The sequence below is a fragment of the Streptomyces sp. NPDC055955 genome (genome assembly GCF_042270245.1).
GTDB lineage: Bacteria > Actinomycetota > Actinomycetes > Streptomycetales > Streptomycetaceae > Streptomyces.
Window position 1 is genome coordinate 57,070 of the sequence record NZ_JBHJYS010000028.1, and the last position, 55,106, is coordinate 112,175.

The following is a 55,106-nucleotide window of genomic DNA, read 5'->3' on the forward strand; positions in this document are numbered from 1 at the left end:
TGCTGGAACGGCTGGGCGAGGACGCCGAGTTCCGGCGCCGCTGCCTGGCGCACTGCCTGCGCAACGCGGCCCCCTCGCTGTCCTAGGGCCTCCTCTTCCCGGGCAGGGCCCAGGCCGCCAGCGCCGCCGTCACGCACAGGAGGCCGCCCGCGACGATCAGGCTCGTCCGCATGCCCCCGAGCGAGAAGCCGTCACCGGCGCCGGCCGCGATCAGGGCGCCGAAGAGTGCGACGGCGAGGGCGCCGCCGGTCTGGCGGAACGCGTTGAGGAGGCCGGAGGCCGTGCCCGCGCGGGCCGCCGGGACGCTGTCCATGAGCAGGGCGGTGAGCGCGGGGACCGCGAACGCGCCGCCCATTCCCGTCGGGACGAGCAGGAGCAGGATCAGCCAGACCGGGGTGTGCGCGGCCAGCGGCAGCAGGCAGAACATGCCGAGGGCGAGGACGGCCTGCCCGGTCACGATGACGGGACGGCGGCCGAAGCGCTCGGCCATCGGCGGGGAGATGAGGTTGGTCGACGTGATGATCGCCGCCAGCGGTACGAACATGAGGCCCGCCTCGGTGCCGGACATGCCGCGCAGTTGCTGGTAGTAGAGGCCGAGCAGGAAGATCGCGCCGTAGAAGGCGACGTTGACGGCGAAGCCGATGGCGAGGGACACGCTCACGTCGCGCCGCCGCAGCAGGGGCAGCGGAACCATGGGCGCGCGGTGGCGCTTCTCGGCGGCGAGGAAGGCGAGCGCCCCGACGACGGCCACGGCGAGTGCCGCGAGGACGGACGGGGCGGTCCAGCCGGCGTGGCCGCCCTCGATGACCGCGAAGGCGAGCCCGGCGAGCGCGAGGACCGCGGTGACCTGGCCGGTCAGGTCGAGGGGGGCGGGACGGCGCGGGGAGCGCGGGACGCGGGTGAGGAGGGCCAGGATCAGGGCGCCCACCGGCAGGTTCAGGAAGAAGACGGCGCGCCAGCCGGCGGCCTCCGTGAGAATGCCGCCGAGGACGGGGCCGACGGCCATGGCGACCGAACCGCCCACCGTCCACAGGGCGATGGCCCGTGCGCGGTGGCGCGCGTCGTCGTAGGCCTGGCGGATCAGCGCGAGCGAGGCCGGCATCACGACGGCCGCGGCGCCGCCCTGGACGACACGGGCCGCGACGAGCGTGCCGATGCCGGGCGCGAGGGCGCAGGCGAGCGAGGCGAGGGTGAACAGTCCGACGCCCCAGGCGTAGGCGCGCCGCGCACCGGCCCGGTCGGCGAGCGCCCCGGCGGAGAGCATGAGCGCGGCGAACATCAGGGTGTACGCGTCGACGATCCACTGGAGCCCGGTGATACCGCCGTGCAGCGACGTGCGGACGGCGGGCAGGGCGATGTTCACGGCGGAGACGTCGATGGAGATGACGGTGAATCCGAGGAGTGCGGCGACGAGGGCGAAGCCGGACGCCTGCGCGGGTGCCGGCGAACCAGCCGCCCGGCCGGGGACGCGGGTCGGGTTCCGCTGGTCGGAGCGGGTGGCGACGGACGGCATGCGGGGCTCCTCGGGTGGAGAAACGGGTGGGCGACGTGGTCCGTCGGTCCTCCCCGGCAAGGCTTCGTGCGGGCGGCTTCGGCGACCGCGGCCGCGGCCCGGTGCCGTGCACCCCCTGGGTCCGCGGTGGCCTCGCCGCCCGCAACGGTTTCCACTCTGCGGGGTGTTGGCGCGAGGTGGCAGGCCGCCGTTCACCGGGGCGTGCTGTTCCTGGTCCTGACACGGCCCCCCACAGATCTCGCCGAGCGGGGACAATGGGCGTATGGCTGGTGGAGCGACGAGCGACGGCACTGAACTGGGCAGATATCTCAAGGCGCGGCGCGCGCTCGTGAGCCCGGCGGACGCGGGACTCCCCGCGGGCGCGGGTATCCGGCGGACGCCGGGCCTGCGCCGCGAGGAGCTGGCGACACTCGCCGGCGTCAGCGTCGACTACTACACGCGGCTGGAGCGCGGCCGCGAGACGAACCCCTCCACGGCGGTGATCGACGCCATCAGCCGCGCCCTGCGGCTGTGCGGCGACGCGCACGAGCGCCTCCACGACCTGGCCGAACTGGCCTCGGGCCGCCTCACCGAGCCGCACCCCACGACCGACCGCACGGTGCGCGATTCGGTCCTGCGGGTCCTGGAGGCGCTGAGTCCGCTGCCCGCGTACGTGGTGAGCCCGCACAACTACGTGCTGGCGGCGAACCCGGCGGGCCGCCGCCTCCTGCCCGGCCTGTGGGACTGGACGGACGAGGAGCGCAACATCACGCGGTATCTCTTCCTGCACCCCGTGGGCCGCGTCCTCTACGTCCCCTGGGAGGAGACGGTCGCCCAGTCGGTGGCACACCTGCGCGCGGTGGGCGGCAAGGACCCGAACTCCCCGGAGCTGGCCGCCCTCGTCGGTGAACTCGTTCTGAAGTCACCGGAGTTCGCGAAGCTCTGGGACCGTTACGAGGTCCTTGAGCGCGGCGGCGGCACCAAGACGTTCGCGCACCCGAAGGTCGGCACGATGACCCTCACCTTCGAGGTCATGCAGCTGGCCCGCACGGGCGGCCAGCGCCTCGTCACCTACCAGGCCAAGCCCGGCAGCCCGGACGAGGCGGCGATGCTCCGCCTGGACCCGGCGGCCCGACCGGACCGCCGGGAGCCCTGAACTCCCTCGCTCCTCACGGCTCCCTCACGCCTCAAGCGCGTTCGAGTATCGCCGTGACGCCCTGCCCGCCGGCGGCGCAGATCGAGATCAGTCCGCGGGAGGGGGCGTCGCGCTCGCTCAGGAGTTTCGCCAGGGTGGCCACGATGCGCGCGCCGGTCGCGGCGAAGGGGTGACCGGTCGCGAGGGAGGATCCCGCGACGTTGAGGCGAGCCCGGTCGACGGGCGCGAGCCCCTGCTTCTCCCAGGCGGCCAGTGTCGCGAGGACCTGTGAGGCGAACGCCTCGTGCACCTCGAAGAAGTCGAAGTCCTCGATGCCGAGCCCGGCCCGCTCCAGCATCCGGGGCACGGCGTGGGCGGGCGCCATGAGCAGCCCGTCGCCCTCACCCCCGGCCACGTCCCCGTCGACGAAGTCCACCGCCCCGGTCTCGTACGCCGTGAGGTGGGCCAGCGGTTCGAGGCCCCGCCCGGCGGCCCACTCCTCGCTCGCGAGCAGGACCACGGCCGCGCCGTCGGTCAGCGGGGTCGAGTTCCCGGCTGTCATCGTCGGGTTCGGGCCGTCCGTGCCGAACACCGGCTTGAGCGTGGCGAGTTTCTCGACGGTCGACCCCGGGCGCAGGTTCTGGTCGCGGTCGAGCCCCCGGTACGGGACGACGAGGTCGTCCAGGAAGCCCCGCTCGTAGGCGGCCGCGAGCCGCTGGTGACTGGCGGCCGCCAGCTCGTCCTGCGCCTCGCGGGCGATGCCCCAGGCGCGCGCGGTGACGGCGGCGTGCTCGCCCATGGACAGCCCGGTGCGCGGCTCGGCGTTGCGCGGGATGTCCGGTACGAGGTGCCGGGGGCGCACCCGGCTCAGGGTCTTGAGGCGCGCGGGCAGGGACCGGGCGCGCCGCGCGTCGAGGAGGACGCGGCGCAGGGAGTCGTTGACGCCGAGCGGCGCGTCGCTCGCGGTGTCGGCGCCACCGGCGACCGCGCTGTCGAGCTGCCCGAGCGCGATCTTGTTGGCGGCGGCGATCACGGCCTGGAGTCCGGTGCCACAGGCCTGCTGGATGTCGTACGCCGGGGTGCGCGGGTCGAGTGCGGAGCCGAGGAGCGTCTCGCGCGCGAGGTTGAAGTCACGGCTGTGCTTGAGGACGGCTCCGGCGACGAACTCCCCGACGGCGCTTGGGCCTTGGAGGTCGTAGCGCGTGGCGAGACCGTCGAGCGCGGCGGTCAGCATGTCCTGGTTCGAGGCGGTCGCGTAGGGGCCGTCGGAGCGGGCGAAGGGGATGCGGCTGCCGCCGACGACCGCGACGCGGCGCGGCAGATCTGCGCGCACCTGGCGTGCTGGGCGTTCCATCTCGACCAACTCCTGACCATTGAGTAACCTTACTCTGAAGTAAATTACCGACCGCGCAGGGAGTTGGACAATGGCCGACCGCTATCTGAACTTCACCGGCACGGCCCCGGGCCGCTTCCTGACCCGCCGCCTGGGCCTCCCCCAGCCCGCACGACTGCACCGCTGGACGCCCGAACGACCGATGCTGGACGGCCCGTTGCTCCATCTCACGGCGGGCGAGTCCACGCACACGGCGGAGCTCGCGGGGCTGCTGGCGCGCATCGGCCACGACGTGCGGGCGGCGGCCGAGCGCCCCGCCGCGATCGTCCTCGACGCCACCGCGGTCACGGGCATCGCCACACTCGCCGAGGTCCACGCGGCCCTGCATCCGGTCGCGCGCTCGGTCGCGCCCAGTGGCCGGATCGTGGTGCTCGGCGCCCCGCTCTCCCGCGACGACCACCACCAGGCCGCCGCCCAGCAGGCGCTCGAAGGGTTCGCGCGCTCCCTCGGCAAGGAGATCGGCCGCGGCCGCACCGTCACCCTCGTCCGCGTCGAAGAGCCCGTGGCAGCCGCCGAGTCGACCCTCCGCTTCCTCCTGTCGCCCAAGTCCGCTTACGTCAGCGGCCAGGTGATCGAGGTCGCGGCCGGCGACACCACCGCGCCGGCCGACTGGGCGCGCCCTCTGGCCGGCCGCACGGCCCTGATCACGGGCGCCGCCCGCGGCATCGGTGAGGCGGTGGCGGAGGTCCTCGCACGGGACGGGGCCCGCCTGATCCTCCTGGACGTGCCGTCCGCACAGGCCGATCTCGACGCCCTGGCGGCCCGCCTCGACGCGACCGCGCTGCCCCTCGACATCACGTCCCCCGACGCGGCCGAGCGGATCGCGGACGCCGTCCCCGCCCTGGACACCCTCGTCCACAACGCGGGCATCACCCGGGACCGCACTCTCGCCAAGATGCCCGCCGACCGCTGGGCCACGGTCCTCGACGTGAACCTCGCGAGCGTCCTGACCACCACGGACGCCCTGCTCAAGTCCGGCACGCTCAGCCGCGGCGGCCGCATCGTCGCCACCGCGTCCATCGCCGGACTCGCCGGGAACGCGGGCCAGACGAACTACGCGGCCAGCAAGGCCGGCATCGCCGGACTGACCCGCTCCCTCGCCCCGAAGGCGCTCGCCGAACACGGCGTCACGGTCAACGCGGTGGCGCCCGGCTTCATCGAGACGAAGATGACGGCCGCGGTCCCCCTGTTCATCCGCGAGGCGGGCCGCCGCATGAACTCCCTCGGACAGGGCGGGCTCCCGGTGGACGTGGCGGAGACGACGGCCTGGCTCGCCCATCCCGCCTCCGGCGCCGTCAACGGCCAGGTCGTCCGCGTCTGCGGCCAGAGCCTGCTGGGGGCCTGACGACCATGCCGACCATCACGCTCACCGCCGCCCCGTCCCTGCCTCCGCTCCTGGCCCGCGGCGCCCTGCTCTCCCCCCTCAAGCGCCCGGGCCCCGGTGCCGAGGCCCCCGCGACCCGCCTGGTCCTGCCGGCCGCACGCGCCGACCGCACCCGCCTGGCCGCGTACCGCGAGGTGTGCGGCTTCGCGCCGGACTCGGCCGCGCTCCCGGTCACGTATCCGCACGTCCTCGGCTTCCCCCTGGCGATGCGGATCATGGCCGAGCGGCGCTTCCCGCTCCCCCTGCTCGGCCTCGTCCACACCTCCATCACCGTCACCCAGGGCCACGACCTGCCGGTCGACGAGGCGTACGAACTCTCCGTGCACGTCAAGGAGCTGGCGCCCCACCGGCGCGGCACTCAGGCCGCGGTCGTCACCGAGCTGCGGGCCGGCGACACCCGCGCGTGGACCTCGACCAGCACCTACCTGGCGCGCCACCGCACCGACGCACCCGCCGGGGCGGCGGCCGAGGAGCGTCCCGAGCCGCTGCCCGCCGTGGCCGAATGGAAGCTGCCCGGCGACCTGGGCCGCCGCTACGGCGCCGCGTCCGGCGACCGCAACCCCATCCATCTGCACCCGCTCACGGCCCGCCTCTTCGGCTTCCCGCGCGCCATCGCACACGGCATGTGGACGGTCGCCCGCTGCCTCGCCGCACACGGCGCGGAGGGCGAGGTGCAGGTGCGCGCCGCGTTCAAGGCCCCCGTACTTCTGCCGACGACCGTGACGTACGCGTCCCGGGGACCCGCCTTCGAACTCCGCTCGGCGCGCACCCATGTCACGGGTGAGGTGCTACGCGCCGGGGGCGGGTGACCAGCGCCGGCCCTCCATCAGGTTCCCGAGGCCCGACCAGGCGAAGTTCATCAGCGTGGCCGCGGCCTCCTTGGCCGTGACCGACGGGTCCGTGTTGGCCCAGCCGGCCAGCGACTCCGCGGCACCGACCAGCGCCTGCGCGAGCCCGGCGACCTCGCGGTCGGGCAGCGCGGGATCACCGTGCGCCTCCCTGGCCGCCGCGGCGATCAGCCCGGTCACGAACGCGACGATCTCCTCGCGCATGGCCGTGACCTCGACGGCGAACGGCTCACCGCCCGCCGGCGCGTGGCTGTGCAGGACGGCCCAGCCGTCGGGGTTCTGCGCCGTGTGCGTGAAGAAGGCCCGCAGCCCGTCCCACAGCTGCCGGTCGGCTCCCCCGCCACCGGACACCCCCGCGCGCACCGCCGCGATCAGGGCCGCCGACTCACGCTGGATGCACGCCGAGAAGAGCTCTTCCTTGGAGTTCAGATAGAGGTACACCAGCGGTTTCGACACCCCGGCGAGCTCCGCGATGTCGTCCATCGACGCCGCCCGGTAGCCACGCTCCCCGAAGACCCGCACCGCCGCGTCGAGCATCTGACGCTCCCGCACGGCCCGCGGCATCCGCTTGACCCTCACTTCGCCCACCCCGGCCGCCCGCCTCTCTCCACACCGCGTCCGCCCGCAAGCGTAGCCACCACAACGCACACACCCCGCACCACGACCGGAGGGAACCGGCGGGTGCGGGGTGCGGACGGGTACGAGCCTGGGGACTCAGGCGGCGGCACCCACCGCCTGAGGCTCGTCCTCGGGCTGGCTCTCGGCCACGAGCTCCTCGACGGGAGAAGCGGTGGCGCGGTCGTACTTCACCCGGTCCAGGATGTTCTCGCGGGCGGCCACGATGACCGGCACGAGCGCCTGTCCGGCCACGTTCGTGGCGGTGCGCATCATGTCCAGGATCGGGTCGATGGCGAGGAGCAGACCCACGCCCTCCATCGGGAGACCGAGCGTCGACAGGGTCAGCGTCAGCATGACCGTGGCACCGGTCAGTCCGGCGGTCGCGGCGGAGCCGATCACCGAGACGAACGCGATGAGCAGGTACTCCTTGACGCCGAGCTGTACGTCGAAGATCTGCGCGACGAAGATCGCGGAGATCGCCGGGTAGATCGCGGCGCAGCCGTCCATCTTGGTCGTCGCGCCGAACGGCACGGCGAAGGAGGCGTAGTTGCGCGGGACGCCGAGGCGCTCGGCGGACTGCTGGGTGACGGGCATCGTGCCGACGGAGGAGCGGGACACGAAGGCCAGCTGGATCGCGGGCCAGGCGCCCTTGAAGAACTGGAGCGGGTTCAGCTTGGCGACGGTCGCGAGGAGCAGCGGGTAGACGCCGAAGAGGACCAGGGCGCAGCCGACATAGATGTCGATCGTGAACGTCGCGTAGTTGCCGAGGAGGTCCCAGCCGTACTGGACGATGGCGCGGCCGATGAGGCCGGCGGAGCCGATCGGGGCGAGCAGGATGACCCACCACAGGGCCTTCTGCAGCAGTTCGAGCACCGACTCGGACAGGGAGAGGATCGGCTGGGCCTTCGGGCCGATCTTCAGGATGGCGACACCGGCCACGACCGCCATGAAGACGATCTGCAGGACGTTGAGCTGGGTGAACGGCGTGACGACATCGGTCGGGACGATGCCCGTCAGGAAGTCCAGCCAGGAGCCGGCGTGGTCGGGCTTGGAACCGTCGGCCGGGGTGAGGTTCGAGCCGTTGCCCGGGTTGGTGATCAGGCCGATCGCGAGGCCGATGACGACCGCGATCAGCGAGGTGATCATGAACCAGAGGAGGGTGCGGCTGGCGAGCCGCGCGGCGTTGTTGACCTTCCGCAGGTTGGTGATGGACACCAGGATCGCGAAGAAGACCAGCGGGGCCACGGCCAGCTTCAGGAGCTGGATGAAGATGCCGCCGACCTTGTCGAGGGTCGTGGCGAGCCAGGACACGTCATAGGTGCGGGCGACGTAGCCGAGCACGAGGCCGACGACGAGGCCGAGCAGGACCTGGGCCCAGAAGGGGATGGGTATCCGGAAGCGGGACTTTTGCTTCTCGGACGCGGACGCGGTGTTCGCGGACACGGACACACTCCAGTGATGACGCGCGGGTGGGGTCGGACGTAAGGAAGCGGCCACCGCGGGAGGAAGAACCAGGGGCGCCGCTGCATCGGGGGGTCGCGTCAGAGGCGACAGGCCGCGGACATGCAACGGCAGAGATCGACATGCAGGCGCGCCACGAGCGGAACGCTCATGGGCGTGCGGGCTGCGTATGTCTTCATGACAATCACGTTAACACTCATGCTTTGAGAACATCAAAGGGGTTCTTTGGGTCAGAAATGACCCTTCCATGGCTCTTGGGCCTGGAAAACGCAGGTGGCCCCGGCATCGAGCGATGCCGGGGCCACCAGTGCTGTGACGAAGCTTACGAGTCCCTTACACGGGACTTCGGGGACGAGGCGCGTTACGAGGCGCTCTGCGCCCGGGCCGCGTCGTCCGCGAGGTCCTCCTGCGTGCGATTGCGCTCGTAGTTGGCCTTCGTGCGGTCGACGCGCTCGACGATCTGGACCGAGGCCCGGTCGCGCTCCTTGCGCAGCACGACATAGCTGATGGGCGCGGAGATGACGAGACCGAGCAGGGCGATCCACAGGAAGTACGAGCTGCCGGCACCGCGGGGCACGATGCCCGTCGAGGCGAGGCCCCAGACGACAAGGAAGCAGCCCGCGAAGATCCCGAAGCGCATCAGCGTGTAGCGGAGCATGTCAATCCACTCTTCCGTTCCGAATCGGTCCTACGCGTCTCCAGTGAAGCATGCGGCCCCCGAACGGCATTGAGCGGTACCGCAAGTAATGGCTAGAGTGCACCTATGACCCTTACGTTTCAGTTGGACCCGCAGATCGGACCGGCGCTGCGGGACGACGTCCTCGCGCTCTGGGCCGACGTGTCCAACGCGGGCGGAGCGGTCGGCTTCGTCCCGCCCGTCACCACCGAGGACATACGCCCCGAGCTGGTCAGGCACCTCGCCGCGATGGCCGAGGGCCGCACCCGGCTCCTGGTCGGACGCGACGAGGAGGGCGCCGTCGCGGCGACGGCCTTCTTCACGTACAACCAGCACCGCCTGCAGAAGCACTACATCTGGCTGTACACGGTGATGGTCCACCCGCGATACCAGGGCAAGGGGTACGGGCGGGAGCTGATGGCCGCCGCGGCCGACGCCGCCCGCGCCTTCGACGGCATCGAGGCGATCCGCCTCACCTGCCGCGGCGGCACCGGCGCCGACCGCTTCTACGCGGCGTGCGGCTACAAGGAGGTCGGCCGCGTCCCGGGCGCGATCCGGGTGGCCCCCGGCGACGACCGCGACGACATCACGATGCTGCTGCCGGTGGCCTGATCCACGCAGGGCGATACGGGAAGAGGGGCCCGGCCGCCGGCCGGAACCCCTCTTCGTCGTCACGCCTGCCGTCACGGACGGCGCCGGCGACGTCGTCAGACGCGCATCGCCTGCGGCGTCTCACGGCGCGCCGGGTCCGGACCGTCGTACTCGCGGATGATCTCGTACCGGGTGTTCCGCTCGACGGGCCGGAAGCCGGCGTCGCGGATCAGGTCGAGCAGGTCCTCGCGGGTCAGCTTGTTCGGCGTCCCGTAGTTGTCCGCGTCGTGCGTGATCTTGTACTCGACGACCGAGCCGTCCATGTCGTCGGCGCCGTGCTGGAGCGCGAGCTGGGTGGTCTGCACGCCGTGCATGACCCAGAAGCACTTCACGTGCGGCACGTTGTCGAACAGGAGCCGGGAGACCGCGAAGGTCTTGAGCGCCTCGGCGCCGGTCGCCATGGTCGTCCGCGCCTGGAGGCGGTTACGGACCTTGCCGTCCTTCATGTCGACGAAGTCGTGCTGGTAGCGCAGCGGGATGAAGACCTGGAAACCGCCGGTCTCGTCCTGGAGTTCACGCAGGCGCAGCACGTGGTCGACGCGGTGGCGGGGCTCCTCGATGTGCCCGTACAGCATCGTCGACGGGGTTTTGAGACCCTTCTCGTGCGCGAGGCGGTGGATCCGCGACCAGTCCTCCCAGTGGGTGGCGTGGTCGACGATGTGCTGCCGGACCTCCCAGTCGAAGATCTCGGCGCCGCCGCCGGTCAGCGACTCCAGGCCGGCGTCGATCAGCTCGTCGAGGATCTCGGAGGCGGAGAGCCCGGAGATCGTCTCGAAGTGGTGGATCTCCGTCGCCGTGAACGCCTTCAGCGCGACGTTCGGCAGCGCCTCCTTGAGGGCCTTCAGGGAGCGCGGGTAGTAACGCCAGGGGAGCGTCGGGTGCAGGCCGTTGACGATGTGCAGCTCGGTGAGGTTCTCGTTCTCCATCGCCTTGGCGAGGCGGACGGCCTCCTCGATGCGCATCGTGTACGCGTCCTTCTCGCCCGGCTTGCGCTGGAACGAGCAGTACGCGCACGAGGCGGTGCACACGTTCGTCATGTTGAGGTGGCGGTTGACGTTGAAGTGGACGACGTCGCCGTTCTTGCGCGTCCGCACCTCGTGGGCGAGCCCGCCCAGCCAGGCCAGGTCGTCCGACTCGTACAGCGCGATGCCGTCCTCACGCGACAGCCGCTCGCCGTCCCGCACCTTCTGCTCCAGCTCGCGCTTGAGCCCTACGTCCATTGCCATTGCTCCTCACCAAAGACTGCGGCCAACCGTACTCCCCCGCCCTTCGGGCGGAGGGGCCCCCATCAGGCACTTCGCGCCCGCCCTACTCCTCTTCGTCGGGCAGCTCCCCCACCCGGTTCTCCCACTTGGTGGACAGCACGATCGTGGTGCGCGTGCGCGAGACACCCTTCGTGCCGCTGAGCCGGCGGATGGTGCGCTCCAGGCCGTCCACGTCGCCGACCCGCACCTTGAGCATGTACGAGTCGTCGCCCGCGATGAACCAGCAGTCCTCGATCTCGTACAGGTCCTTGAGCCGGCGCGCCACGTCCTCGTGGTCGGCGGCGTCGGAGAGCGAGATGCCGATCAGGGCGGTGACCCCGAGACCGAGCGAGGGCGAGTCGACGGTCGCGCGGTAGCCGGTGATGACACCGGCCGCCTCCAGGCGGTTGATGCGGTCGGTGACGCTGGGCCCGGACAGGCCTACGAGGCGTCCCAACTCGGCATACGAGGCGCGGCCGTTCTCGCGCAGGGCCTGAATGAGCTGCCTGTCCACGGCGTCCATGGGTCCATGCCTTTCATTATTCTGCGTTGACGCGAGTTTACGTGTAGAATCTAAGGCGTCCAGGGCATTGACCCTGTGAATCTTTTAGCCGAAACCCGGTTTCACCTTCGGCTTCCCTACCAAGCGATCTTCGACTACCGATCAATGACGATCATTCAGGAGTGTTGTCACCGTGTACACGATCGAGATGGCCTACGCCCGTATGCGCGAGCTGCAGGACCAGGCCAACCGCTCGCGTGCCCACCAGTCCGCCGTCGAGGCGCGTACCGCTGAGAAGCGGGCCGCGCGCGCCAAGAAGCGCTAACGGTCCGGAGAGCCGCCCCCGAGCTCTCCCTCCCACCGGCGGTAGAGCCGATGCGGCACCCCTGCCGCGTCGAGCGCCCGCCCGGCGACGAAGTCCACCAGATCCTGGATGTGCGTCGCCCCCGCGTAGAACGCCGGAGAGGCGGGCAGCACCACGGCGCCCGCCTCGTCCAGCGCCACCAGATGCTTCAGCGTCTGTCCGTTCAGCGGCGTCTCGCGCACCGCGACGACCAGCCCGCGCCCTTCCTTGAGCGTCACGCTCGCCGCGCGCTGGAGCAGATCCTTCGACAGGCCCAGCGCCACGCCCGCCACGCACGCCGTCGACGCGGGCACGATGATCATGCCCTTCGCCGGATACGACCCGGACGACGGTCCCGCCGCCAGATCCCCGGCGGACCAGTACCTGACCCGGTCGAGAGCGGCGCCCACCGCGAACGTGTCCGGCTTCCCGTCCGCCCCGCGCGCCAGCCACTGTCCGAGGTCCTCGCGCCAGTGCGCGTCCCGGAAGGCGATCCCCGTCTCGTCGAGCAGCGTCAGCCGTGAGGCGCGCGAGACGACGAGGTCCACGCTCTCCCCCGCGTCGAGCAGCGCGCGCAGAACCGCGGCGGCATACGGGGTCCCCGACGCGCCGGACACCCCCACGATCCAAGGCCGGCGCCCAATTTCTCCTGCGGTCATGCCATCGAGCCTATCCGGCACCCCGCCGCGGTCAGACAGTCAGGCCGCGCACGAGCAGGTCGAGCAGCGCACACGCGAACAGGGCGATCCCGATGAAGCCGTTGACCTGGAAGAAGGCCCGGTTGAGCCGGGACAGGTCGCGCGGCCGCACGATCGTGTGCTCGTAGAGGAAGGCGCCCGCGACGATGGCGAGGCCGAGCCAGAAGAACGCACCCGCGTCCGTGGCGAGGGCGTACCAGACGAACAGCGCCGTGGTGAGCGCGTGGCAGCCGCGCGCCCCCCGAATCGCCGCCGGGACCCCGAAGCGGGCCGGTACCGACATCACGCCGACCTCGCGGTCGGTCTCCACGTCCTGACAGGCGTAGATGAGGTCGAAGCCGCCGATCCAGATGCCGACCGCGAGCCCGAGGATCACCGCGTTCCACGACCACTCGCCGGTGATCGCGAGCCAGGCGCCCACCGGCCCCATCGCCTGGGCGAGACCCAGGATGGCCTGCGGGAAGTTCGTGAACCGCTTGCCGTACGGATAGACGACCATCGGGATCACCGCGATGGGCGCGAGCGCCAGGCACAGCGGGTTGAGCAGGGCGGCCGCGCCGAGGAAGACGACGAGCGCGACGAGCGCGCCGGTCCAGGCGGACTTCACGGACATCGCGCCCGTGACGAGTTCGCGGTGGGCGGTCCTCGGGTTACGGGCGTCGATCTCGCGGTCGATGATCCGGTTCACGGCCATCGCGAACGTGCGCAGACCGACCATCGCGATCGTCACGAGCAGCAGCCGCCACCAGTGGATGTTCCCGTCCATCCGGAACATCGCGGTGAGCGCGGCGATGTACGCGAAGGGCAGCGCGAACACCGAGTGCTCGATCATGACGAGGCGCAGGAACGCCTTGGTCCGGCCCGGCTGCGGGATCGCGGCGGAAGCGCTGGTCACAGGCCGTACTCCTTCCAACGGCGGTCGACCGTCGCCGCCGTCTGCGGGTCGGACAGCACCATCTCGGGCCAGCCGCCGTCCCGCGTGTAGCCCTCCTCGGGCCACTTCTTCGTCGCGTCGATGCCGGCCTTGCCGCCCCAGAACTGCTGGTACGAGGCGTGGTCGAGGTGGTCGACGGGCCCCTCGGCGACGGTCAGGTCACGGGCGTAGTCCGTGTTGCCGAGCGCCCGCCACGCGACCTCGTGCAGGTCGTGCACGTCGCAGTCCGAGTCGACGACCACGATCAGCTTGGTCAGCGACATCATGTGCGCGCCCCACACGGCGTGCATGACCTTCTGCGCGTGTTTCGGGTACTTCTTGTCGATCGAGACGATCGCGCAGTTGTGGAATCCGCCCGACTCGGGCAGGTGGTAGTCCACGATGTCCGGCACGATGATCTTGAGCAGCGGCAGGAAGAAGCGCTCCGTGGCCCGGCCGAGGGGACCGTCCTCCGTCGGCGGACGCCCCACCACGATCGACTGGAGCAGCGGGCGCTTGCGCATCGTCACGCAGTCGATCGTCAGCGCGGGGAAGGGCTCCTGCGGCGTGTAGAAGCCGGTGTGGTCGCCGAACGGGCCCTCGGGGAGCATCTCCCCGGGCTCCAGCCATCCCTCCAGGACGACCTCGGCGTTCGCCGACACCTGGAGCGGCACCGTCTTGCAGTCGACCATCTCGATCCGCTTGCCCTGGATGAACCCGGCGAAGAGGTACTCGTCGATGTCCCCCGGAAGCGGCGCCGTCGACGCGTACGTCACGGCGGGCGGGCAGCCGAAGGCGATCGCGACCGGCAGCTTCTCGCCCTTCCTGGCGGCCACCTGGTAGTGGTTGCGGCTGTCCTTGTGGATCTGCCAGTGCATGCCGATGGTGCGCCGGTCGTGACGCTGGAGCCGGTAGAGCCCGAGGTTGCGGATGCCGCTCTCGGGGTCCTTGGTGTGCGTCAGGCCGAGGTTGAAGAAGGAGCCGCCGTCCTCGGGCCAGGTGAACAGGGCCGGGAGCTGGTCCAGGTCCACGTCGTCGCCGCGCAGGACGACCTCCTGCACCGGCGCGTCCTTCACCTTCTTCGGCGGCACGTGGACCATCGAGCCGAGCTTGCCGAATGCCTCGCGCACGCCCACGAAGCCGTGCGGCAGCTCGGGGCGCAGCAGGCCGCCGATCTTGTCGCTGATCTCCTCGTAGGACTTCAGGCCGAGCGCCTTCAGCAGGCGCCGGTCGGTCCCGTACACATTCATCGCGAGGGGCATCGAGGAGCCGCGCACGTTCTCGAAGAGGAGAGCGGGGCCGCCGGACTTCTGCACCCGGTCGACGATCTCACCGACCTCGAGATAGGGGTCGACCTCGGCCTTGATGCGCTTGAGGTCGCCCTCGCGCTCCAGCGCCCGCAGGAGGGAGCGAAGATCGTCGTAAGCCATGCGTCCCAGTATCGCTGAGGGGGCCCGCACTTCCTGCGCCCGCCCCTGCCCTTCGGCCGGGGGCCCGGAGCTCGCGCCTCGGGACGGCGCAGCGCGCACCGGCTACCCTGACCCGGTCACCGGGGGCCCGCGTCGTCCCCATGCCGCTCCTTGGGGGATCGCGACACCATGCTCCGCTACTTGCCGTTCCTGCTGGTACTGGCGTTGTGGATCTACGCCTTCATCGACTGCCTGAACACTCCGGAGGAGGAGGTCAGGGGCCTGCCGAAGGTCGTGTGGGTCATCATCATCCTGCTCTTCGGCGAGGTGCTCGTCGGCCCGATCGCCTGGCTCGTCGCGGGCAGGCGCCGGCACGGGCCCGCGGGTGGCTCGACACCGTCCGAGTGGCACCGCAGCCACCGCACACAGTGGGTCGCGCCCGACGACAACCCCGAGTTCCTGCACTCCCTGCGCGAGGAGAACAAGAAGGACGAGGCGCTCCTCAAGGACTGGGAGGCCGATCTGCGCCGCCGCGAGGAGGAGCTCAAGAAGCGCGAGCGCGAGCAGGGCGGCGAGCAGGCGTGAACGCCTTCGACGCCGGGCTGGCGCGGACCTGGCTGGCCACGGCCGTCGAGGAGGCGCGGGCGGGGCTCGCCGAGGGCGGCATCCCGATCGGCGCGGCCCTCTACTCGGCGGACGGGAAGGTCCTCGGGCGCGGGCACAACCGCCGTGTGCAGGACGGGGATCCGTCCGTGCACGGCGAGACGGACGCCTTCCGCAACGCGGGCCGGCAGCGCTCGTACAAGGGCACGACGATGGTGACGACGCTCTCGCCGTGCTGGTACTGCTCCGGTCTGGTGCGGCAGTTCGGGATCTCGCGGGTCGTCGTCGGTGAGGCGCGGACGTTCCACGGCGGACACGACTGGCTCGCCGAGCACGGCGTGGAGATCGTGGTGCTCGACGACCCCGAGTGCGTCGCCATGATGGAGGAGTTCATCGCGGCCGAGCCCGAGCTGTGGAACGAGGACATCGGCGATTAGGGCTCGCGTCCGGCCGGGTCAGGCACCGTTGCCCAGGTGCCGGCCCGCGTCCACAGTGGGGGCATGACCGAACCCTCCGCGCCGCGGCCCCGCATCCCCACGATCGATCTGCGGCCCTGGCTCTCCGGCAGCCCGAACGCGCGCGCCGAGATCGCCCGAACCGTCGACGAGGCACTGCGGACCGCCGGATTCCTGCTGGTCACCGGGCACGGCGTGGACCCGGGCCTGCGCGCCCGGATCCGGGAGGCGGCACGCGGCTTCTTCCGGCTGCCGCCCGCCGTGAAGGAGCCGTACGCCGTGAAGGTGGGCGGTCGGGGGTGGCTGGGCCCCGGCACCGAGGCGAACGGCTACGCGGAGGGCACCGCGACCCCGCCCGACCTGAAGGAGTCCCTGTCGTACGCCTCCGAACTGCCCACCGGCGACGCGGAGATCGACGCGGAGTGGTTCCTGCCCAACACCTGGCCCGCCGAGACGCCCGAGCTCCGCGCGCTCGTCGAGACGTATCTGAGGCGGATGCGGGAGCTGTCCGACCTGCTGCTCGAACTCCTCGCGGTCGCGCTCGGCGAGGAGGAGGACTTCTTCACCCGCCACACCACGCACCCCACCTGGGGTTTCAACATCAACTGGTACCCGGGCACGGACGTCGTCGGCGAGCCCGAGGCGGGCCAGTTCCGCATCGGCCCGCACACCGACTTCGGAACCGTCACGGTCCTGGACCGCCAGGCGGGCAAGGGCGGGCTCCAGGTCCACACCGACGAGGGCGGCTGGGAGGACGCGCCGTTCGACCCGGACGCGTTCACGATCAACATCGGTGACCTGATGGCGCGTTGGACCGGCGACCGCTGGCGCTCCGGCCGGCACCGCGTCCTGCCGCCCCCGGCGGACCTGCCCGCCGAGGAGCTGATGTCGCTCGTCTACTTCTACGAGTGCGACCCGCGCACGAGCGTCGAGTCCGTCCCCGCGCCGAAGGGCCGGGTCGCGTACGAGCCCGTCGACTCGCACACGTACCTGCGGGCGAAGCTGGACGCCATCACCGTGGAGCCTTGATCGGTGTGGAGCCCTGATCGGTGTGGAGTGCTGGCCGGTGTGGCGCCCTGATCGGTGTGGAGTCCTGGCCGGTGTGGAGTCCTGGCCGGTGTGGCGCCTTGGCCGGCATCACGCCTTGATCGGCATCGCGCCTTGATCTCCGTTCGTTGCTGACTGATCACTGTGATGCCTGATCACTGCGGGGTCTTGCCGTAGCCGTCCCGGAGCTGCTGCCAGCGGGCCGGGGTCCAGGCCGCCCAGGCCCGCTCGTCCGTCGGGTGCCCGTCGAGCGCGGCGGTCAGGTGCTCGAAGTGGTCGTGCCAGGCGGCCAGATAGTCCAGGCGTGCCGAGTCGTCGCCTTCGATCTCGCCGGTGAACCGCAGGGTCGTCGCGTCGGGGGCCGTCGGCTCCAGGTGGAAGCGCATGCGGCCGTGCGGGCCTTCGAGCGTGTACTCGGCGACGCGTTCGCCGTCCCACGCGGTGACGTGGCCCGCGTGGGCCCGCCCGTTGTTGAGCCACCGCAGCGTGACCGCCCCGCCGAGCCGTGGTTCGAGCACATCGGCGGCGGCCAGCCACCCCGGCAGTCCCGCCGGGGTGGCCACCGCCTCCCAGACCTGCTCCACGGGGTGGGGAAGCACGATCGTGAAGTGCAGGGTGATGGTGTGACCCTCGGTCCGGCTCGTGCCGGGCGCGACGGGTGTGGCGGATGCCGCGGGCTCGGTGGGGTGGCTGGATTCGGTCATGTCTCCAGGCTGGCGCGCCCGCGCGCTTCGCGCACCCGTACGGACCGGGATCCGCTGCCCACCCCCTACGGCCGCTGCCCCGGCTTGTCGACGACGGCCCGGTCCACGACCGCCGTATTGCTCGTGACCTGGCCCTTCTTCACCCCGCCCGACCAGGCTTCGGTGGCGACGGTGCGCTCGCCCAGGAACTCACGGGTCTTCACGTCGAAGATCCACTCGTCGCGGCTGGGGTTGTCGGGGTCCTGGCGGGCCACGGCGATCCCGGGCCGGCCCGAGGCGTCCTTCACCCCCTTCACCACGGTCACGCCGGGGATCCTGGCGGCGGCCCGGTAGAGCGCGGCGCCCACCTCCGGCGGCACGAGCGCGTCTCTGATCAGGTCGCCGACCAGCACGAACATGGCATGGTCGGCCTGCTGGCCGCTGTGCTCCGGGGCAGTCCTGCGCAGCCAGCGCAGCATCGCGTCGGGGTCGGTGGGCAGGGTGGACAGGTGCCGGTAGCCGGTGGACGTCTCGTAGCCGGGCCCGCCCGGAACCGGCCCGGTTTCGGTCGCCCACTGGCCGCGCCCCTTCTCGCGTACGAGCCCCTTGCGGGTGCCGTCCACGGACTGCCAGGTCTCCAGCCGGTGCAGCGGCGGGATCTTCGTCTTCATGCCCTCGCCGCTCTGCGAGTACGACACCAGACTGTCGACATAGACGAACTGGTCGTCGCGGATGCGGCCGGGCGTATCGGAGTGCTCGGCGGCGAGCGCGACGTCCTCCAGGAGCGCCACGGCCTCCTTCGTGGGCGGCGGTGCGCCCGCGCCGTCCGACGGCAGCACGACGAACGTGACGGCCGCGGCGGTCGCCACGGCAACGGCGGCGAACGTGGGCCGCAGCCACTTCCGGCGGCGCGGCGCCCGCGCGGGTGCTTCGGTCTCCCGGATCTCGGTCATCAGATGCTCCTTGAGGAGTCGGTGCCGGCCCGGTGGAAGGTCCTTCTCAGGAAGCGTGTTCATCGGTTCCCCTCCTCTATGGGCCCGGCCACGGGAGCGTGGCCGCCTTTCATCTGTCCGTCGGGGTGAGGGAGTTCCATGGCGCGGGCGAGTTTCCTGCGGGCCCGGAAGAGCCGGGAGCGGACCGTGCCGACGGGGACGCCGAGCGCCTTGGCGGCGGCCGGGTAGTCGAGGCCCGACCAGACGCACAGGGCGAGCACCTCGCGTTCGGGGCGCCGCAGCGTGGCCAGCGCGGTGTGGACGAGGGCTATGCGGGCCTGGTCGTCGATGCGGCCTGCGACGTCGTCGGCGAAGTCGGCCTCGGCCTCCGCGCGCGGGAGGCGGGAGACGGCGGCGGCGTGTCTGCGGGTGGCGCGGCGCAGGTTGCGCGTGACGTTGGTGGCGATGCCGAGCAGCCAGGGCCGCAGCGAGCCGCCCTCGGGCTCGACCTTTCCGCGCAGCCGCCATGCTTCGAGGAAGGTCAGCGAGACGACTTCCTCGGCGGTCGACCAGTCTCCGGTCAGGCTGTAGGCGTGGTTGTAGACGGATCGGGCACAGGCGTCGAAGAGCTCGCCGAACGCGTCGGCGTCACCGTCCCTCACCCGTGTTCTGCGTGCTTGATGTGCCCCCTGATTCTTCTTCACATCCCCCCATCTGTCCGTACGCCGACGGCCGGTTCCCGTGACTCACGTCACATGGGAACCGGCCGTCGGTGGCGGTCGCGGTGTCAGACGCCGGCGTAGGAGTGCTTGCCGGTGACGAAGATGTTCACGCCGTAGTAGTTGAACAGCCAGCAGGCGAACGCGATCAGGGCCAGGTAGGCGGCCTTGCGGCCCTTCCATCCGGCGGTCGCGCGGGCGTGCAGGTAGCAGGCGTAGGCGACCCAGGTGATGAACGACCAGGTCTCCTTGGGGTCCCAGCCCCAGTAGCGGCCCCAGGCGTCGCCGGCCCAGATCGCGCCCGCGATGATCGTGAACGTCCACAGCGGGAAGACGGCCGCGTTCACGCGGTAGGAGAACTTGTCGAGCGAGGACGCGGCGGGCAGGCGCTCCATGACGGAGGTCGCGAACTTCCCGGGAGTGCCGCCGTTCGCCAGCTTGCTCTCGTACGCGTCGCGGAAGAGGTAGAGCAGCGTGCTGACCGCGCCGACGTAGAACACCGCGCCGCAGAAGATCGCGGTGGAGACGTGGATGTACAGCCAGTACGAGTGAAGGGCGGGAACCAACTGGTCGCTGGCGGTGTACAAGACGGTGACAGCGAGGCCGAGATCGAGGAGGACCGTGGTGACCAGCGGGAGGCCGAGCCAGCCGATGTTCTTCTTCGCCACCAGGAGGCCGAGGTACACGGCGACGGCGACGGTGGAGAAGGTGATGTTGAACTCGTACATGTTGCCCCACGGCGCGCGCTGCACGGAGAGCGCGCGGGTGAGAACACCGCTCGCCTCCACGAGGAACGCGAGCACGGTGAGGGACACCGCGATACGGCCGTAGAGGTCGCCCTGCTCGTCGCCGCCGGAGGCGCCGGGACCGTCCGGCACGTCACGCGTGCCGGAGACGGCGCGCGTCACGACGCTGGGCCGCTCCAGGACGGCGGTGCCGCCGTTCTTCTCCTTGACCTGCACCTTCACGGAGCCGGCCGCGCTCTGCGCGGTGGGCTTCTGCGTCAGCGCGGCGGCGGTGCGGCCGACCTTGCTGCGGCTGCCGAAGAGCCACTCGGCCATGTGCGCGAAGAAGGCCAGGAGGTACACGGCCATCGACGAGTAGATCAGCACATTGCTGATGTGCGCGAGATTCTCGTTGGTTGCGGCGGCGAGATTCACTTCTCAGCCCCTTCGGCAGGAACAGCAGGTTGGGGATCGGCGGCGCTGGGCGCCTGTTCGTGGAGGTGTGCGGCCAGGTCGCCGAGTTCTTCGGCCACCTTCGAGGACTCGCTGCGGCCGAGACCGCCCATCTCGACGACGGTGACTCCGTCGGCTCCGGGGGTCGCCCGGATCCAGACGCGGCGGCGCTGGATGAACAGGGAGCCGGCGAGGCCCGCGATGGCGGCGAGCGCTCCGGCGAGGGCCCAGCCGTCGCCGGGCTGGTGGGTGATCTGGAAGCTCGCCCACTGCTTGATGTCCTTGTCGAACGTGATCGACCCGGCACCGTTCGGAAGCTTCATGGTCTCGCCGGGCCGCAGCCGCGTCTTGAGCAGCTCCCCCTTGGAGTCCGTGAACTTCTTCATCTTGGAGGTGTCCAGTTGGTACACGTTCTGCGGGATACCGGAGTCGACACCCAGGCTTCCGTGGTACGCGGACAGCGCGAGGACGGGATAGTCGAGCGCGGGGAACTGGGAGAACATGTTGCCCTTGCCGGACCCCGCGAAGGTCGGCACGAAGAAGGCGTTGAAGCCGAGCTGTTCCCGCTTGCCGTTCTTGTCGCGGTAGCCGTCCATGACTTTGATGGCACCGGTGGACGTGACGTTCGAGTCGATGGGCAGCAGCGGCACGGCCTGCCGGGAGACGACCTTGCCGCGGCCGTCCCGGACGGTGACGGTGGGCGCGTAGCCGTGGCCGTTGAGGTAGACCTTGGTGCCGTCGATCTCGAGGGGGTCGTTGACCTGGATCGCGGTCTTCTGCTCCTTGCCGGTCGCGCCGACGCTGTAGGTCACGTTGGCGCGGTAGACGCGCGGGCTCCCCTTGTTCGGCCCGTTGCGCTCGTACGTCCCGTCGAACTTGTCGAGCTGGAAGCTGAACGGCGTCAGGTCGGTGTCGGAGTCGAAGAGATTGCCCGACTTGAAGTCGTCGTACATCGGCAGGGCGTTGGAGAAGCCTCCGTCGCCCTCGACCATGAGCTTGCCGCCCTCGGACTTGAAGAGCTGGCCCCAGGCGAAGGCGATCAGCATCACGATCAGCGCGATGTGGAAGACCAGGTTGCCGGCCTCGCGCAGATAGCCCTTCTCGGAGGCGACGGCGTCACCGGCGATGTGGGCGCGGAAGCGGCGCTTGCGAAGGATGTCGAGTGCCGCGGCGCGGACCTGCTCCGGCTCGGCGTCGGTGCGCCAGGTCGCGGACGCGGGCAGATGCGTGAAGCGCTTGGGGGCTCCCGGGGCGCGGCCGCGCAGCTGCCCGACGAACTGCCAGGTGCGCGGGACGATGCAGCCGATGAGGGAGATGAACAGCAGGATGTAGATCGCGGAGAACCACACCGAGCTGTAGACGTGGAACAGGCCCAGCTTGTCGTAGATCGGCGCGACCGTCGTGTGCGCGTCCTTGAAGGTCTGCACCTTCATCTCGTCGATCCCGGACTGCGGGATCAGCGAGCCGGGGATCGCCCCGAGCGAGAGCATGAAGAGCAGGATCAGCGCGACGCGCATCGAGGTGAGCTGCCGCCAGAACCAGCGGATCCAGCCGATGACGCCCAGCCGGGGCAGGGTCGGGTCGCGGTCCTCCTGCGGAGCGGTGGACAGGTGCGAGCCGGCCGCGCCGAGCTCGTCGCCGCTCACCTCGCCGGTCTTGCCGGATTCAGTCGTGCTCATGGATCAGATTCCCACCGTGAAGCCGTTGGACCAGGTCTGCATCTGCTGGACGAGGGTGTCCCAGGCTCCTGTGAGCAGCAGCACTCCGGTAAAGATCATCATGATGCCGCCGATCCGCATCACCCAGGCGTAGTGCTTCTTGACCCAGCCGAAGGCGCCGAGCGCCTTGCGGAAGGCGACCGCGGCGAGCACGAAGGGGACACCGAGCCCCGCGCAGTACGCAACGGTCAGTATGGCCCCGCGCCCCGCGCTCGCCTCGTTGAACGACAGGGCGGTCACGGAGGCGAGCGTCGGCCCGATGCAGGGGGTCCAGCCGATACCGAACAGGGCGCCGAGCACCGGAGCGCCGATCAGCCCGGTCACCGGCCGCTTGTGGAAGCGGAATTCGCGCTGGGTGAGCCAGGGCATCATGCCCATGAAGAAGATCCCCATGAGGACCATCAGGACACCGAGGATCTTGGTGAGGGTGTCCTGGTACTCCTGGAGCGTCTCGCCGAAGTAGCCGAAGAGGGCCCCGCCGGAGACGAAGACCGCGGTGAAGCCGAGGACGAAGAGTCCGGCGCCCAGGGCCATCCGGCCCCGTCGCGCGTCGGCCAGGTCGGTGCCGCTGACCCCTGTCACGTACGACAGATAGCCGGGCACGAGAGGCAGGACGCAGGGCGAGAAGAACGAGAGGAGACCGCCGAGCACGGCGATCGGCAGGGCGAGCAGGAGCGCACCGCTCTCGACGGTGCTGCTCACTCCGCCTTCAGCGGCGAGAGCGGTGAGCGTGGCGTGCACCGTCGCTCACTTCTCCGCGATCACGGGGTCGACCATCTTGCGCAGCTTGTCCTCGCTGAGCGCGCGCAGCGAGCGGGCGGCGATCTTGCCGTCGCGGTCGATGACGAGCGTGGACGGGATGGACTGCGGGTTGAGGGTGCCCTTCTCGAACCGCAGCATCAGCTTGCCCGAGGGGTCGTAGAAGCTCGGGTACGGGATGTTGTGGTCCTTCTCGAACTGGAGGGCCGGTTCGGTCTGCGGATCACGGGTGTTGATGCCGATGAACTGGACATCCTTGCTCTTGGTCTCGTTCGCGACCTTCGAGAAGTAGTTGGCCTCGGCGCGGCACGGCGGGCACCAGGAGCCCCACACGTTCAGCACGATGACCTTGCCCTTGTAGTCGGCGAGATCGAGGGGCTTGCCCTCCAGATCCTTGCCGTCCAGCTTCGGCGCGTCGTGCCGGTCACCCTTGTCGACGGTGGAGATGCCGCCGGAGTTCGTCACGAAGTTGGTGTTGTTGCCACCGCCGGACGTTCCACCGGAGCTGCATGCGGAGAGCGTCAGCGCAGCGACCGCGGCGCCTGCGGCGAGGAGGGCGGTACGGCGCTTGGATGCAGCGAGGGGGGAAACGCGGCAGTCGGCACTCATGTGAAAAGTTTCGCATGTCTGTTTAGGGGATCTTCCGCACCCCCCTTGCGTACGGAAAACCCCATTTCAGGAAGGGTCGTCCAGGGTACGGCGCGATGCTCACGCCGCGGCTTTGAGGTAGCTGTTCCAGCCACCGTCGGGGCGCGCTCCGACGTCGAGCGAGCGCAGCCTGTCGAGGACCTTCGGGTCCTGGACGTCCAGCCAGTCGACGAACTGCCGGAAGGAGACGAGGCGTACGTCCTTCCGTCTGGCCATGTGCTTGAGCGCCTCTTCGACGGCGTCCATATAGATGCCGCCGTTCCACTCCTCGAAGTGGTTGCCTATGAAGAACGGCGCCCGATTCGTCTCGTATGCCCGGTTGAAGCCGGCTATGTAGGCCTCGGTCGACTGCTTGCGCCAGCGCGGGTAGTTGTAGGCGGGCGCCCTGGTCGTGTTCACCGACTGGTTGGCCAGCATGTTGTAGTCCATCGAGAGGACCTCGAAGCTGCGCCCGGGGAACGGCACGGCCTGGAGCGGCAGATCCCACACCCCGCCCCGCTTGACGGGCCAGCGCTGCCGGCCGCCCGGCGACGAGGCGTCGTAGCGCCAGCCCAGCTCGCGAGCCGTGGGCAGCAGGTTGTCCTGGCCGAGCAGGCAGGGCGTGCGGCCGCCGACGAGTTCCTTCTCGTAGTCGAAGGGCAGCGAGGGCAGGTCGTGCCGGCCCGTGTTCGTGCGCCACTCCTTGACGAACGACTTGGCCTGGTCGATCTCGCTGCGCCACTGCGCCGGGGTCCAGTTGGCGACGGTGCCGGCGCCCGCGCAGAAGTGACCGTTGAAGTGCGTGCCTATCTCATGGCCTTCGAGCCAGGCCTGGCGCACGTACCGCAGCGTCTCCGTGATGTGGGCGTCGGTGAGGTAGCCGATGTCGGAGGCGCCGACCCCGTTGTTCGGCGGGCGGTACAGCCGCTTCTTCGACTCCGGCAGCAGATAGAGGCCGGAGAGGAAGAACGTCATGTGCGCGCCGTGGTTCTCGGCCAGTTCGAGGAAGCGCGGGAAGAGACCGTTGCCGACCTCGCCCGCGCCGTCCCAGGAGAAGATCACGAACTGCGGCGGCTGCTGGCCGGGTTCGAGGGGGACGGGCCTGCCCGGCTGGTTCGGCTGCTTGCCCGTGTACGACGTCGAGCCGTCGCCGATCGGCCGGGCCGCGGGCTTGCCGGGCTCACCGGCCCCGCCCTCGGGCCTGTCGCCCGGCGGCACGGACGTCCCGCCGCCCTGCCCGTTGGTGGTGCCGCACCCGGCGAGCGCGGCGGCCGCCGCCCCCGCCCCGAGCCCGATCAGTCCCCTTCGTGTGATGTCCGGCATTCCCTGGTCCCCATTCGTCGCGCCCCGCTCCCGTACGAGACGGGCACCCCCTTAGAGGGCGCGACGAACACTGCGGTTCCTGCCAGGAGAACAAAATTGGGCAATGCCGACGCCCCTGCGCCGAACGCCCCGAGGGCCGAGTGCCGGGAGCGCTACGCGCCGAACGCCTTGTCCTTCCCCTTCACGGGCTTGGCGCCCGCGAGGAGATGGGCGGGCACGAGATCGCGCGCCGGCTCGGTGTAGCCGACGGACACGATCTTGTCTCCGCGATAGGTGAACGTCGTGAGCGAGGCGAGCGTGCACTGCCGCTTGCGCGGGTCGTGCCACAGCCGGCGCTTCTCCACGAAGCTGCGCACGATCCAGATCGGCAGCTGATGACTGACGCACACCGCCTCGTGCCCCCGCGCCGCGTCCTTCGCCGCGTCGAGGGCGCCCATCATCCGCACGACCTGCTCGACGTACGGCTCGCCCCACGACGGCTTGAAGGGGTTGACGAGGTGCTTCCAGTTCTCCGGCTTGCGCAGCGCGCCGTCGCCGACGCCGAACGTCTTGCCCTGGAAGACGTTGCCCGCCTCGATGAGCCGGTCGTCGGTCGCCAGGTCGAGCCCGTGCGCCTTCGCGATCGGCGTCGCCGTCTCCTGCGCCCGGTCCAGCGGCGAGGCCACGACATGGGTCACGTCACGCGAGGACAGGTGCTCGGCGACCCGGTCGGCCATCTGCCGGCCGAGCTCGGAGAGGTGATAGTCGGGCAGCCGCCCGTACAGGATCCCCTCCGGGTTGTGCACCTCTCCGTGCCGCATCACGTGGACGACGGTGATGTCCTGGTCGGACTTGCCGGCAGTGGTCATGCTTGCGTGGCCTCCGCAGCCGCGCGCGCGGCACCGGGGAGCGCGGCGGCGATGCGCTCGACCGCCCGCTCGTCATGGGCGGTGGAGACGAACCAGGACTCGAAGGCCGACGGCGGCAGATAGACGCCCTGCGCCAGCATCGAGTGGAAGAACGCCGTGAAGCGGAAGGACTCCTGCGCCTTCGCGTCCTCGTAGTTGCGCACCTCGTTCTCCGTGAAGAACACGGAGAACATGTTCGAGGCGCTCTGCACACGGTGCGCGACGCCCTCCTTGGTGAGCGCGGCGCCCACCAGGGTGCGCAGCTCCTCGGAGACCGCGTCGATCTTCGTGTACGCGGCGTCGTCGAGCAGCCGCAGCTGCGCCACACCGGCCGCCGTCGCGATCGGGTTCCCGGACAGCGTGCCGGCCTGGTAGACGGGTCCCGCCGGGGCGAGGTGCCCCATGACGTCCGCGCGGCCACCGAACGCGGCGGCCGGGAAGCCACCGCCCATGACCTTGCCGAACGTCATCAGGTCGGGCGCCACCCCGTCGACGCCGTACCAACCGGCCTTCGACGTGCGGAAGCCGGTCATGACCTCGTCGGAGATGTACAGCGCGCCGTTCGCGCGGCACAGGTCCGCGAGGCCCTGGTTGAAGCCTTCGAGCGGCGGCACGACGCCCATGTTGCCCGGCGACGCCTCGGTGATGACACAGGCGACCTGGCCCTCGTTCGCGGCGAACGCGGCCCGCACGGCGTCGAGGTCGTTGTACGGGACGACGATGGTGTCGCCCGCCTGGGCGCCGGTGACCCCCGGGGTGTCCGGCAGCCCGAAGGTCGCCACACCCGAACCCGCGGCGGCGAGCAGCGCGTCCACGTGTCCGTGGTAGCAGCCGGCGAACTTGATCACCTTGGCGCGCCCGGTGAACCCGCGGGCGAGCCGGATCGCGGACATGGTCGCCTCGGTCCCGCTGGACACCAGCCGCACCTGCTCTACCGGCGCGATCCGCGCGACGATCTCCTCGGCCAGAGCGACCTCGCCCTCACCCGGCGTACCGAAGGACGTGCCGCGCGCGACGGCCTCCTGGACGGCCGCGATGACCTCGGGACGGGAATGGCCGAGGATCATCGGCCCCCAGGAGCAGACGAGGTCGACGTACTCGCGACCGTCGGCATCCGTGAGGTACGGACCGGTACCGGACACCATGAACCGGGGCGTACCGCCCACGGCACGGAACGCGCGTACGGGCGAGTTCACGCCGCCCGGCGTCACGAGGGCCGCGCGGTCGAAAAGACCCTGCGAGACCGGTGCTTCATAGGGATACGGTGCGGTCGCGCCCGACGGCGGCGCCGCGGACCCGGGGATGTTGTTCGCCTCTGCCATGCCTCTCAGCGTACGGGCAGGCTCTCCGGAGCCCGGCTCATCCCCTGCTTCTCTGGCCACGGCGGGAACCGACTACCTAAACTCCCAGGGGATGGGCCGCTCGCGGACCGTTCACGCTGCACGCCGGCGCGGGGTTCGCTCCCCGGCCCGCGCAGGTGTTTCACCGCACGTTTCGGCGAGTGACCGTGGGGGAGGTCACTGACACGATGATCGGGTTGCGCGGTGGTGGCCGCGCGGCCTAGAAAAGGGGCGAGGCGCCCTGGAAAAGCAGTCGGGTGGAGATATGCATCGCGGTGGCGGACTGGGCGAGGGGACCGACGATCTGGGCCCCCGGCGTGCCCGGCGGGGAAAGCACCGGCGCGACGCGGAGGCGGCAGCGGCACCGGCTGAGGAAACGGAAGCCGGGCAGGCACTGGGCGGGACCGGGAGCAGGAATGGTGGCCGGGTGGGGGTGACGTACAAATACTTCGGCGCGCCCGACGGCGCCACGGCGGCCCGTGTCCCCATCTCGATGCGCCCCGAGGAGCTCGGCGGTGACGAGCTCGGCATGGGCGGCATGTTCACCAAGATCAAGCCGGAGACGATGGCCGCCATGGTCCTCACCGGCATAGAGGGCATACCTCTGCACAAGGTCCCCCCGCTGGAACTGGTGGTCCTGCACCCCGACTACGCGGTCGTGAAGCTGCCCATGACGGTCGTCGACCCGCTGCGCGGCGTCGGCGAGGAGGCCGTGGGCGCCGCGGCGTTCATCTGGTCGACGGTCCCGGACCGCGGCGGCCCGCGCGACGCGTTCAACGTGTACCAACTGCTGCACGAATGGCAGGACTTCAGTCACCGGCTGCACGACGCGGGACACCAGGCCTACTGCCTCGTCTGGCCCTGACCCTCACCACCGGCCGGCCCCCACCCCCCGCACCGTGAACCCGATGGCCGCTCCCCCGCCGTCTCGCCCCTTCGCGAACGGCACGCCCCCGTGGGCCGCCGCCACCTCCTGGACGATCGACAGGCCGAGGCCGGACCCGGGCAGGCTGCGGGCGGCCGGCGCGCGGTAGAAGCGGTCGAAGACCCGGTCCAGGTCCGAGTCCGCGATGCCGGGACCTCGGTCGAGCACCTCGACGCGCACGCCGTCCGGGAGGCCGCCCGTGACCACGATCTCGATCGGCTCCGTCCCCTCGCTGTCGAACTTGGCCGCGTTCTCCACCAGGTTCGACACCGCCCTCTGGAGCGAGGACGGGCGGCCCATGATCACCGTGTCGCCCCTCGAACGCACGACGACGGTGCGGCCCGTGCGGCGGCGTGCGAGGACCGCCGTGTCCTCTGCCGTTTCGGCGAGCGCCACCTCGACGACCGGCTCGTCGTCCTCCTTGCCCGCGGCCAGCTCCACCAACTCGTTCACCAGGTCGGTCAGTTCACGCGACTCCTGCGCGAGGTCGGCGATCAGCTCCTCGCGGGCGGCGGGCGGCAGGTCCTCGATACGGCGCAGCAGCGAGATGTTCGTACGCAATGAGGTGAGCGGTGTACGCAGTTCATGGCCGGCGTCCTGCACCAGGCGGCGCTGGTCCTCCATGGAGCGCGCGAGCCGTCCCAGCATCCGGTCGAAGGAACGCCCCAGGCTGCCCACCTCGTCGCCGCCGGTGACCGGCACCCGCACATCGAGGTGCCCCGTGCCCGCCACGTCCTCCGCCGCCTCGGCCAGCCTGACCAGACGCCCCGTGATCCGGCGCGCCAGCCACCAGCCGAAGAGACCCGCCGCGATGATCACGGAGGCGGCCAACAGGCCTGTGCGCTGCTGGAGTTCACGCAGCAGGTCCTCCGTGTCGCTGAACTCCTGCGCGACCTGGACCGCGCCGCGACCGCCGCCCAGCGACACGGCCGTCAACCGGTACTCGTCACCGCCGATCTCCACATCGCGCCGCGAACCGCCCGTCTCCGCCCCTTCGGCCTGCTCCGTCACACCGGCGCGCGCCTCGTCGGCGGTGCGCCGGTCGGCCGCGTTCACCGGCAGCCGCGGGCTGCCGCGGTCGACGATCCGGCCGCCCGGCCCGAGGACCTGGACATCCGTACGGGCCGACCTGATCAGGTCGTCGCGCGGACCGTCGTGGTCCGGGTCCCCCGACGCGAAGTCGTACGGGGTGAGTTCGGTCTCCTTCACCTGCTGCCGCAGGTCGGTGACGACCTCGTCGAACACGGCCTGCTGGTCGACGCGGACGAGGCGCGCCGCGGCGTCGTAGGAGAGGAAGCCGACCAGGACGGTGACGGCCGCCGCGACGGCCGCGAACGACACGGCGAACGTGGTCCGCAGGGACCGGGCGCGCGGCCGCCCGTGCAGGAACGCGCGCAGGCGGCGGCGCGGCATCCTCAGTCCTCCCGCAGCACGTAGCCGACGCCGCGCACGGTGTGGATCAGGGAGGCGGCGCCGGGTTCGTCGACCTTGCGGCGCAGATAGCCGACGTACACGGCGAGGTTCTTCGACCCGGGGCCGAAGTCGTAGCCCCAGATGCGGTCGTAGATCGTGGCGTGGTCGAGGACGATGCCCGCGTTGCGCACGAGCAGCTCCAGGAGGTCGAACTCGGTGCGGGTGAGTTCCAGTTCGCGCTCACCGCGCCAGGCCCGCCTCGCCTGCGGATCCATCCGGAGGTCGGCCGCCGTGACGTGGCCGACGGGATCGGCCGGTGCTGCGTCGCGCCCGTCGCCCGAGGCCGCGCCGTCGGTGCGGCGCAGCAGGGCACGGAGCCGCGCGAAGACCTCGTCCACGTCGAACGGCTTCACGACGTAGTCGTCCGCGCCCGCGTCCAGGCCGGCGATCCGGTCGGGCGTCTCGACGAGCGCCGTCAGCATCAGGATCGGCGTGCGGTCGCCCTCGGCGCGCAGCACCCGGCACACCTGAAGGCCGTCGATGCCCGGCATCATCACGTCCAGGACGAGTATGTCGGGCGCGTTGCGGTGGGCCTGGGCGATCGCCTCCACCCCGTCGGCGACCGCCGTGACCTCGTAGCCCTCCAGGGTCAGGGCCCGCTCCAGGGCATGGCGGATGGCACGGTCGTCCTCGGCGAGCAGCACGGTCGGGGACGTGGCGCGGGGCGTGGCGGACGCAGCGGTTGGGGACACGCGTTCCAGTGTGCCCCCCGCGCCGGGGGGCGTACCCCCTGACCAGGGGCCCGCCGGACCCCTTCTTACCCGTCTCTCACCCGGGCGCGCACGGCCGCTTACCTCGCTGGACCAGGCTGCCGCCGTATGTTGCGGGCACAGTGCCCGCCGGGAGGGCTGTCCATGAAGATCGTGTTCCTGCTGCACAACGCCTACGCGATCGGCGGGACCGTACGGACCACACTCAACCTCGCCTCGGCACTCGCCGGGTGCGGCGGCCACGAGGTGGAGATCGTCTCGATGTCCCGGCACCGCGAGGTGCCGCGCTTCACGATCGACCCCGCCGTCTCGCTGGTCCCGCTCGTCGACACGCGCATCGGCGGCGTCGACACGCGGTACGCGGCCTACGGGGAACCCGCGCAGGACTTTCCCGCCGCCGAGAAGCGCCACAAGCAGTACACCCGTCTGCACGATCTGCGTGTGCGTGATTACCTGGAGCACTGCGACGCTGACGTCGTGATCGGTACGCGCCCCGGCATCAACGTCTATCTGGCGATGTACGGCCCGCGCACCGCGCTGCGCATCGGGCAGGAGCACCTGCGCCACGACGCCCACAGCAAGAAGCTCCGGGCGGTACTCGCCCGCCACTACCGCTCCCTCGACGCCGTCGTCACCATGACCGCGGCGGACGCCGAGGTGTACCGGGCGCGCATGCCCCTTCCGGGCGTACGGGTTCTGTCGGTCCCGAACATCGTGCCGGAGGCGCCCTGTCCCCCGTCCGAGGGAACTTCCAAGATCATCGCGAGCGCCGGGCGTCTCGCGCCGGGCAAGCGCTTCGACCTGCTCCTCGAGGCCTTCGCGGCCGTCGCCGCGCAGGAACCCGAATGGCAGCTGCGGATCTACGGCGGCGGGCCCGAGGAGGCGAAGCTGCGCGATCTCGTCGCCGGGCTCGGGCTGACCGGGCGCGCCCATCTGATGGGGGCGCGCTCACCCATCGAGCCGGAGTTCGCCAAGGCCTCGATCGTGGTGTCCGCCTCCGACGCGGAGTCCTTCGGGATGACGCTCGTCGAGGCCATGCGATGCGGGGTTCCGGCGGTCAGCACCAACGCGCCGCTCGGCCCCGCCGAGATCATCACGGACGGTGTCGACGGCCGGCTCGTACCGGTCGGGGACGCGCGTGCCCTCGCCGAGGCCGTGGTCGACCTCATCCAGGACGCGCCGCGCCGGCACTCCATGGCCCGCGCCGCGTTCGCGTCGGCCCGCCGCTACGACCCCGATCCGATCGTCGCCCGCTACGAGCTCCTGTTCGCCGAACTCCGTGAGACGCGGCGCCTGCGCTCCTGGCAGCGGCTGCGCCACCGGGCGGCCGCCTGGGCGCGGCGCAAGACCCGTTCGCCCCGAGGCCCGGCCCGCACCGCGCCCGTGCGCGGTGCCCGCTCGGACCCACGCCCCACGTGACACACGAGCGGGAAGGCACATGACGACCGACGACGCACACCTCGGCACCCCCACCCCAGAACCGGCCCGCCCGCAAGGCCCCAAGGCCCCCGGAGCCAAGCGGGACCGGGCCACCGAGGGCCGGGGGAGGCGGGCCGATCAGAACCGGCGGCGACCCGCCCCCCGGCCCGACCCCCACCCGAAGCCCGGACCGTCCGCATCCGCCTCCGGGCCGTCCGCCTCCACATCCGTTCCCGGGCCGTCCGTATCCGCATCCGTATCCGGGCCATCCGCATCCGGCCCCGGCCCGTCCCTGTCCGAGCCCGAGCCATCCGTTTCCCGGCCCGACACCCGGCCGGGTACGGCCGCCACCGCCGCCCGGCCGGAGACAGGAATTACGGCGCGGAGGCGGGCCGAGCGCCCTTCCCCGCCGGGCCACTCGACGCTCCGGCGGCATCCCGCCCAGCCGCCCGACCCGAACGCCACCGCTCGCCCGGACACGGACCGGGCAGCCACCGCTCGCCCGGACACGGACCCGACCGCCTCCACCACTCAGCCGGACACGGGCCGGCCTGCGTCGGGCCGACCGGAGAAAATCCGACCGCAGACAGCCCGGCCGACGAGGACGAGCCGACGGGAGACAGACAAGCCGGAGACGAGCCGACCGGAGAAAGTCCATCCAGGGGCCGGGGCCGCCCGCCCAGGGGCCCACGTCGCAGCCATCATCACCACCACCCGCCGCCGCATCGGGCCCATTCCCCGCCACTCAGCCGCCACCGCGACCGCCCCGGGCGCCTCGTCCCGCGCGCCCGGAAAGCGTGGCCGCGCCACTCCGTGGCTCGCTCTCGTCGCCCTCGCCTACGCCCTCGTTCAGCTGGTGCTCGTCGTGCCGCCGCTCGCGCACGCGCTCGGGTGGGACGAGACCGTGTACGTGTCGCAGTACGACCCGCGTGTCCCCGCCGCCTTCTTCAGCGCGCCGCGCTCCCGCGGCATCAGCTTCCTGACCACGCCGTTCATCGTGGCCACCCCGTCCGTCCTCGTCCTGCGCATCGCGCTCACGCTGCTCTCGTCGGCCGCCCTGTACGCCGCGTTCCGCGTATGGCGTCCCGTCGTCGGGGCCCGTACCACCGCCCTCGCCGCGCTGCTGTTCGCGGGGCTGTGGATCACCCAGATCTCCGGGCCTCAGGCCATGCCCAACCTCTGGGTCGCGTTCGGCGCGGTCGCCGCCACCGGCTGGTTCCTGCGCGCGATGCTCGGACGCGACCCCCGCGCCGATCGGTGGCTCGCGGGCTGTGTCGCCGTGACCGCCCTGTTCCGCGCCCCGGACGCCGTCTGGCTCGCCCTGCCCCTGATCGCCACGGCCCTGTTCCGCAACCGCCGCACCCTGCTCCACCTGGTCGGCGGACTCGCGGTCGGCCTCGCTCAATGGGTCGCGGAGGCGTACATCCGCTTCGGCTCGGTGCAGGACCGGCTGCACGTGTCGAGCGCCACCGAGGGCGACATGGGCCTGCACCTCAACTTCGACAACGCCTGGTCCAGCCTCAACGGCCCCCTGCTGTGCCGCCCGTGCACGGCGACCCAGGGCTCCCCCGGCCTCACCCTGTGGTGGCTGGCTCTGCCCCTGCTCGCCGCGGCCGCGCTCGCCTACGCCTCGCGCGAGCGCCGGCTCCTGCCGACCGCGCTCCCCATCGCCGTCGCCGCCGCGCTCTCCGTGCCCTATCTGCTCATGATCGACTACTCGGCTCCGCGCTTCCTGCTCCCGGCCTACGCGCTCCTCGCCCTGCCGGTCGCCGGCCTGGTCACGCGCCTCAGCTCGCGCCGGGCCCTCGTCCTCGCGGGACTGCTCGTCGCGGCGCAGCTGGTCTCGCAGCCCACTGTCCTGGCCCAGGTCACCGCGTCCGCGGCCGTCACGAACGAGCGCTACCGCGCCGCCGCCGACGGCCTGCGCACCCTGGGCCTGCGCCCGCCCTGCCTGGTCACGGGTCCGCGCGCCCTCCCCATCGCCTACGACGCGGGCTGCGCCTCCGCCCAGGTGGACGGCAACAACGTCTCGACGACCGTCGCGGGCATCCTCGACCGCGCCGCGAAGGTGCCGACCGCACTCCTCACGACAAAGGGACAGCGCCCACCGCACTATGCGCGCGACTGGACGCCGTACCCCCTGCACCACACACCCGGCTGGACGGCCTGGCTCGCGCCGGCCGGCCCGCAGGGACCGTAAACCGACGGACGACGCCTACTCCGCCCGCAGCGCGGCAAGCTGCCGCTCGAAGGGGATGACGTCGTCGCCCCACTCCACCGGCGCCGGGCGGGCCGCCGCGAGCCCGGTCATGAGCCGGGCGAGCTCACCGCCCGCCCGTTCGACGCGCTGCTCAAGTCCCTCCGCTCCCCAGTCCTGCGACGCCGCGTACACGGCGGTCGGCACGACCACGGCCCGCAGGTGGGCGAACAGCGGACGCATCGCGTGTTCCAGGACGAGCGAGTGCCGCGGCGTGCCGCCGGTCGCCCCGACGAGCACCGGCTTCCCGGTGAGCGCGTCCTTGTCGAGCACGTCGAAGAACGATTTGAACAGACCGCTGTACGAGGCCGAGAACACGGGCGACACGGCGATCAGGCCGTCCGCCCCGGCCACCGCGTCGAGCGCCTCCTTGAGGGCGGGCCCGGGGAACCCGGTGACCAGGTTGTGCGCGGTCTCGACGGCCAGGTCACGCAGTTCGACGACGGTCACGTCCACATCGGCGCCCGCGATCTGCGAGGTCACTGCCTGCGTGAGCCGGTCGGCGAGGATCCTGCTCGACGACGGGGCGCTCAGCCCCGCCGACACGACGACGAGTTTCATACGGCCGGAACCTCCTTCTCCTGCTCCTGCTGGGCCTTCAGCTCCGCCTCGGCGACGCGCGACGCGTGCGTCGGCGCGTCCGGCACGTTCGCCGGGCGGCCGTTCGCGAACTCCTTGCGGAGCACCGGCACGACCTCCTCGCCGAGGATGTCGAGCTGCTCCAGGACGGTCTTCAGCGGCAGACCGGCGTGGTCCATCAGGAAGAGCTGGCGCTGGTAGTCACCGACGTGCTCCCGGAAGCCGAGGGTGCGCTCGATCACCTGCTGCGGGGATCCCACGGTCAGCGGGGTCTGCGAGGTGAAGTCCTCCAGGGAGGGGCCGTGTCCGTAGACGGGCGCGTTGTCGAAGTACGGGCGGAACTCCCGCACCGCGTCCTGCGAGTTCCTGCGCATGAACACCTGGCCGCCGAGGCCGACGATGGCCTGCTCGGGGGCGCCGTGGCCGTAGTGGGCGAAGCGCCGGCGGTAGAGGTTCACCATCTGCTTGGTGTGCTCCATCGGCCAGAAGATGTTGTTGTGGAAGAACCCGTCGCCGTAGAACGCGGCCTGCTCGGCTATCTCGGGCGAGCGGATCGAGCCGTGCCACACGAAGGGCGCGACCCCGTCGAGCGGGCGCGGCGTCGAGGTGAAGGACTGCAGCGGCGTGCGGAACTTGCCCTCCCACGTCACGACGTCCTCGTCCCACAGGCGGCGCAGCAGGGCGTAGTTCTCGACGGCGAGGTTGATGCCCTCGCGGATGTCCTTGCCGAACCAGGGGTAGACGGGGCCGGTGTTGCCGCGGCCCATCATCAGGTCGACCCGGCCGTCCGCGACGTGCTGGAGCATCGCGAAGTCCTCGGCGATCTTCACCGGGTCGTTCGTGGTGATCAGCGTCGTGGAGGTGGAGAGGACCAGGTTCTCGGTGCGGGCGGCGAGGTAGCCGAGCATCGTGGTCGGCGACGACGGCACGAAGGGCGGGTTGTGGTGCTCGCCGGTGGCGAAGACGTCGAGTCCGACCTCCTCCGCCTTCAGGGCGATGGCGAGCATGGCCTTGATGCGCTCGTGCTCACTCGGCGTACGGCCCGTCGTCGGATCGGCTGTGACGTCACCGACGCTGAAGATCCCGAACTGCATGGCTCTCACCCTTCGAGGTTGTTGATGATTCAACTATACCCTCGAACGGCGACGGCCCCGCCTCTATTCCTCGGGGGTCCTCAGCTCACCGGCGCCGCCCACCGCGGATCCCGCCCCGTCGCCGCGAGCAGCCGCTCGAACGCCGTCGCCCCCGCGGGCTCCGGCACCGCCTCCCCGAACACCCCCATCGACCGCGCCGTCGGCGCCAGCTCCGCGACGGTCCCGGCCAGCCGCTCCACGACGGCGTGCGCCTCCCCCTCGGGCACGTACTCCTGCCCCGTCGCCCGCGCCAGGTCCCAGAGGTGCACGGTCAGATCGAGCAGCACCATGGAACCGACCGTGGCCGCCGGCATGTTCATCGCTCCGGTCGTCCCCTCCTCGGCACCCGGCGCCGACCAGGCCGCCACCAGCTTGTGGGCCTCCTCACCGAACCGTTCACGCCAGTCGGGCCCCTCGGCCACCCGGTCCACGGACCGGGTGAAGTCGGAGTCCTGCTTCGCGGCCAGCCGCTGGAACTGCTCCATCACCTGGAAGAGGTGGTTGACCAGCGCCTTCACATCGAATTCCGCGCACGGCGTGGCCGCTTCGAGACGGCTGTCGGGCAGCGCGCGGACGACCGGGACGGCCCGCGCCACGGCCACGCCCAGAAGGTCGCCGACGCCGCGCGGGTTCCCGCGACTCCCGTTGTTCCCGTGGATGTCATTCATGGCGACAAGCTACGAGTCCGAACCCGGCCCGTCTTGAAGAAAGGCGACATACGATCCCGCCATGGCCGCACCCGGCCGCGGCACCCGCGGCATCGTCGACCCGAACGAGCTCCTGACCCGCGTACGGTTCCGCCGCCACGAGCCCGCCGCGCCGCTGCGCCACTACGTCGAGAACTACTGGTTCATCGACTGGGACCTCTCCGAGCCCTACGCCTCGCACATCGTCCCGCACCCCTCGGTCAACCTGACCTTCGAGCGCTACGACGACGAGGGCGGCGCCGAAGGCCCCGGCGGACCGCCCGTCGGCGTGGTCACCGGCGTCACGCCGGGCCTGTTCACCAAGAAGCTGACGGGCCGCGGCCGGGTGTGCGGGGTGAAGTTCCGCAGCGGAGGCTTCCGGCCCTACGCACCTGACATACCGGTCCTCCACTGGACCGGCCAGGAGCTGCCCGTGGGCGACGTGTTCACCGGGGCCCCGCCGGGCATCGCGCGAGAGGTCACCGGCCCCGACGACGAGCACGCGCGCGTGGCCGCGCTCGACGCCTTCCTGCTCGCCCGCGCCGCCGCCGACGACCCGCAGGCCGACCTCGCCATGGACCTCGTCGACCGCATCCGCACCGACCCCACCGTGCACCGCGTCGACGAGTTCGCGGCGGCCCAGGGCCTCTCCGTACGGACCCTGCAACGTCTCTTCTCCGCCTATGTCGGCGTCGGACCGAAGTGGATCATCCTGCGCCACCGCATCCACCAGGCCCTGGAACGCGCCGACTCGGACGCCGCCGTCGACTGGTCCGCCCTCGCCGCCGACCTCGGATACGCCGACCAGGCCCACCTCGTCAGAGACTTCACCGCGACCGTGGGCGTACCGCCGACGGCCTACGCACCGAGGAACCGGTGAACCGATGACACACCGCACCGAACACCGGACGGCCGGGGAGAAGACGACGCACATAGGCCTCGTGCCCTGGGCGGACGCCGACTTCGACCTCCTGCTCAAGAACAACGCGCCCGACATGACGGCCCACCTCGGCGGTCCCGAGACCCTCGACCAGCTCATGGACCGCCACCGCCGCTACCTCGCCCTGTCCACGCTCGACGGGCACGGCCGGATGTTCCGCATCACCGCGGGACCCGACGCCCCCGCGGCCGGTTCCATCGGCTACTGGGCGACACCGTGGCAGGGCGAACGGATCTGGGAGACCGGCTGGGGCGTCCTCCCCGACTACCAGGGGCGCGGCATCGCCGCCGCGGCCGCCCGCCTCGTCGCCGCGCACGCGGCCGCCGACCGGGCACGCCTGCGCCATCTGCACGCGTTCCCGGCCGTCGGCCACACCGCGTCGAACGGCGTCTGCCGCAGCGCCGGCTTCACCCTGCGCGGCCCCTGCGACGTCGAGTACTCGAGGGGCCGCGCGATCCGCTGCCACGACTGGCACCTCGACCTGCGCACCCTCAGCCGAGCTTCTTCGTGAAGTGGAACGCCGTGATGTCCATGCGCTCCCGCAGATAGAAGCGGTGCGCGTCCGTCCGGCGCGTCCCCGAGTCCAACTGGAGCGTGTGGCAGCCCCGTTCACGCGCCCGCTCCTCCAGATACGCGAGCAGCGCCCGGCCCACGCCGCCCGACCTGGCCCGCTCGGCGGTCACCAGGTCGTCGACGTACAGCTTGCGCAGCGCGCTCGTGTTGGCGACCACGCGCCACCCCGCGACGCCCGCGCACGACCCGTCGTCGGCGTACGCGGCCGTGAACCGCAGCCCCTGCGGGTACCCCTCCGCGTACACCTCGGAGAACAGCTCGCCGGTCAGGTGCGGGCGCAGCTCCTGGAGCACGGGCAGGACCTCGGTACCGAGGCGCGGATCGCCGGGCTCCATGTCAGTGATCTTCATGCCCGAACGATAGGAGCCCGGTCCGGGGCCGCACACCCCCGTCCCGGAAGGAGCCACCCAGATCACAGGAGTCAGGAGTCAGGACGGCCCGGCGCACCGGAGTCAGAAGTAGTAGACGTCCCCGGTGTCCAGGGCCAGCACCTTGTGGGTGCTGTTCTGCGGATTGTGGTCCGCGGTGCCCGCGCTCCACAGCGTGTCGATCCGCACCGTCACCTCCGAAGGCGCCCCGGCCAGCCGCGCCGACACCCGGATCCGCCTGCCCCTGCTGTCCGCCGGCAGCGCGCCGGTCCCGCACAGGACCGTCTGCGTGTCCGCCCGTACGCACATCGGCGGCAGCCCTCGCATGGCCTTGACCGGCACCGACCAGCGCAGCCGCAGCGTGGCGCCCGCGACCGGCGACGGACCGTGGTTCTGCGGGACCAGCCAGGTCTCCACCCGGCCCCCCGACATGGCGACCTGCCCGTGATACGCCAGATCGACCTCCGGAACGGGCCGCGGCCGGGGCCCGTCGGCAGCGGCGGGACCGGCCGCCAGCACCGCGGCGGCACTCAGCCCGAAAGCCCCGAGCCCACGCCCGACCACGCGCCCCGCACCACGCCTCACATCACGCCTCACCAGCATGTTCTCTTTGCCCTCTCGTTCTCCGCCACAGATCACCGACCACGGATCGCCGGTCACGGCCAGGCGGGTCTCCTGATGTATCCCACGCATCCCGCCCCGCAGGCGCCGTCCAACAGGTGACCGTGCGACGGCCGCACAGGACCGGCATGGCAGCCTGGACCGCATGCTGGTCGCCCGCTCCGCCCTCCTCTTCGTCCTCGCCGCCCTCTTCGAGATCGGCGGCGCCTGGCTCGTCTGGCAGGGCGTGCGCGAACACAGGGGATGGGCGTGGATCGGCGCGGGCGTCATCGCCCTCGGCATCTACGGCTTCGTGGCCACGCTCCAGCCCGACGCCGAGTTCGGCCGGATCCTCGCCGCCTACGGAGGCATCTTCGTCGCGGGCTCGATCGCCTGGGGCATGGTCGCGGACGGCTACCGGCCCGACCGCTGGGACGTCACCGGAGCCCTCATCTGCCTGGCCGGCATGGCCGTGATCATGTACGCGCCCCGCGGCGGCCGGTGACACGAGCGTGCGCCGCCTGCCTATCCTGGCGGGAGTCGATCGCACGTCCGAGGAGCAAGCCATGACCGCCGCCGCGCCCGCAGCCGCCTCCCGCATCGCCGTCATCACCGGCGCGAGCAGCGGAATCGGCGCAGCCACCGCCCGACAGCTGGCGGCGGCCGGCTACCGGGTCGTACTCACCGCGCGCCGCAAGGACCGGATCGAGGCGCTGGCCGCCGAGATCAACGACGCGGGCCACCAGGCGGCGGCCTACGCGCTCGACATCACCGACCGCGCCGCGGTCGACGAGTTCGCCACGGCCTTCAAGACCATCGGAGTTCTCGTCAACAACGCGGGCGGCGCGCTCGGCGCGGACCCCGTGGCGACGGGTGACCCCGCCGAGTGGCGCCAGATGTACGAGACGAACGTCATCGGCACGCTGAACGTCACCCAGGCCCTGCTCCCCGCGCTCACCGCGAGCGGCGACGGCACGGTCGTCGTCCTCTCCTCCACGGCCGGACACGGCACGTACGAGGGCGGCGCCGGCTACGTGGCGGCCAAGCACGCCGAGCACGTCCTCGCCGAGACCCTGCGCCTGGAGATCGTCGGCACCCCGGTCCGCGTCATCGAGGTCGCGCCCGGCATGGTCAAGACCGAGGAGTTCGCCCTGACCCGCTTCGGCGGCGACACCGCGAAGGCCGAGAAGGTCTACGCGGGCGTCGCCGAACCGCTCTCGGCGGACGACGTGGCCGACACCATCACCTGGGCGGTCACCCGCCCCAGCCACGTGAACATCGACCTGCTCGTCGTCCGCCCCCGCGCCCAGGCCTCCAACACCAAGGTCCACCGGGAGCTGTGATGCCCCCGGTACCCCCCGACCCGCTCGAGATCCTGGAGCGCGAAGCGGACGAGCGCCGCCGCGCAGAGGAAAAGCGCGGCGAGCGCCACATGTGGTGGTACCTGGCCTACTTCCTCTTCGGCATCCACCTGGTGGCCCTGGTCATGATCTACGCGGTCACCCACGCGAAGTAGCGAAGTGACCGAGCGGCGAGGCAGCGGCCCGCCGAGGGCCGCTCAGCCCTTCACGCAGATGACCTGCTTCAGCTTCGCGACGACCTCGACCAGGTCGCGCTGCTGTTCGATGACCTTCTCGATCGGCTTGTAGGCACCCGGGATCTCGTCGACGACGCCGGAGTCCTTACGGCACTCCACGCCCCGCGTCTGCTCCTCCAGGTCCTTCGTCGAGAACTGCTTCTTCGCGGCGTTCCGGCTCATCCTGCGGCCGGCGCCGTGCGACGCCGAGTTGAACGACGCCACGTTCCCGAGGCCCTTCACGATGTACGAGCCCGTGCCCATCGAGCCCGGGATGATCCCGTACTCCCCGGAACCCGCACGGATCGCGCCCTTGCGGGTGACGAGCAGGTCCATGCCGTCGTAACGCTCCTCCGACACGTAGTTGTGGTGGCAGGAGATCACCGGCTCGAACGTCGGCTTCGCCTTCTTGAACTCACGGCGGATCACGTCCAGGGAGAGCGCCATCATGACCGCGCGGTTGTACTTCGCGTATTCCTGCGCCCAGAACAGGTCGTTGCGGTACGCCGCCATCTGCGGGGTCTGCGCGATGAACACCGCGAGGTCCCGGTCGACCAGGCCCTGGTTGTGCGACAGCTGCTGCGCGACGCCGATGTGGTGGTCGGCCAGTTCCTTGCCGATGTTCCGCGAACCCGAATGGAGCATGACCCAGACCGAATTGTCGGCATCAAGACAAAGCTCCCAGAAGTGATTCCCGCCGCCGAGCGTCCCCATCTGCTTCGCGGCCCGTTCCTCACGGAACTTCACCGCGTCCGCGACCCCCTCGAACCGGCCCCAGAAGTCGTCCCAGGCCCCCGTGCCGAAGCCGTGCAGCCGCCCCGGATCCACCGGCTCGTCATGCATACCGCGGCCCACCGGGATCGCCTGCTCGATCTTCGAGCGCAGCCGGGACAGGTCCCCGGGCAGGTCGTTCGCCGTCAGAGACGTCTTCACCGCCGACATGCCGCAGCCGATGTCCACACCCACCGCCGCCGGGCAGACCGCGCCGTGCATCGCGATGACCGAGCCGACGGTCGCACCCTTGCCGAAATGCACATCGGGCATCACGGCCAGACCCTTGATCCACGGCAACGTCGAGACATTGCGCAGCTGCTGCATCGCCACGTCCTCGACCGACGCCGGATCCGTCCACATCCGGATCGGCACCTTCGCCCCCGGAACCTCTACATACGACATAGTGTCCTCGTTTCCCCCGTACGCTCCCTTACGTTCACGTACTTGATCAAAAGTTGGTAATCGCAAATACCGGCGCCAAGGTCGACGAATGGGATATCGGACCGGCGTTCACAGCGGTGCGTGCGATACACATTGTGTCCATCGGCCGTCCTGCGACGGCAACCGAATAAGCACGTCCGACGACGTGTCACCTTGTCGAGAGGGGCCATCACCGTGCAGCGGAAGGCGTACGTACCCGGCGTCGCCGCGCTCCTCGCAGCGCTGCTCACCGGCTGCACCGGAGGTTCCGGGGCCACCGGTGACGCGACCGACTCCAAGCCCGGCGACGTCGGCACCACCGCCGTGGCCGCCAGGCCCGGCAAGTACCGCACCCTGCCCGAGCCGTGCCGGCAGCCCGACAAGGGCACCCTCGACAAGATGCTGCCCGGCATCAAGGGCCTCCCCGAGGGCGAGCAGCGCGACAAGGCGTACGAGGGCGCGGCCACGGTCACGTACGACACGGACCGGCGCGTGGGCTGCCGCTGGAAGGACGACGGGGCGGACGCGACGCATCGCCTGCTGGTCGACTTCGAGCGGGTCGTGTCCTACGACAACACGGTGAGCGACGACACGGAGGCCGGCCAGGTCTTCGCGTCCAAGCGGACCGAAGCTCACCTGCCGGAGCCGGTCCCGACCGACACGACGTCGGCGACCTCTTCCCACTCCCCCTCGACCGGCACCGACGAGGACGCCGAGGACGGCACGGAGAAGGAAGGGAAGACGTCGGGCAAGACGGACGACGAGGCGTCGGACGCGACGTCGGACGGCCCCTCGTCGAGCCCGTCGGACGACTCCGTTCCGGCCGCCGAACTGCAGCCCCGCGCTCTCGAAGGGCTGGCCGACGAGGCGTTCCTGAACGACCAGCTGACGGCGTCCGCGTCGGCGGGCGGCCACCGCACGGTGACTGTGGTGTTCCGCACGTCCAACGTCATCGTGACCGTCGAGTACGAGCAGCAGCCCGGCCCGGCCGCGAAGGCACCGGACAGCAAGGAAATGCAGGACAGGGCGCAGGAACTGGCCCGGAAGCTGGCCGGGACGCTGGGCGGGTAACCGGTGGTAGCACGGGTGCGCGGGTCCGCGGAAGCGGAGCCACGCCGCCCGGCTTGGGCGTACGGTGGCCCATCGGACCCGGGCCGCACCTCTCGGGTACGTACCAGGCAAACCGGAGAATAAGGAACCATGCACCGACCGACCAAGCGACTCACCCGCATATTTGTCTGCGCAGCCGCCGTGCCGGTGATCCTCGTGGCATCCGGCTGCTCCTCCGGCTCGGACTCCGGCGACGGGGCCGGCAAGGGCTCCTCGAAGGCGTCGGCGTCCGCGAGTGACGCGGCCGCCAAGGTGAAGGCGGCGGCGTACGACTCGCTGCCGCAGCCGTGCGCCGCGATCTCGAAGAAGACGCTCGACGATCTCGTCCCGGAGGCGAAGTCGGGCAAGGCGGGCTCCTCCGACGACGAGTCGGTGCGGGGCACCTGCTCCTGGTCGAGCCTCGACAACAAGGGCGTGAAGGGGTCGCAGTTCCGCTGGCTGAACGCGTCGCTGATGCGCTTCGACTCGGACGCCGCGCGCGGCAGCGGCAACAAGCTGGCGCACGAGTACTTCACCAAGCAGGTGACCGACGCGCAGTCCGTGGACGGCGCGAAGTCCCCGAAGTCGGAGCCGGTCAGCGGCACGGGCGACGAGGCGACGGCGGTGACGTACGAGCTGAAGAAGAAGGAAGGCACCTTCAAGCAGCAGACGGTCGTCACGCGCGTCGAGAACGTCGTCGTCACGATCGACTACAACGGCGCGGGTCTCGCGGGCGAGAAGACGCCGGGCGCCGACGACCTGGTGAAGAACGCCGAGAAGGCGGCGAAGGACGCCGTGGCGGCGGTCCTCGAGGCGAACGGGGCGGGTGGCTCCGACACCGCCGGTTCCGCATCGGCGAAGCCGTCGGACAAGGCCTCCTCGAAGCCGTCGGAGAAGGCGTCCGACAAGTCTTCCGCGAAGCCGTCCGAGAAGGCGTCCTCGAAGACCTCGGCCACGCCGTCGGACAAGGCGTCCTCGAAGTCGTGACCGCGTAGGCGACCGGCCGCCAAGTGGCCCTCCGTGCAACCCGGTCGGCGCCGATCAGGTCTCAACTCGCTTGCCGGTCACGCCTTTTGCGGAGCCCGGTCCCTTATGGGGCCGGGCTCCCGCCGTACCGGGCCACGGACCCCCGCGCCGATGTGCGAGGCTGTTGCGCGCAACAAGGCGTACAGGGAGGGGAGCACGTGTGGCCGCGCCACAGCTGACACGGACGCACCGCATACTCATCGGCGTGGTCGTCGCCGGTGCGGTGGTCATCGCCGGCATCGGTTTCGCGGGTTCGTACGCGGCCGTTCGCTCACTCGCGCTCCAGAAGGGGTTCGGGAACTTCAGCTATGTGTTCCCGATCGGCATCGACGCGGGCATCTGTGTCCTGCTCGCCCTGGACCTGCTGCTGACCTGGATCCGCATACCGTTCCCCCTGTTGCGCCAGACGGCGTGGCTGCTGACCGCGGCGACGATCGCGTTCAACGGCGCGGCCGCCTGGCCGGACCCGCTCGGCGTCGGCATGCACGCCGTCATCCCGATCCTGTTCGTCGTCGCGGTCGAGGCGGCGCGGCACGCGGTGGGCCGGATCGCGGACATCACGGCCGACAAGCACATGGAGGGCGTGCGCCTCACCCGCTGGCTGCTCTCCCCGCTGCCCACGTTCCTGCTGTGGCGCCGCATGAAGCTGTGGGAGCTGCGCAGCTACGAGGCCGTCATCAAGCTGGAGCAGGAGCGCCTGGTCTACCAGGCGCGGCTGCGGTCCCGCTTCGGCCGCGCCTGGCGCCGCAAAGCCCCCGTCGAGTCCTTGATGCCGCTGCGCCTCGCGCGCTACGGCGTCCCGCTCGCGGAGACCGCCCCCTCGGGCCTGGCCGCCGCCGGGATCGAGCCCGCGCTGCTGCCCCCGGCCCCGGCGCCGGCCGCCCCCGCACCCGTTCCCGAGCTGGAGCGTCCCGCTCCGGCGGCCTCCGGACCGCAGCCGGTCCCCGCCGAGCCCGGCGCTCCGGCCGAGGCCGCCGCCGCTGCCGCCACTGAGGAGTCGAGCCCGTGGTTCGCGACCCCGCCGCAGGCGATGTCGTACGACGGCGGCTACGACCCCACGTACGACCCCGAGCAGCAGTACGAGCAGTGGTACGAGGAGCAGCAGGAGGACCAGGCTCCCGGCCAGGTCCAGGAACAGTTCCCGGCCGAGGCCTTCATCCCCGCGCAGATGCGGGCACAGGAGCCGGAGTTCCCCGTTCCGTCCGGGCCCAACCGCACCCGCCAGCTCGGCGAGGGCACCGGGAACGGCGAGGAGCCGCCGACGGAGGAAGACCTGTACCAGGTGTTCCGCAAGTCGATAGACGGCGAGGGCGGGCCCACCCCGGGCACGTTCCACGCGAACGTCGAGGCCACGTTCGGAACCAGCCTCGAACCCCGTGAACTGCAGCGCTACATGGAGCTGTTCATGCAGCGGCTGAACAGCGAGTTCATCGAGGACCACATCGCCTGATCCGCCACCGACGCGAAAGGGCCGCACCGGATGCTCCGGTGCGGCCCTTTTCGTCCGTGGCGGATCAGGCTCCGAGCAGCTTGCGCACCCGGTCCGCGCCCACGGCGAGCAGCAGCGTGGGCAGCCGCGGCCCGGTGTCACGGCCGACGAGCAGGTCGTACAGGAGCGCGAAGAACGACCGCTGGGCCGTCTTGATCTCCGGCGGCAGCTCCTTCGGCGTCGCGTCCGGCGAGAAGCCCGCCTGGACCTTCGGCACGCCGTAGACGAGGTGCGTCAGGCCGTCGAGGGACCAGTGCGAGTCCAGACCGTCGAGGAGGAGCCGCAGCGACTCGCGGGCCTCGTCGTCGAGCGCGGCCAGCGCCTGCGTGTCCGGCTCGGCGCGCACCAGGGTGCGCGACTCGGCGGGCACGTACTTGCTGATCCACGCCTCGGCCCGGTCGAGCCGCGGCCGCACCTCGCCGAGCGCGGTGACCGGGTTCTCCGGGTCGAGCTCGCTGAGGATGCGCAGGGTCTGGTCCTCGGCGCCGGCGGTGATGTCGGCGACGGAGGCCAGGGTGCGGTACGACAACGGCCGCGGGGTGCGCGGCAGTTCACCGGCCGCGGTGCCCACCGCGCGCGTGTACGCGGCGGCGTCCGCCGGCAGGACCGAGCCGTCGGCGACCTTGGAGGCGAGCTTGTCCCACTCGTCGTAGAGCCGCTGGATCTCCTGGTCGAAGGCGATCTTGAAGGACTGGTTGGGCCGGCGGCGGGCGTACAGCCAGCGAAGCAGCTGCGGCTCCATGATCTGGAGCGCGTCGGCCGGGGTCGGGACCCCGCCCTTGCTGGAGGACATCTTCGCCATGCCGCTGATGCCGACGAACGCGTACATCGGGCCGATCGGCTGCTTGCCGCCGAAGATCCCGACGATCTGCCCGCCGACCTGGAACGACGAGCCCGGGGACGAGTGGTCGACACCGGACGGCTCGAAGATCACGCCCTCGAACGCCCAGCGCATCGGCCAGTCGACCTTCCAGACCAGCTTGCCGCGGTTGAACTCCGTCAGCCGGACCGTCTCGCTGTGGCCGTCGAGCGTGCAGGTGTAGGACAGCTCCGTCGTCTCGTCGTCGTACGACGTGACGGTGGTGAGGTCCTTGCCGCACTCGCCGCAGAACGGCTTGTACGGGTAGTAGCCGCCCGCGCCGCCGCTGCCGTCGTCCTCGTTCGCCGCGCCGGAGCCCTCGGCGGCCTCCAGCTCGGCCTCGTCGACCGGCTTCTGGTTCTTCTGCTGCGGCTTCTTGTCGGGGTTCTTCTTCGTGCGGTACTGGGCGAGGATCGCGTCGATGTCACCGCGGTGCTTCATCGCGTGCAGGATCTGCTCGCGATAGACGCCCGACGTGTACTGCTCGGTCTGGCTGATGCCGTCGAACTCGACGCCCAGCTCGCCGAGAGCCCCGGTCATCGCGGCCTTGAAGTGCTCCGCCCAGTTCGGATACGCCGATCCGACGGGGGCCGGGACCGAGGTGAGCGGCTTGCCGATGTGCTCGGCCCAGGACTCGTCGACGCCGGGGACACCGGCCGGGACCTTGCGGTACCGGTCGTAGTCGTCCCAGGAAATCAGGTGCCGGACCTCGTACCCGCGGCGGCGGACCTCGTCGGCGACCAGGTGCGGGGTCATGACCTCGCGCAGGTTCCCCAGGTGGATGGGGCCGGACGGGGAGAGTCCGGACGCGACGACAACGGGTTTGCCCGGGGCACGACGCTCCGACTCGGCAATGACCTCGTCCGCGTAACGGGAGACCCAGTCGGTGGTCTCTGTGCTCTGAGCCACGATCGGCACGTCCTTCTTCCTCATACGTGGAGTGCGTCAGGGACGCCTGACCGTTCCATTCTCCCAGCTGCGCCCCCATCCGCGAAAACCGCTTTTCACCGCGTGGGATACTGAGCTTCTCTGTATATGGAGAAACCCAGGCACCCGAGCAGAACGGCACCTCACCCATGGCCTCGGTCACGTCCCTCACCGCTTCCGTCCACCAGCGTCTCGCGGACGCCCTCTCGGCCGCCCTGCCGGAGGCCGGCGCCGCGGACCCGCTGCTGCGACGAAGTGACCGGGCCGACTTCCAGGCCAACGGGATCCTGGCCCTCGCCAAGAAGGCGAAGGCGAACCCGCGCGAGCTCGCGACGACCGTCCTGGACGCCCTCCCGGCCAACGACGTGATCAAGGACGTCGAGGTCTCGGGCCCCGGCTTCCTGAACATCACGATCGCCGACAGGGCCATCATCGAGACCCTGGCCGCCCGCGCCGCCGACGACCGCCTCGGCGTGCCGTTCCAGCAGGACGCGGGCACGACGGTCATCGACTACGCCCAGCCGAACGTGGCGAAGGAGATGCACGTCGGCCACCTGCGGTCCGCCGTGATCGGCGCCGCGATGGTCGAGATCCTGGAGTTCACCGGCGAGAAGGTCGTCCGGCGCCATCACATCGGCGACTGGGGCACCCAGTTCGGCATGCTCATCCAGTACCTCCTGGAGCACCCGCACGAGCTGGACCACGAGGGCGGCAAGGAGGACGGTGAGGCGGCGATGTCGTCGCTGAACCGGCTCTACAAGGCCTCGCGCGCGCTCTTCGACTCCGACGAGGAGTTCAAGGCCCGCTCGCGGGACCGCGTCGTGGCCCTCCAGGCCGGGGACGCGGAGACCATCGCCCTGTGGCAGCGGTTCGTGGACGAGTCGAAGATCTATTTCTACTCGGTCTTCGACAAGCTCGACATGCAGATCGACGACCCGGACGTGGTCGGCGAGTCCGGCTACAACGACATGCTCGAGGAGACCTGCCGGATCCTGGAGGAGTCGGGCGTCGCCGTCCGCTCCGAGGGTGCGCTGTGCGTCTTCTTCGACGACGTGCTGGGCCCCGACGGCAACAAGGTCCCGCTCATCGTCAAGAAGTCGAACGGCGGTTACGGCTACGCCGCGACCGACCTCTCCGCGATCCGGGACCGCGTCCAGAACCTCAAGGCGTCGACGCTCCTCTACGTCGTGGACGCCCGGCAGTCGCTGCACTTCAAGATGGTCTTCGAGACGGCCCGCCGCGCCGGCTGGCTCAACGAGGACGTGAAGGCGCACCAGCTGGCCTTCGGCACGGTCCTCGGCAAGGACGGCAAGCCGTTCAAGACCCGTGAGGGCGAGACGGTGAGGCTGGTCGACCTCCTCGACGAGGCGATCGACCGGGCCACGTCCGTCGTGCGCGAGAAGGCCGAGAAGGTGGGCCTGGCCGAGGAGGAGATCGTCGAGAACGGCGTGTACGTCGGCATCGGCGCGGTGAAGTACGCCGACCTGTCGACCTCGGCGGTGCGGGACTACAAGTTCGACCTGGACCAGATGGTGTCGCTCAACGGCGACACGAGCGTGTACCTCCAGTACGCGTACGCCCGTATCCGCTCGATCTTCGGCAAGGCGGGCGACCGCACGCCTCTCGCCCACCCGGAGCTCGAGCTGGCCCCGGCGGAGCGGGCGCTCGGCCTGCACCTGGACCAGTTCGGCGAGACGCTGGCGGAGGTCGCGTCGTCGTACGAGCCGCACAAGCTGGCCGCGTACCTGTACCAGCTGGCCTCGCTGTACACGACCTTCTACGACCAGTGCCCGGTCGTGAAGCCGGCGCCCGCGCCGGAGGTCGCCGAGAACCGGCTGTTCCTGTGCGACCTGACGGCCCGCACGCTGCACCAGGGCATGGCGCTCCTGGGCATCCGGACGCCCGAGCGCCTCTGACCCGGCCTCGGTCTTCCGACACCGGCGGCCCGATACGCCGACTGTGCCCCGCCGGGAGTCCCCGGCGGGGCACAGTCGTCCGGGCCCGTCGGCTACGCGGCGCGCTCGCCCCAGCCGCCCGCCCCGATCGGGTAGTCGTAGCCGGGGCGCCCGGCATCGGCGCTGGTACGGAACGCCCGCCCCTGGTCGTCGACCTTCAGGACACCGTGGCGGGATCCGCTCGACCACTTCAGCTCCAGGACCCAACTGACGTCGTGGGCCTTGGTGTTCGCCTTGACGTAGAAGACCTCGGGGTCGCTCTCGCTGACCTTGTACGGGAAGTCCCGCTGCCCGTTCCTGGGCGCGGAGGCCGGTCGGGGCGCGTCGAGGTCCACGCCGAACGACTTCGTCTCGACCCCGCCGCCGCAGCCCACGCCCATCGAGTAGTCGTTCCACGCGAGCGGCGCACCGGACTTCACGACGCGGACGTCCAAGTCCTCCAGGACCACGGTGTCGCTGCCGGTCCCCTGGACGGTGAGCTTGACGAACTGCTCCCCCGAAGCGACCGCGCCGACCGCACCGACCCAGTTCGGGGCGTCCTGTTCGAGGGGCGGCGGAGGCACCTCGGCCGGCGGCCTGTCGATCAGGAAGTGCTGGCTGCAGGGGCTCTCGTAGACGTACGGGGTGGTGGCCACGGTCAGTGGGGTGCCGGTGCCTTCGCCCGCCGCCGGGGCGGACGGGGTGCCCGGCGCGGCACCGGCCGGGGCGCCGCTGAGGGAAGGGCCCGCGGAGGGCTTGTGCTTGCGGCCCGGTGACGGGGACGCCGAACCCGACGGGGACGGGTCCGCGGAACGGGCTCCCTGCGTGACGGACGAGGCGGCCCCGGCGCCATCCTTCCGGCCGTCACCGCCGCCGCTTCCGCCCCCGGCGAGGTGCACGGCGAACGCGCCGGCTCCCCCGGCGACGACGACGGCCACGGCGGCGGCGAGGATGACCGTGCGCCGCGGGCGGCGCTTCCCGGAGGCGGGCGCGGGCGCCGCATCGGGCACTGCCGCCTGTGACACCGCCGGGGGTTCCTCCGCTGCTGCCGCCGTCGCAGGCTCCTCCACCGCCGCCACCGGCTTCGTCCTGCGCGCCGCGTCCGCGAGGACCCACATCCGGTGCAGGTCGACGAGTTCCTCGGGACCGGCCTTGCACAGCCGCGCCAGCCGCTCGACCGGCGCGTAGTCGACCGGCACCGCGTCCCCGTTGCAGTACCGGTGCAGCGTCGACGTGCTCATGTGCAGCCGCTTCGCGAGTACGCCGTAACTCAGACCCGAGCGCTCCTTCAGCCCTCGCAGCAGCGTCGCGAACTGGGCCGTCCCGTCAGCCTCAGCCACCGTTCCCCCACCCCCTCATCCCATTCCGGCGTTCCAGGGAATGGTCGTTTCCCCAGGTCAGAGCCGGTACGAACGTTCCAGCGTCCCAAATGGTCCTGCGGTGCTGGCGATCGGGACGGATCACCGCACAAGCTCTGGTCATCCAAGCACGCCGCTTCCGAAGGGGATCACCCGTGTCCATCGCCGCACCCACCCGCTCCCGTGTCCGCCTCCTCACGGCCGCCGCCACGGTCGCCCTGGCCGCGCTCTCCCTGACCGCCTGCGACCACGGGGACGGGGTCCGCGACGAGGGCGCGTCGCGGACCCCGTCGAACTCGGCGCCGGCCGACGGCGACAGCGGCAAGGACACGAGCGCCGGATCCACGACGGGCGACAAGACCGGCACGGGCACCGGCAGCGGAAACGGCACCGGAAGCGGCGCCGCCACCGAGCCGAAGCCCCGGCCCGCCTCCACCGGCAGGAACAACGCCACCGCCTCCACCGCCCGCGTCACGTGCAACGGCTCCACGGTCAAGGTCACCGCCCAGTCCGTCTCGCGCCCCGTCAACCACATGCTCCTGACGGTGACCAACACCGGCTCGAAGCGATGCGACCTGTACGGCTACCCGGCCGTCCGCTTCGGCGAGGCCCAGTCGGTCCCGCCGGTGATCGAGGACTCACAGCCGCAGGCGGTGGTCTCCCTGCCGCCGGGCCAGTCCGCCTACGCGGGCGTCGCGCTCTCCGGCGGCGACGACGGCGGCGGCTCCGACGGCCGTACGGAGAAGACGCTCGAGGTGTTCTTCCAGGGCCGCAACACGAACGACGGCGGCCCCGGCGCCAAGGCCGCGCTGCCCGCGAAGGGCGTCCACATCGACGACTCGCTCAAGGTCACGTACTGGCAGCAGTCGATGAGCGACGCGCTGGCCTGGTGACCTGACCCGGTGCCCCGCCCGGACGTGAAAAAGCTGCCCCGCCGGTCACATACCGGCGGGGCAGCGGGAGTTCAGGGGTCGGGCGCGGTCACAGGCCGCGTGCGACCTCCGTCGCCCAGTAGGTGAGGATCATGTTCGCGCCGGCCCGCTTGATGCCGAGGAGCGTCTCCAGGATGGCCCGGTCGCGCTCGATCCAGCCGCGCTGCGCGGCGGCCTCGATCATCGCGTACTCGCCGCTGATCTGGTACGCGGCGACCGGCACGTCCACCGACTCGGCGACCTTGGCGAGGATGTCGAGGTAGGGACCGGCCGGCTTGACCATCACCATGTCGGCGCCCTCCTCCAGGTCGAGCGCCAGCTCCCGCAGGGACTCCCGCACGTTGGCCGGGTCCTGCTGGTACGTCTTGCGGTCGCCGGTCAGCGAGGAGCCGACGGCCTCACGGAACGGCCCGTAGAACGCCGACGAGTACTTCGCGGTGTAGGCGAGGATCGAGACGTCCTCCTTGCCGATGGTGTCGAGCGCGTCGCGGATCACCCCGACCTGCCCGTCCATCATGCCGCTGGGGCCCACGACATGGGCGCCCGCGTCGGCCTGGACCTGCGCCATCTCGGCGTACCGCTCCAGCGTCGCGTCGTTGTCGACGCGTCCCTCGGCGTCCAGGACGCCGCAGTGCCCGTGGTCCGTGAACTCGTCGAGGCACAGGTCGGACATGACGATGAGGTCGTCGCCGACCTCGGCGCGCACATCGCGCAGCGCCACCTGGAGGATGCCGTCGGGGTCCGTACCGGCCGTCCCGAGGGCGTCCTTCTTCGCGTCGTCCGGCACGCCGAAGAGCATGATCCCGGAGACCCCGGCCTCCAGCGCCTCGACGGCCGCCTTCTTGAGGGTGTCCCGGGTGTGCTGCACGACACCGGGCATGGACCCGATCTCGACCGGCTCGCCGATGCCTTCCCGCACGAACGCGGGAAGGATCAGGTCGGCCGGGTGCAGCCGCGTCTCGGCGACCATGCGCCGCATGGCGGGGGTGGTGCGCAGCCTGCGCGGCCGCGCACCCGGGAAGGATCCGTACTCAGTCACACCAACACTCCGTGTCTCACTGTCCCGTTGCCCCCGCTGTCCCCCGCTTGTTCCCTGCGTCAGCAGCGCCTCACGGCGCCGCCCGACGCCTCCGCGCACCGGGCCGCCGCTCGCTCGGCCGGGACACAGGATCCCCCGCCTCGAGCGCGGCGGTGCGCCGCCTGGCACCGAAGTCGGCCAGCGCCTGCGCCAGCCGGTGCACGGACGGCTCCGGGGACATGACGTCCACGCGCAGCCCGTGCTCCTCGGCGGTCTTGGCCGTCGCGGGGCCGATGCACGCGATCACGGTCACGTTGTGCGGCTTCCCCGCGATACCCACCAGGTTCCGCACGGTCGACGACGACGTGAACAGCACGGCGTCGAACCCGCCGCCCTTGATCGCCTCGCGCGTCTCGGCCGGCGGCGGCGACGCCCGCACCGTCCGGTAGGCGGTCACGTCGTCGACCTCCCACCCGAGTTCGATGAGCCCGGCGACGAGCGTCTCGGTGGCGATGTCGGCGCGCGGCAGGAAGACGCGGTCGATCGGGTCGAAGACCGGGTCGTACGGCGGCCAGTCCTCGAGGAGACCGGCGGCGGACTGCTCACCGCTCGGCACGAGGTCGGGCTTCACACCGAACGCGATGAGCGCGTTCGCGGTCTGCTCGCCCACCGCGGCGACCTTGATCCCGGCGAAGGCACGGGCGTCGAGCCCGTACTCCTCGAACTTCTCGCGCACGGCCTTCACCGCGTTCACCGAGGTGAAGGCGATCCACTCGTAGCGTCCGGTGACGAGGCCCTTGACCGCGCGCTCCATCTGCTGGGGCGTGCGCGGCGGCTCGACGGCGATCGTCGGCACCTCGTGCGGCACGGCGCCGTACGACGTGAGCTGGTCGGAGAGCGACGCCGCCTGCTCCTTGGTCCGCGGTACGAGCACCTTCCAGCCGAACAGCGGCTTGGACTCGAACCAGGACAGCTGGTCGCGCTGGGCGGCCGCGGAGCGCTCGCCGACCACGGCTATGACGGGGCGACCGCCCTCCGGGGAGGGCAGCACCTTCGCCTGCTTGAAGGTCTGGGCGATCGTGCCGAGCGTCGCGGACCAGGTCCGCTGGCGCGTCGTCGTACCGGCGACCGTGACGGTCAGCGGGGTGTCCGGCTTGCGGCCCGCCGCGACCAGCTCACCGGCGGCCGCGGCCACCGCGTCGAGCGTCGTCGAGACGACGACCGTGCCGTCGGACGCGCCGACCTCGGTCCAGCAGCGCTCGGAGGCGGTACGGGCGTCGATGAACCGCACGTCCGCGCCCTGCGCGTCCCGCAGCGGAACACCGGCGTACGCGGGCACACCGACGGCCGCCGCGATGCCGGGCACGACCTCGAAGGCGACCCCGCCGGCCGCGCAGGCCAGCATCTCCCCGGCCGCGTCCGTGTCGAGTCCGGGGTCGCCGCTGACGGCACGTACGACCCGCTTGCCGCCCCGCGCGGCCTCCATGACAAGATTGGCGCAGTCCCTCAACGCGGGGACCGCGACGGCAGTTGACGCATCGTCAGCAGCCGTCTGCCCCGGTGTGCCCGGGCTCTCCGCGCCGAGGACGCTCACGCCCGCCTTCGTGTGTGTGCGGACGACGTCGAGCACTTCGGGCTCGGCGATCAGCACATCCGCTCGGGCGAGCGCCTCCACGGCGCGCAGTGTCAGTAGTCCTGGATCTCCGGGACCGGCACCGAGGAAGGTGACGTGCCCGGTTGCCCAGGTGGCCGAAGGGTCAGAGGTGGTGGGGCTCAAAGTGCTCGCTCCCCCATCAGACCGGCCGCGCCCTTGGCGAGCATCTCGGTAGCGAGTTCGCGACCGAGCGCCAGCGCCTGGTCTTCCGTCTCGGGCACGGGACCGGTGGTGGACAGCTGCACCAGCGCGGAGCCGTCGGTGGTACCGACGACGCCACGCAGGCGCATTTCGTTGGCAATCTGCCCGTCGGCCAGCAGGTCGGCCAGTGCGCCCACAGGTGCACTGCAGCCGGCCTCCAGGGCGGCGAGCAGGGATCGCTCGGCGGTCACGGCGACTCGGGTGAACGAGTCGTCGAGCTCTCCGAGCGCGGCGGCGAGGTCCGTGTTGGACGCGGAGCACTCGACCGCAAGGGCCCCCTGGCCGGGGGCGGGCAGAACAGTGTCGACCGCGAGGAAGTCCGTCACTTCCCCGATGCGGCCGATCCGGTTCAGTCCGGCGGCGGCGAGCACGACGGCGTCGAGCTCCCCGTTGTGCACGTAACCGACGCGGGTGTCGATGTTCCCGCGTATCGGCACGGTCTCTATGTGCATGCCGTGGCTGCGCGCGTACGCGTTCAGCTGCGACATGCGGCGCGGCGAACCGGTGCCGACACGCGCTCCCTCCGGGAGCTGCGCGAAGGTCAGTCCGTCACGGGCGACGAGTACGTCGCGCGGGTCCTCGCGCAGCGGCACGGCCGCCAGCGTGAGGTCCGGGTGGGGTGTGGTCGGCAGATCCTTGAGGGAGTGCACGGCGAAGTCGACGTCGCCGCGCAGCAGCGCCTCGCGCAGCGCCACGACGAACACGCCGGTACCGCCGATCTGCGCCAGATGCTCGCGGGACGTGTCGCCGTAGGTGGTGATCTCGACCAGCTCGACGGGCCGCCCCGTCACCTGCCGTACGGTCTCGGCCACGCGCCCCGACTGGGCCATGGCGAGCTTGCTGCGCCTGGTCCCGAGCCTGAGTGCCCTGTCCGTCATGATGCCCGGCCTCGATTCTTGGCTACCGGCTCGTTCAGCTCGTTCAGATCGGCCCGCGAGACGGCGGCCACCGCCTCCGGGTCGAGGTCGAAAAGGGTCCGCAGCGCGTCCGCGTACCCGGCACCGCCGGGCTCCGCGGCCAGCTGCTTGACCCGCACGGTCGGCGCGTGCAGGAGCTTGTCCACGACGCGCCGCACGGTCTGGGTGATCTCCGCGCGCTGCTTCTCGTCGAGCTCCGGCAGGCGCCCGTCGAGCCGCGCGATCTCACCG

At 71.1% G+C, this 55,106-nt stretch carries 56 protein-coding genes (2 of these 56 only partly in view); 22 read left to right on the forward strand and 34 right to left on the reverse strand.

Annotation, left to right across the window (positions count from 1 at the left end):
- Window positions 1-86, forward strand: partial view of a hypothetical protein gene (locus ACFC96_RS39410; protein WP_376617120.1) — the 3' portion only. Its footprint begins 964 nt before the window's first position; only the last 86 of its 1,050 coding nucleotides appear in the window; its start codon lies off the left edge, out of view; the stop codon is at window positions 84-86.
- On the opposite strand, the gene ACFC96_RS39415 is transcribed toward ACFC96_RS39410, so the two are convergent.
- Complete coding sequence (locus tag ACFC96_RS39415; protein ID WP_376617122.1) at window positions 83-1,513, reverse strand: MFS transporter; 1,431 nt, start codon at window positions 1,511-1,513, stop codon at window positions 83-85. The two genes, ACFC96_RS39410 and ACFC96_RS39415, sit on opposite strands and share 4 nt — an antisense overlap.
- Before the next feature lie 262 nt (window positions 1,514-1,775).
- Between ACFC96_RS39415 and ACFC96_RS39420 the strand changes: the two genes are divergently transcribed.
- Window positions 1,776-2,648 carry a helix-turn-helix domain-containing protein gene (locus ACFC96_RS39420; RefSeq protein ID WP_376265786.1) on the forward strand — a complete coding sequence of 291 codons (873 nt, stop codon included), beginning with the start codon at window positions 1,776-1,778 and terminating at the stop codon, window positions 2,646-2,648.
- A gap of 31 nt (window positions 2,649-2,679) precedes the next feature.
- Here the strand turns inward: ACFC96_RS39420 and ACFC96_RS39425 are convergent, their stop codons facing one another.
- Window positions 2,680-3,981 (reverse strand): acetyl-CoA C-acetyltransferase, encoded by a 1,302-nt coding sequence (locus tag ACFC96_RS39425; protein ID WP_376617124.1) that lies wholly within the window; start codon window positions 3,979-3,981, stop codon window positions 2,680-2,682.
- Between the two features lie 70 nt (window positions 3,982-4,051).
- Here ACFC96_RS39425 and ACFC96_RS39430 point away from each other — a divergent pair, with 70 nt between their 5' ends.
- Together ACFC96_RS39430 and ACFC96_RS39435 are read left to right on the forward strand one after the other, a co-directional pair.
- The gene (locus tag ACFC96_RS39430) at window positions 4,052-5,365 is read left to right on the forward strand and encodes a 3-oxoacyl-ACP reductase (RefSeq protein ID WP_376265792.1); all 1,314 of its coding nucleotides are present in this window, start codon (window positions 4,052-4,054) and stop codon (window positions 5,363-5,365) included.
- Window positions 5,366-5,370: 5 nt separating this feature from the next.
- On the forward strand, window positions 5,371-6,213 hold the full coding sequence (locus ACFC96_RS39435; protein ID WP_376617126.1) for a MaoC family dehydratase: 843 nt from the start codon (window positions 5,371-5,373) through the stop codon (window positions 6,211-6,213).
- Here ACFC96_RS39435 and ACFC96_RS39440 read toward each other — a convergent pair.
- From ACFC96_RS39440 to ACFC96_RS39450, 3 genes are all read right to left on the reverse strand, one after another.
- On the reverse strand, window positions 6,193-6,840 hold the full coding sequence (locus ACFC96_RS39440) for a TetR/AcrR family transcriptional regulator (RefSeq protein WP_376265796.1): 648 nt from the start codon (window positions 6,838-6,840) through the stop codon (window positions 6,193-6,195). The two genes, ACFC96_RS39435 and ACFC96_RS39440, sit on opposite strands and share 21 nt — an antisense overlap.
- A 126-nt stretch (window positions 6,841-6,966) precedes the next feature.
- On the reverse strand, window positions 6,967-8,313 hold the full coding sequence (locus ACFC96_RS39445; protein WP_376617128.1) for a dicarboxylate/amino acid:cation symporter: 1,347 nt from the start codon (window positions 8,311-8,313) through the stop codon (window positions 6,967-6,969).
- A gap of 379 nt (window positions 8,314-8,692) precedes the next feature.
- Window positions 8,693-8,989: a DUF4229 domain-containing protein gene (locus tag ACFC96_RS39450; protein ID WP_116511299.1), complete on the reverse strand. Its 297-nt coding sequence runs from the start codon at window positions 8,987-8,989 to the stop codon at window positions 8,693-8,695.
- A 105-nt stretch (window positions 8,990-9,094) separates the two neighbouring features.
- Here ACFC96_RS39450 and ACFC96_RS39455 point away from each other — a divergent pair, with 105 nt between their 5' ends.
- Window positions 9,095-9,619 (forward strand): GNAT family N-acetyltransferase, encoded by a 525-nt coding sequence (locus ACFC96_RS39455; RefSeq protein WP_376617130.1) that lies wholly within the window; start codon window positions 9,095-9,097, stop codon window positions 9,617-9,619.
- A gap of 95 nt (window positions 9,620-9,714) precedes the next feature.
- On the opposite strand, the gene mqnE is transcribed toward ACFC96_RS39455, so the two are convergent.
- Window positions 9,715-10,878: an aminofutalosine synthase MqnE gene (mqnE, locus tag ACFC96_RS39460; RefSeq protein WP_116511303.1), complete on the reverse strand. Its 1,164-nt coding sequence runs from the start codon at window positions 10,876-10,878 to the stop codon at window positions 9,715-9,717.
- 88 nt (window positions 10,879-10,966) lie between these two features.
- On the reverse strand, window positions 10,967-11,425 hold the full coding sequence (locus tag ACFC96_RS39465; protein ID WP_376265804.1) for an Lrp/AsnC family transcriptional regulator: 459 nt from the start codon (window positions 11,423-11,425) through the stop codon (window positions 10,967-10,969).
- Window positions 11,426-11,597: 172 nt separating this feature from the next.
- On the opposite strand from ACFC96_RS39465, the gene ACFC96_RS39470 reads away from it, so the two are divergent.
- Window positions 11,598-11,729, forward strand: coding sequence for a hypothetical protein (locus ACFC96_RS39470; RefSeq protein ID WP_264484737.1), 132 nt, complete (start codon window positions 11,598-11,600; stop codon window positions 11,727-11,729).
- Here ACFC96_RS39470 and ACFC96_RS39475 read toward each other — a convergent pair.
- The 3 genes from ACFC96_RS39475 to ACFC96_RS39485 are packed head-to-tail and all read right to left on the reverse strand — an operon-like array spanning window position 11,726 to window position 14,788.
- Complete coding sequence (locus ACFC96_RS39475) at window positions 11,726-12,406, reverse strand: UbiX family flavin prenyltransferase (protein ID WP_376265806.1); 681 nt, start codon at window positions 12,404-12,406, stop codon at window positions 11,726-11,728. The two genes, ACFC96_RS39470 and ACFC96_RS39475, sit on opposite strands and share 4 nt — an antisense overlap.
- A gap of 31 nt (window positions 12,407-12,437) precedes the next feature.
- Window positions 12,438-13,340 (reverse strand): menaquinone biosynthesis prenyltransferase MqnP, encoded by a 903-nt coding sequence (gene mqnP / locus ACFC96_RS39480; protein ID WP_376265809.1) that lies wholly within the window; start codon window positions 13,338-13,340, stop codon window positions 12,438-12,440.
- Window positions 13,337-14,788 carry a menaquinone biosynthesis decarboxylase gene (locus ACFC96_RS39485; protein WP_355889007.1) on the reverse strand — a complete coding sequence of 484 codons (1,452 nt, stop codon included), beginning with the start codon at window positions 14,786-14,788 and terminating at the stop codon, window positions 13,337-13,339. Before ACFC96_RS39485 ends, mqnP begins: the two co-directional genes overlap by 4 nt.
- 168 nt (window positions 14,789-14,956) lie before the next feature.
- Between ACFC96_RS39485 and ACFC96_RS39490 the strand changes: the two genes are divergently transcribed.
- The 3 genes from ACFC96_RS39490 (at window position 14,957) to ACFC96_RS39500 (ending at window position 16,854) form a co-directional block, all read left to right on the forward strand.
- The gene (locus ACFC96_RS39490; RefSeq protein WP_376265812.1) at window positions 14,957-15,352 is read left to right on the forward strand and encodes a PLD nuclease N-terminal domain-containing protein; all 396 of its coding nucleotides are present in this window, start codon (window positions 14,957-14,959) and stop codon (window positions 15,350-15,352) included.
- Window positions 15,349-15,807: a nucleoside deaminase gene (locus tag ACFC96_RS39495; protein ID WP_376265815.1), complete on the forward strand. Its 459-nt coding sequence runs from the start codon at window positions 15,349-15,351 to the stop codon at window positions 15,805-15,807. Before ACFC96_RS39490 ends, ACFC96_RS39495 begins: the two co-directional genes overlap by 4 nt.
- Window positions 15,808-15,870: 63 nt before the next feature.
- Complete coding sequence (locus ACFC96_RS39500) at window positions 15,871-16,854, forward strand: isopenicillin N synthase family dioxygenase (RefSeq protein ID WP_376265817.1); 984 nt, start codon at window positions 15,871-15,873, stop codon at window positions 16,852-16,854.
- A gap of 173 nt (window positions 16,855-17,027) precedes the next feature.
- On the opposite strand, the gene ACFC96_RS39505 is transcribed toward ACFC96_RS39500, so the two are convergent.
- The 10 genes from ACFC96_RS39505 to hemL form a co-directional block, all read right to left on the reverse strand.
- Complete coding sequence (locus ACFC96_RS39505; RefSeq protein WP_376617133.1) at window positions 17,028-17,576, reverse strand: SRPBCC domain-containing protein; 549 nt, start codon at window positions 17,574-17,576, stop codon at window positions 17,028-17,030.
- 65 nt (window positions 17,577-17,641) lie between these two features.
- Window positions 17,642-18,571 (reverse strand): CU044_5270 family protein, encoded by a 930-nt coding sequence (locus ACFC96_RS39510; protein ID WP_376617135.1) that lies wholly within the window; start codon window positions 18,569-18,571, stop codon window positions 17,642-17,644.
- Entirely contained in the window at window positions 18,568-19,149 is a 582-nt protein-coding gene (locus ACFC96_RS39515; protein ID WP_376226999.1) for an RNA polymerase sigma factor, read from the reverse strand. Before ACFC96_RS39515 ends, ACFC96_RS39510 begins: the two co-directional genes overlap by 4 nt.
- A gap of 125 nt (window positions 19,150-19,274) precedes the next feature.
- Entirely contained in the window at window positions 19,275-20,366 is a 1,092-nt protein-coding gene (ccsB, locus tag ACFC96_RS39520; protein WP_376265820.1) for a c-type cytochrome biogenesis protein CcsB, read from the reverse strand.
- Window positions 20,363-22,063 carry a cytochrome c biogenesis protein ResB gene (locus ACFC96_RS39525; protein WP_376265823.1) on the reverse strand — a complete coding sequence of 567 codons (1,701 nt, stop codon included), beginning with the start codon at window positions 22,061-22,063 and terminating at the stop codon, window positions 20,363-20,365. The genes ccsB and ACFC96_RS39525 overlap by 4 nt, the downstream gene beginning before the upstream one ends.
- Window positions 22,064-22,066: 3 nt before the next feature.
- Complete coding sequence (locus tag ACFC96_RS39530; protein WP_376265825.1) at window positions 22,067-22,843, reverse strand: cytochrome c biogenesis CcdA family protein; 777 nt, start codon at window positions 22,841-22,843, stop codon at window positions 22,067-22,069.
- Window positions 22,844-22,849: 6 nt separating this feature from the next.
- Window positions 22,850-23,470: a TlpA family protein disulfide reductase gene (locus tag ACFC96_RS39535; RefSeq protein WP_376265828.1), complete on the reverse strand. Its 621-nt coding sequence runs from the start codon at window positions 23,468-23,470 to the stop codon at window positions 22,850-22,852.
- Window positions 23,471-23,569: 99 nt separating this feature from the next.
- Window positions 23,570-24,811 carry a hypothetical protein gene (locus ACFC96_RS39540; RefSeq protein ID WP_376617137.1) on the reverse strand — a complete coding sequence of 414 codons (1,242 nt, stop codon included), beginning with the start codon at window positions 24,809-24,811 and terminating at the stop codon, window positions 23,570-23,572.
- Window positions 24,812-24,963: 152 nt separating this feature from the next.
- Entirely contained in the window at window positions 24,964-25,659 is a 696-nt protein-coding gene (locus ACFC96_RS39545; protein WP_100597987.1) for a histidine phosphatase family protein, read from the reverse strand.
- Window positions 25,656-27,020, reverse strand: a complete 1,365-nt coding sequence (gene hemL, locus ACFC96_RS39550; RefSeq protein WP_376617139.1) for a glutamate-1-semialdehyde 2,1-aminomutase — start codon at window positions 27,018-27,020, stop codon at window positions 25,656-25,658. Before hemL ends, ACFC96_RS39545 begins: the two co-directional genes overlap by 4 nt.
- A gap of 283 nt (window positions 27,021-27,303) precedes the next feature.
- Between hemL and ACFC96_RS39555 the strand changes: the two genes are divergently transcribed.
- Complete coding sequence (locus ACFC96_RS39555; RefSeq protein ID WP_376617141.1) at window positions 27,304-27,903, forward strand: hypothetical protein; 600 nt, start codon at window positions 27,304-27,306, stop codon at window positions 27,901-27,903.
- A gap of 3 nt (window positions 27,904-27,906) precedes the next feature.
- On the opposite strand, the gene ACFC96_RS39560 is transcribed toward ACFC96_RS39555, so the two are convergent.
- The gene (locus ACFC96_RS39560; RefSeq protein WP_376617143.1) at window positions 27,907-29,376 is read right to left on the reverse strand and encodes an ATP-binding protein; all 1,470 of its coding nucleotides are present in this window, start codon (window positions 29,374-29,376) and stop codon (window positions 27,907-27,909) included.
- Window positions 29,377-29,378: 2 nt separating this feature from the next.
- A complete protein-coding gene (locus tag ACFC96_RS39565) occupies window positions 29,379-30,080 on the reverse strand; it encodes a response regulator transcription factor (RefSeq protein ID WP_376265886.1) in 702 nt (233 codons plus the stop codon).
- A 210-nt stretch (window positions 30,081-30,290) separates the two neighbouring features.
- Here ACFC96_RS39565 and ACFC96_RS39570 point away from each other — a divergent pair, with 210 nt between their 5' ends.
- Together ACFC96_RS39570 and ACFC96_RS39575 are read left to right on the forward strand one after the other, a co-directional pair.
- On the forward strand, window positions 30,291-31,565 hold the full coding sequence (locus ACFC96_RS39570) for a glycosyltransferase family 4 protein (RefSeq protein ID WP_376617145.1): 1,275 nt from the start codon (window positions 30,291-30,293) through the stop codon (window positions 31,563-31,565).
- Window positions 31,566-32,421: 856 nt separating this feature from the next.
- Entirely contained in the window at window positions 32,422-33,765 is a 1,344-nt protein-coding gene (locus ACFC96_RS39575) for a hypothetical protein (RefSeq protein WP_376617147.1), read from the forward strand.
- Between the two features lie 15 nt (window positions 33,766-33,780).
- On the opposite strand, the gene ACFC96_RS39580 is transcribed toward ACFC96_RS39575, so the two are convergent.
- The 3 genes from ACFC96_RS39580 to ACFC96_RS39590 form a co-directional block, all read right to left on the reverse strand.
- On the reverse strand, window positions 33,781-34,383 hold the full coding sequence (locus ACFC96_RS39580) for an FMN reductase (protein WP_376617149.1): 603 nt from the start codon (window positions 34,381-34,383) through the stop codon (window positions 33,781-33,783).
- Window positions 34,380-35,495: an LLM class flavin-dependent oxidoreductase gene (locus ACFC96_RS39585; RefSeq protein ID WP_376617151.1), complete on the reverse strand. Its 1,116-nt coding sequence runs from the start codon at window positions 35,493-35,495 to the stop codon at window positions 34,380-34,382. Before ACFC96_RS39585 ends, ACFC96_RS39580 begins: the two co-directional genes overlap by 4 nt.
- An 80-nt stretch (window positions 35,496-35,575) precedes the next feature.
- On the reverse strand, window positions 35,576-36,202 hold the full coding sequence (locus ACFC96_RS39590) for a TIGR03086 family metal-binding protein (protein ID WP_376617153.1): 627 nt from the start codon (window positions 36,200-36,202) through the stop codon (window positions 35,576-35,578).
- 61 nt (window positions 36,203-36,263) lie between these two features.
- Between ACFC96_RS39590 and ACFC96_RS39595 the strand changes: the two genes are divergently transcribed.
- Together ACFC96_RS39595 and ACFC96_RS39600 are read left to right on the forward strand one after the other, a co-directional pair.
- Window positions 36,264-37,100 carry a helix-turn-helix domain-containing protein gene (locus ACFC96_RS39595; RefSeq protein ID WP_376617155.1) on the forward strand — a complete coding sequence of 279 codons (837 nt, stop codon included), beginning with the start codon at window positions 36,264-36,266 and terminating at the stop codon, window positions 37,098-37,100.
- Window positions 37,101-37,104: 4 nt separating this feature from the next.
- A complete protein-coding gene (locus ACFC96_RS39600) occupies window positions 37,105-37,671 on the forward strand; it encodes a GNAT family N-acetyltransferase (protein ID WP_376617157.1) in 567 nt (188 codons plus the stop codon).
- Here ACFC96_RS39600 and ACFC96_RS39605 read toward each other — a convergent pair.
- On the reverse strand, window positions 37,652-38,083 hold the full coding sequence (locus ACFC96_RS39605) for a GNAT family N-acetyltransferase (protein ID WP_376265861.1): 432 nt from the start codon (window positions 38,081-38,083) through the stop codon (window positions 37,652-37,654). The two genes, ACFC96_RS39600 and ACFC96_RS39605, sit on opposite strands and share 20 nt — an antisense overlap.
- 102 nt (window positions 38,084-38,185) lie before the next feature.
- Window positions 38,186-38,665 carry a hypothetical protein gene (locus ACFC96_RS39610; RefSeq protein WP_376617159.1) on the reverse strand — a complete coding sequence of 160 codons (480 nt, stop codon included), beginning with the start codon at window positions 38,663-38,665 and terminating at the stop codon, window positions 38,186-38,188.
- A 202-nt stretch (window positions 38,666-38,867) separates the two neighbouring features.
- Here ACFC96_RS39610 and ACFC96_RS39615 point away from each other — a divergent pair, with 202 nt between their 5' ends.
- The 3 genes from ACFC96_RS39615 (at window position 38,868) to ACFC96_RS39625 (ending at window position 40,217) form a co-directional block, all read left to right on the forward strand.
- On the forward strand, window positions 38,868-39,206 hold the full coding sequence (locus tag ACFC96_RS39615; protein ID WP_376265867.1) for a YnfA family protein: 339 nt from the start codon (window positions 38,868-38,870) through the stop codon (window positions 39,204-39,206).
- 61 nt (window positions 39,207-39,267) lie between these two features.
- Window positions 39,268-40,044, forward strand: a complete 777-nt coding sequence (locus tag ACFC96_RS39620) for an SDR family NAD(P)-dependent oxidoreductase (RefSeq protein ID WP_376617161.1) — start codon at window positions 39,268-39,270, stop codon at window positions 40,042-40,044.
- On the forward strand, window positions 40,044-40,217 hold the full coding sequence (locus ACFC96_RS39625; RefSeq protein WP_376265870.1) for a hypothetical protein: 174 nt from the start codon (window positions 40,044-40,046) through the stop codon (window positions 40,215-40,217). Before ACFC96_RS39620 ends, ACFC96_RS39625 begins: the two co-directional genes overlap by 1 nt.
- A 42-nt stretch (window positions 40,218-40,259) precedes the next feature.
- Here the strand turns inward: ACFC96_RS39625 and ACFC96_RS39630 are convergent, their stop codons facing one another.
- Window positions 40,260-41,453: an RtcB family protein gene (locus ACFC96_RS39630; protein WP_376617163.1), complete on the reverse strand. Its 1,194-nt coding sequence runs from the start codon at window positions 41,451-41,453 to the stop codon at window positions 40,260-40,262.
- A 213-nt stretch (window positions 41,454-41,666) separates the two neighbouring features.
- Between ACFC96_RS39630 and ACFC96_RS39635 the strand changes: the two genes are divergently transcribed.
- From ACFC96_RS39635 to ACFC96_RS39645, 3 genes are all read left to right on the forward strand, one after another.
- A complete protein-coding gene (locus ACFC96_RS39635) occupies window positions 41,667-42,542 on the forward strand; it encodes a DUF3558 domain-containing protein (RefSeq protein WP_376265875.1) in 876 nt (291 codons plus the stop codon).
- Between the two features lie 129 nt (window positions 42,543-42,671).
- Window positions 42,672-43,547 carry a DUF3558 domain-containing protein gene (locus ACFC96_RS39640; protein WP_376265878.1) on the forward strand — a complete coding sequence of 292 codons (876 nt, stop codon included), beginning with the start codon at window positions 42,672-42,674 and terminating at the stop codon, window positions 43,545-43,547.
- Window positions 43,548-43,746: 199 nt separating this feature from the next.
- Window positions 43,747-45,036 (forward strand): DUF2637 domain-containing protein, encoded by a 1,290-nt coding sequence (locus ACFC96_RS39645; RefSeq protein ID WP_376617164.1) that lies wholly within the window; start codon window positions 43,747-43,749, stop codon window positions 45,034-45,036.
- Between the two features lie 64 nt (window positions 45,037-45,100).
- On the opposite strand, the gene lysS is transcribed toward ACFC96_RS39645, so the two are convergent.
- Window positions 45,101-46,852, reverse strand: a complete 1,752-nt coding sequence (gene lysS / locus ACFC96_RS39650) for a lysine--tRNA ligase (protein WP_376268512.1) — start codon at window positions 46,850-46,852, stop codon at window positions 45,101-45,103.
- Between the two features lie 158 nt (window positions 46,853-47,010).
- On the opposite strand from lysS, the gene argS reads away from it, so the two are divergent.
- Window positions 47,011-48,777 (forward strand): arginine--tRNA ligase, encoded by a 1,767-nt coding sequence (gene argS / locus ACFC96_RS39655; protein WP_376268509.1) that lies wholly within the window; start codon window positions 47,011-47,013, stop codon window positions 48,775-48,777.
- A gap of 92 nt (window positions 48,778-48,869) precedes the next feature.
- Here argS and ACFC96_RS39660 read toward each other — a convergent pair whose 3' ends face one another.
- Window positions 48,870-50,135 (reverse strand): helix-turn-helix domain-containing protein, encoded by a 1,266-nt coding sequence (locus ACFC96_RS39660; RefSeq protein ID WP_376617166.1) that lies wholly within the window; start codon window positions 50,133-50,135, stop codon window positions 48,870-48,872.
- Window positions 50,136-50,308: 173 nt separating this feature from the next.
- Here ACFC96_RS39660 and ACFC96_RS39665 point away from each other — a divergent pair, with 173 nt between their 5' ends.
- The gene (locus ACFC96_RS39665) at window positions 50,309-51,046 is read left to right on the forward strand and encodes a DUF4232 domain-containing protein (RefSeq protein ID WP_376617168.1); all 738 of its coding nucleotides are present in this window, start codon (window positions 50,309-50,311) and stop codon (window positions 51,044-51,046) included.
- Between the two features lie 88 nt (window positions 51,047-51,134).
- Here the strand turns inward: ACFC96_RS39665 and hemB are convergent, their stop codons facing one another.
- From hemB to ACFC96_RS39685, 4 genes are all read right to left on the reverse strand, one after another.
- Window positions 51,135-52,124 (reverse strand): porphobilinogen synthase, encoded by a 990-nt coding sequence (gene hemB, locus ACFC96_RS39670; protein WP_116511361.1) that lies wholly within the window; start codon window positions 52,122-52,124, stop codon window positions 51,135-51,137.
- Window positions 52,125-52,194: 70 nt separating this feature from the next.
- The gene (locus tag ACFC96_RS39675) at window positions 52,195-53,880 is read right to left on the reverse strand and encodes a uroporphyrinogen-III synthase (RefSeq protein ID WP_376617170.1); all 1,686 of its coding nucleotides are present in this window, start codon (window positions 53,878-53,880) and stop codon (window positions 52,195-52,197) included.
- The gene (gene hemC / locus ACFC96_RS39680) at window positions 53,877-54,836 is read right to left on the reverse strand and encodes a hydroxymethylbilane synthase (RefSeq protein WP_376268497.1); all 960 of its coding nucleotides are present in this window, start codon (window positions 54,834-54,836) and stop codon (window positions 53,877-53,879) included. Before hemC ends, ACFC96_RS39675 begins: the two co-directional genes overlap by 4 nt.
- A protein-coding gene (locus ACFC96_RS39685) for a glutamyl-tRNA reductase (protein WP_376617172.1) crosses the window boundary here: on the reverse strand, window positions 54,833-55,106 show its end. 1,094 nt of this gene lie beyond the right edge of the window; the window shows 274 of its 1,368 coding nt (coding positions 1,095-1,368); the start codon falls outside the window, past its right edge; the stop codon is at window positions 54,833-54,835. The genes hemC and ACFC96_RS39685 overlap by 4 nt, the downstream gene beginning before the upstream one ends.

Bases quoted from the DNA above. Each gene is read 5' to 3' on its own strand.
- ACFC96_RS39475 (WP_376265806.1), bottom strand. From the start codon at position 12,406: ATGACCGCAGGAGAAATTGGGCGCCGGCCTTGGATCGTGGGGGTGTCC.
- ACFC96_RS39555 (WP_376617141.1), top strand. From the start codon at position 27,304: ATGCATCGCGGTGGCGGACTGGGCGAGGGGACCGACGATCTGGGCCCC.
- ACFC96_RS39630 (WP_376617163.1), bottom strand. From the start codon at position 41,453: ATGTCGTATGTAGAGGTTCCGGGGGCGAAGGTGCCGATCCGGATGTGG.
- ACFC96_RS39425 (WP_376617124.1), bottom strand. From the start codon at position 3,981: ATGGAACGCCCAGCACGCCAGGTGCGCGCAGATCTGCCGCGCCGCGTC.
- ACFC96_RS39465 (WP_376265804.1), bottom strand. From the start codon at position 11,425: ATGGACGCCGTGGACAGGCAGCTCATTCAGGCCCTGCGCGAGAACGGC.
- ACFC96_RS39505 (WP_376617133.1), bottom strand. From the start codon at position 17,576: ATGACCGAATCCAGCCACCCCACCGAGCCCGCGGCATCCGCCACACCC.
- ACFC96_RS39620 (WP_376617161.1), top strand. From the start codon at position 39,268: ATGACCGCCGCCGCGCCCGCAGCCGCCTCCCGCATCGCCGTCATCACC.
- ACFC96_RS39485 (WP_355889007.1), bottom strand. From the start codon at position 14,788: ATGGCTTACGACGATCTTCGCTCCCTCCTGCGGGCGCTGGAGCGCGAG.
- hemC (WP_376268497.1), bottom strand. From the start codon at position 54,836: ATGACGGACAGGGCACTCAGGCTCGGGACCAGGCGCAGCAAGCTCGCC.
- ACFC96_RS39435 (WP_376617126.1), top strand. From the start codon at position 5,371: ATGCCGACCATCACGCTCACCGCCGCCCCGTCCCTGCCTCCGCTCCTG.
- ACFC96_RS39605 (WP_376265861.1), bottom strand. From the start codon at position 38,083: ATGAAGATCACTGACATGGAGCCCGGCGATCCGCGCCTCGGTACCGAG.
- ACFC96_RS39540 (WP_376617137.1), bottom strand. From the start codon at position 24,811: ATGCCGGACATCACACGAAGGGGACTGATCGGGCTCGGGGCGGGGGCG.
- ACFC96_RS39500 (WP_376265817.1), top strand. From the start codon at position 15,871: ATGACCGAACCCTCCGCGCCGCGGCCCCGCATCCCCACGATCGATCTG.
- ACFC96_RS39490 (WP_376265812.1), top strand. From the start codon at position 14,957: ATGCTCCGCTACTTGCCGTTCCTGCTGGTACTGGCGTTGTGGATCTAC.
- mqnE (WP_116511303.1), bottom strand. From the start codon at position 10,878: ATGGACGTAGGGCTCAAGCGCGAGCTGGAGCAGAAGGTGCGGGACGGC.
- ACFC96_RS39600 (WP_376617157.1), top strand. From the start codon at position 37,105: ATGACACACCGCACCGAACACCGGACGGCCGGGGAGAAGACGACGCAC.
- ACFC96_RS39455 (WP_376617130.1), top strand. From the start codon at position 9,095: ATGACCCTTACGTTTCAGTTGGACCCGCAGATCGGACCGGCGCTGCGG.
- ACFC96_RS39420 (WP_376265786.1), top strand. From the start codon at position 1,776: ATGGCTGGTGGAGCGACGAGCGACGGCACTGAACTGGGCAGATATCTC.
- ACFC96_RS39450 (WP_116511299.1), bottom strand. From the start codon at position 8,989: ATGCTCCGCTACACGCTGATGCGCTTCGGGATCTTCGCGGGCTGCTTC.
- ACFC96_RS39560 (WP_376617143.1), bottom strand. From the start codon at position 29,376: ATGCCGCGCCGCCGCCTGCGCGCGTTCCTGCACGGGCGGCCGCGCGCC.
- ACFC96_RS39545 (WP_100597987.1), bottom strand. From the start codon at position 25,659: ATGACCACTGCCGGCAAGTCCGACCAGGACATCACCGTCGTCCACGTG.
- ACFC96_RS39580 (WP_376617149.1), bottom strand. From the start codon at position 34,383: ATGAAACTCGTCGTCGTGTCGGCGGGGCTGAGCGCCCCGTCGTCGAGC.
- ACFC96_RS39615 (WP_376265867.1), top strand. From the start codon at position 38,868: ATGCTGGTCGCCCGCTCCGCCCTCCTCTTCGTCCTCGCCGCCCTCTTC.
- ACFC96_RS39590 (WP_376617153.1), bottom strand. From the start codon at position 36,202: ATGAATGACATCCACGGGAACAACGGGAGTCGCGGGAACCCGCGCGGC.
- ACFC96_RS39415 (WP_376617122.1), bottom strand. From the start codon at position 1,513: ATGCCGTCCGTCGCCACCCGCTCCGACCAGCGGAACCCGACCCGCGTC.
- ACFC96_RS39525 (WP_376265823.1), bottom strand. From the start codon at position 22,063: ATGAGCACGACTGAATCCGGCAAGACCGGCGAGGTGAGCGGCGACGAG.
- ACFC96_RS39640 (WP_376265878.1), top strand. From the start codon at position 42,672: ATGCACCGACCGACCAAGCGACTCACCCGCATATTTGTCTGCGCAGCC.
- ACFC96_RS39625 (WP_376265870.1), top strand. From the start codon at position 40,044: ATGCCCCCGGTACCCCCCGACCCGCTCGAGATCCTGGAGCGCGAAGCG.
- ACFC96_RS39570 (WP_376617145.1), top strand. From the start codon at position 30,291: ATGAAGATCGTGTTCCTGCTGCACAACGCCTACGCGATCGGCGGGACC.
- argS (WP_376268509.1), top strand. From the start codon at position 47,011: ATGGCCTCGGTCACGTCCCTCACCGCTTCCGTCCACCAGCGTCTCGCG.
- hemL (WP_376617139.1), bottom strand. From the start codon at position 27,020: ATGGCAGAGGCGAACAACATCCCCGGGTCCGCGGCGCCGCCGTCGGGC.
- ACFC96_RS39430 (WP_376265792.1), top strand. From the start codon at position 4,052: ATGGCCGACCGCTATCTGAACTTCACCGGCACGGCCCCGGGCCGCTTC.
- ACFC96_RS39535 (WP_376265828.1), bottom strand. From the start codon at position 23,470: ATGAGTGCCGACTGCCGCGTTTCCCCCCTCGCTGCATCCAAGCGCCGT.
- ACFC96_RS39595 (WP_376617155.1), top strand. From the start codon at position 36,264: ATGGCCGCACCCGGCCGCGGCACCCGCGGCATCGTCGACCCGAACGAG.
- ACFC96_RS39510 (WP_376617135.1), bottom strand. From the start codon at position 18,571: ATGAACACGCTTCCTGAGAAGGACCTTCCACCGGGCCGGCACCGACTC.
- ACFC96_RS39585 (WP_376617151.1), bottom strand. From the start codon at position 35,495: ATGCAGTTCGGGATCTTCAGCGTCGGTGACGTCACAGCCGATCCGACG.